Origin of the sequence: Nonomuraea sp. ZG12, from assembly GCF_052068115.1 — a bacterium.
Lineage (GTDB): Bacteria > Actinomycetota > Actinomycetes > Streptosporangiales > Streptosporangiaceae > Nonomuraea.
Map to the genome: position 1 here is coordinate 57,672 of NZ_JBQHCW010000025.1, position 56,752 is coordinate 114,423.

The window sequence follows — 56,752 nt, forward strand, 5'->3', positions numbered from 1 at the left end:
TGGCACCACGTCTGTTCAAGCGCTGAGCAACCCATCCGGTCGGCCTACGTCGCCGGACGTGGGTCGTGTTAGCGCTCACATGAAGATCGGTACGAAGGACGGGGCGCGTCACCCGCGCCCCGTCCCCGCCGCTCGCTCGGTTTCACCGGCGCACGAACCTTCGTGCGCCGCGATCGCAAGGGAAATGTGCCCATGAGAAAGAACTGGCTCTCCGCGGCGGCCAAGGTCGCCGCCGTGACCGTGTTCGCGACCGTGCTCGCGGCCTGCTCCTCGGGTGGAGGAGGGGGTACGAGCACCGCGAGCGGCGGCGGCGCGAGCAACTGCACGAACACGATCCCCAAGAAGGATCTGCCCGTCGTGACGATGTGGGGCTGGTACCCCAACACGCAGCTCGTCGTCGACAACTTCAACAAGCAGAACGCCGAGGTGCAGGTCTGCTGGACCAACGTCGGCCAGGGCAGCGACGAGTACGACAAGTTCCAGACGGCCATCTCGGCGGGGACCGGCGCCCCCGACGTGATCATGATCGAGATGGACCGGATCCCGACCTTCCAGATCCAGAACTCGCTCGTCGACATCAAGAAGTACGGCTTCGACGCCGTCAAGGCCGACTACAGCGCGGGCGCGTGGAAGGACGTCTCCGTCGGTGACGCGGTCTACGGCGTGCCGGTCGACGGTGGCCCGATGGCGATGATCTACCGCAAGGACATCTTCGAGAAGTACGACATCACGCCGCCGAAGACGTGGGCCGAGTACGAGCAGGCGGCCCAGAAGATGAAGGACGCGGGCGGCCCGGCGTTCGGCGACTTCGCCGCGAACGTGTCGGCCCTCACGATGGCGCTGCAGATCCAGAAGGGCGCGGCCCCGTTCACCTACGACCCGGCGCAGCAGAGCTCGATCGGCGTCAAGCTGAACGACCAGGCCTCCAAGGACGTGCTCGACTACTGGGGGAACCTTGCGCGCAAGAAGCTGGTCGGGACGCAGGACCAGTTCACCCCGGAGTACATCTCCGGCGTGATCAACGGTAAGTACGCGACGTACATCTCGGCGGCCTGGGCGCCCGGTTACCTCTCCGGTGCCGGCGTCGGCAAGGGTGAGGACACCGGCAAGTTCGCGGTGGCGCCGCTCCCGCAGTGGGATGCCGACAACCCCGTGCAGGTGAACTGGGGCGGATCCGCCTTCTCCGTGACCAGCCAGGCAAAGAACCCCGAACTCGCGGCGAAGGTGGCCTACGGCCTCTACGCCGACAAGGAGTCGCTCACCCACGGCTGGACCAACCAGATCATCTTCCCGCTGAACCTCAAGGCGCTCAACGACCCCGCATTCGTGAACCTGAAGGTCCCGTTCTTCGACGGTCAGCAGGCCAACAAGGAGGTCTACGTTCCCGCGGCGAACGCCTACAAGGGCGTCACCTACGCCCCGTTCGGCCAGTACTACTTCGACGCCATGACCAAGCAGGTCAGCGCGCTCATCGACGGCTCCGTCACCGGTGCGCAAGCTGCGGACCTGATTCAGGAGGACGTGGCGAAGTACGCCAAGGAGCAAGGCTTCACCGTTCAGTGACGGAAAAGGGTGGGCCGTCTTCCACGGGCCGGCCCACCCGCGATCCTCCCGGAGTTCAGGTTGACCCTCATGGCCGACAAGGGTGCGCCCAGCACCCAGGACAGGAAGTACAGAATTCGCAGCAAGGTGCGCCTCCGCGAGCATGTGATGGGGTGGCTCTTCGTCGGGCCATTCGGGATCGTCTTCCTGGCCTTGCTCATCGCGCCGCTCGCGTACGCGCTGTATCTCAGTCTCTTCCAGAAGAAGCTGATCGGCGGCACCAGCTTCGTCTTCCTCGACAATTACGTGAAGGCGTTCACCGACCCGAGCTTTCTTTCCGGGTCCTGGTTCGTCATCCGCTTCTCGCTGGTCTCCATCCCGCTGCAGATCATCATCGCGCTCGCGATGGCCCTGATCCTGGACGGCGTGACCTCGATGTTCGCCCGCTTCTCCCGCCTCATGATCTTCCTCCCCTACGCGATCCCCACGGTCATCGGGGCCGTCATGTGGGGATTTCTGTACAGCAAGAGCTTCGGGCCGCTCTCCGACCTCTTCGGTCTGTTCGGCGTCGCGCCGCCTGATTTCCTCAGCAGCAACCTGATCTTCTACGGCCTGGTCAACGTCGTCACCTGGCAGTGGGCCGGTTACTACATGATCATCCTGTACGCGGCGCTCCAGGGCATCGACCCGGCGCTTTACGAGGCCGCCCGCATGGACGGCGCCGGAAAATGGCAGGTCGCGCTACGGATCAAAATCCCGCTGATCGCCCCCGCGCTGGTCCTGATCCTGGTCTTCTCGCTCATCGGCACCCTGCAGTTCTTCAACGAACCGCAGATTCTGCGCTCCCTCGCGGCCGGCACGATCGGACCGGACTTCACCCCCAACATGTACGCCTATCAGCAGGCATTCGCACTGGCGAACTTCAACTACGGATCAGCGATCTCCTTTGCTCTCGGCGGGATTGTCTTCGTCGGCGTCTACGCCTTCCTGTTCTTCACCCGCGAGCGGAGGAGCTTCCTGTGATGAGCGACCGTTCCCGCGCCGGCGCCCGCCGCCGGCCACCACGCCACCTCCCGCTGCAGGTGCTCCTCGGCTTCCTGGTCGTGTACTTCCTCGTGCCGTTCTGGTGGGTCATCGTCAACAGCTCCAAGGACGCCCCCGGGCTGTTCGGCGGCGGCAACACCCTGTGGTTCGCCGATCAGGTCGACTATCTCGGCAACCTCACGCAGCTGTTCACCTATGACAACGGCATCTACGGCAGGTGGATCCTCAACTCCACGCTGTACGCACTCGCGGGCGGGGTCGGCGCCACGGTCCTGGCCGTCCTGGCCGGTTACGGATTCGCCAAATACCGATTCGCCGGCAGGCGCTTCAGTTTCTCCCTCGTGCTCGGCGCGTTGATGGTGCCGGCGACGGCCCTGGTGATTCCCACCTTCATGATGTTCTCCGAGTTCGGCCTGACCAATACGATCTGGGCGGTGATCCTCCCGTCACTGCTCAACCCGTTCGGCGTGTACCTGATTCACGTGTACGCGCGCGACGCGGTTCCCGACGAGATCCTGGACGCGGCGCGGGCCGACGGGGCGGGTGAGATACGGACGTTCCTCCAGGTCGCATTCCCGCTGATGCGGCCCGCGGTGGTCACCGTTCTGCTCCTGTCCGCGGTGGCCTCCTGGAACAACTACTTCCTGCCTCTCGCCATGCTCTCCGACAACCGTCTGTTCCCCGTCACCGTCGGGCTCGGCCTCTGGCAGGGAATCGCCTCGGCGAACAACGCGGGCAGCACCTCCCTCTGGAGCCTCATCATCATGGGCGCACTCGTGTCGGTCGTGCCCCTCGTCATCGCCTTCTTCACGCTGCAGCGGCACTGGCGCGGCGGGCTGTCCGTCGGTGGCCTGAGGTAGCGCCGGAGCAGGGTCGGGTAGCGGGCGTGTTGACCTCAACTGGGGTTGAGGTCGCACGATGGTGGCCGGGCGTCGCCCCGCATCCCGACCTTGAGGAGTGTGACCGTGAGCACGGATTCCGGTTTCTATTCGATCATCGACTACACCGTTGACGGCTCCGACACGCAGCGTGAGCTGGTAGAGGCCTTCGCGGAGATCCAGGAGCGGTGGGTGCGTTTCTATCCCGGCTATCGCTCGGCCCGCTTCCACGTGAGCACCGACGGCACCCGCGTGTACAACATCGTGCACTGGGCGAGCGAGGCGGACTACCGCCACTTCGTGGAGACCTCCGACACCGACGGCCGGGTGGCCGCCATCGCCGAGGCGCTGGAGGGTCTGTCCGGCAAGGCCGAACCACGTATGACCGGAGTGCCCACCTACACCGTCGTCCGCGAGATCGGTCCCGGACCCCAGCGTCTGGATGCCTGACCGCCCGAACCCCGGCAGGCGCCCGCCGGCACCACGCCGCCGGGAAAGTGCGAACCACGCTCCATCAACCACGATCACTGTGCGGGACGTTCATGAAGCTTGAGATATACGCCGATGTGCTGTGCCCCTGGTGCTACATCGGCAAAAGACGCCTGACGGCCGCCTTGGCCCAGCCGGCCGGCCGCACCGGCATCGAGATCGTCTGGCGCGGCTACGAACTCGCGCCGGACGAAGGCCGGACCCCCGGCCCGACCGCCGCGGAGGCCATGTCCGGCTGGTGGGGCGAGCAGGCGCCGGCCCGCATCGCCCGGATCCGGTCGCTGGGCGCGGCCGAAGGCCTGGAGCTGAACCTGCATCTGGCCCGCCCGGTGAACACCTTCGACGCGCACCGGCTGGTCAAGCTCGCCGCCGACCGCGGCCGGGCCGACCAGATGATGGAGCTGCTGCTGCACGGCTACCACACCGAGGGGCGCAACGTGGCCGATGCGCATGTCCTGCAGAGCCTGGGCGGCGCGGCCGGGCTGAACGCCGGGGAGGTGCGGGCCGTCCTGGACGGCGACGCCTACGCCGACGAGGTACGCGCCGACCGGCTCCGCGCGGCCGAGCACGGCGTCACCGGCGTGCCCAGCCTCGTGATCGACGGCCGGCCGCCGGTCTCCGGAGTCCAGCCCGTCGCCGATCTGCAAGTGCTCCTGCGGAACGACCGACCGGCCGACCCAGCGTCCTGATCATGAGAGGCTTGAGCCTCATGCCTGTCTGGGTCGAGGTCGGACCACGGCGACCGGGCAGACCGCCTGATGCAGCACCGTACGGCTGACAGAGCCGAGCACCGCCGCGGCGAACCCGCCCAGACCGCGCGAGCCCACGACCACCAGATCGGCCGTTTCGGCGGCCTTGATCAGTGCCTCCGCCGGATGGCCGACGACTTGCTCGTCGACGATCTCGATGTCCGGGTTCTTCTCGCGCCACGCCGAGAGACGTTCGGCCGCCAGGCGAAGCTCTTGCTCACAGGAACTCGCACGCACCGCGCTGTATCCCGCCGCGTGCGACGGCGTCACCGGCATCTGCCAGGCGTACGTGACCTGCAGGGGCACGCCGCGGGCACGAGCCTGCTCCGCGGCGTAGGCCAGGGCGACCTGGGCGCACGGGGAGCCGTCGTCGCCGACGACCACCCGGCCGTGCTGCGCGCCGGACCCGCGCACGATCACCACCGGACTGCTCGCGTGGCCGGCGACGCCCATGCTCACCGAGCCGATCACGAGCCCTGCGAAGCCGCCGAGCCCCCGGCTGCCCAGCACCACGCTGTCCGCGGAGGCGGACTCGCCGACCAAGGATTCGATCACATTGCCGGCCAGCAGCTCGGTGGTGACCTCAACGTCGTTCGTCAGTGCGCGCACCCGCTCGCGGGCCGCCTCCAGCGTCCCGGCACAGTAGTCCGTCGCCTCACGGGTGAAGCGCGACTGCTCGCGCACATGCACGAGCCGCAGGTCCAGCCTCCTCCGGCGGGCGTCGGCGGCTGCCCAATCCAACGCCTCCGTCGACGGTGCGGAGCCATCCACACCGACCACTACAGATCTGACCATCACGCAACCTCCCCCGCTCCTTCCCCCCCATACCCGGATGACCGTGCGCGGCATCCGGCGAAACGTTCCAGGCAGGGGCCTGATCGAGTTGGGCCGCCGCCGATGGTACGGCGCGCTTCCCGGGTAACGCGGCGCCTGACAGATATGTGTAAAAGAATCTATTAATCCCCGGCAGCCGGCACGCGAGAGACCGGCGTTAGGCGATGAACCCGGGAGGGTAGGCACGTCATCAGCCGGCACCGTTCCGGAGAATCGCGGCATTCTTGACCCGCAGCACTCACGCGAAGCACGTTGAGCGAGGCGGCCGCCGTGCTCTGTCTGCGGGATCCGAGACATCGGTGAATACAGGCTAAAGAACGAACCGGGGGACGACATGAAAGCTTTTGTGATGAAGGAGATCGGGCGTGTCGGTTTCATGGAGAAACCTGTTCCGGAGCCGGGCCCGCTCGATGCCGTCGTGCAGACGACGGTGGCACTGATCTGTACGTCCGACTCTCACACCGTCAAGGGCGGCATCGGCCCCCGGGAGAACTTGACCCTCGGGCACGAGGCGGTCGGCGTGGTGCGTGACGTGGGAAGCGAGGTGAAGGCATTCCGGCCCGGTGATCGCGTTCTTGTGGGTGCGATCACTCCTGACTGGTCCGACCTCGCCTCGCAGAACGGGCACCCTTCTCAGTCGTGCGGGCCGCTGGGCGGATTCAGGTTCGCCAACTCCAAGGACGGGGTGTTCGCCGAATTTTTCCATGTGAACGACGCTGACGCCAATTTGGCGAAGATCCCCGATGAGGTTCCCGATGAGAAGGCGGTCTACTGTGCCGACATGCTCTCGACCGGATTCATGGGAGCGGAGAACGGAAACATCCCGATGGGCGGTGCCGTGGCTGTGCTCGCCCAGGGGCCGGTTGGGCTCATGGCCACCGCAGGGGCCAGATTGCGCGGCGCCGGCCTTGTCATCGGGGTCGAATCGGTCCCCAGCAGGCAGAATCTCGCCCGCACTTATGGCGCCGACGAAATCGTGGACTTCACTGCCGTGGACGTCGTCGAACGGGTCCACGAATTGACCCAGGGGCAGGGCGTGGACACCGCCATCGAGGCCCTCGGCGCGGACGCGACCTTCCAGACGGCCATCAAGATAACCAAGCCGGGGGGAACGATCTCCAACACCGGCTATTACGGAGAAGGCGAATTCGTGCACATCCCCCGTGTCGAATGGGGAGTGGGGATGGCCGACAAGACGATCGCCACCGGCCTGTGCCCAGGAGGCCGGCTGCGCATGGAACGGCTGCTGCGCATGCTCGTGACGGCACGGCTCGACCCCACACACATGACGACCCATACCTTCCGCTTCGACGAGATGGAACGGGCCTTCGAGGTTGCGGACAAGAAGCTCGAAGATGTCGTGAAGGTACTGATCACCTTCTAGGCCGCTGGTGCGGAGTCATCGCCCAGGGAGCAGTGCCTCCGCCGGCGTCCATCCGGAAAGAGTTCGGCAATGCTTGATACCGATCCACCCTTTCGCCCGGTCCGCCGCAAGGAGGGCTATCTGCCGCTGGAGGACCTGGGTTTCATCGGAGACGGCGAGACGGCGGCACTGATCGGCCTGGACGGTTCGATTCCGTGGCTGTGCCTTCCTCGCTTCGACAGCGAACCGCTGGTGTGCGGTCTGCTGGACCACGCGCGGGGCGGGCAGTTCACGCTCACCGTGGAGGACCTGCTGGAGGCGCGCCAATTCTACGAGCCCGACACCGCCGTGCTGGTGACCGAGCTGCGTGGTCCGGCCGGCCTGGTCAGGATCACCGACGCGCTGGCCCTGCGCGCCGGGGCCGACCTCAGTGATGACGCGGGGGCGGGCAGGGCCGAGCTCGTGCGTTCCGCCGTCGTCCTGAGCGGGACCGTGCGCTTGCGGGCGGAGCTGGAGCCGCGCGGCGGCGGACAGGCCCGAGCCCTCGGCAGCGGCCTGGAAATACGGGCTTTGCGGCGGCCGGACCTGCGCCTGCATCTGCGGTCCAACCGACATCTGACCAGCTTGCGCACCGTGCATGACCTGGAACAGGGCGACCGGCTCGATCTGGTGCTGTCTTGGGGGCGTATCCACCGCCACCACCGGTTCGCCCCCGAGGCGATGCTGCGGGACACCGCCGACGCGTGGCGCCGTTGGATGACGAAGTGCAGCTACGACGGTCCGGAGGCAGCGCTGGTCCGGCGCGCTGTGATCACCTTGAAACTGTGCGACGACTGGGTGAACGGGTCGCTGGTCGCGGCCCCGACCTCGTCGTTGCCCGCCCCGATCGGCGGGGTACGCAATTGGGACTACCGCTACACCTGGATCCGGGACGCGGCCTATGCCGTGTTCGCGCTGCGCCGCGTCGGTTTCGGCGAGGAGGCCGACGCCTTCCTCGGCTGGGTCCTGGACGCCTTCGAGCAAAGCCGCGGTCCTCGGATCATGTACACCCTGGGCGGCGAGCCCGTACCCGAGGAGATTCAGGACACCGAGTTGGAGGGCTACCGGCGCTCGGCTCCGGTGCGCTGGGGTAACGGCGCGGCCGATCAGCGCCAGCACGACGTGTACGGCGAGGTGCTGGACTGCGCCGACCAGTGGCTGCTCCCCGGTCGTGAGCTCCAGCCCCCGCTGTGGTCCCGCCTGGCGGAGCTGGCCGATGCCGCCGCGAGCACGTGGCGGCAGCCGGACCAGGGCATCTGGGAAGTACGCAGTGAGGGCAGGGTCTTCACCTTCTCGGCGGGGATGTGCCAGGTCACCCTCGATCGGGCTGCGGCGATCGGCGAACGTCTCGGCATGCCAGGACAGACCGCGACATGGCGCGCAGAAGCCGAGAAGCTCCGCCGGATCATCCTCGACCAGTCCTGGGACGAGAAGGCGCAGTGCCTGAGCGAGCATCTCGACGGCGGCGGCAGCCTCGACGCCAGCCTGCTCGCGCTCCCGCTGCGGAAGGTCATCCCGGCCGACCACCCTCGGATGGCCGCCACCACCGCCGCCATCGCCGAACGGCTGTCCGCCGGTGACGGCCTGCTCTACCGGTACCTGCACGATCGCTCACCCGACGGCCTGCCCGGCGATGAAGGAGCCTTCCTGCTGTGCAGCTTCTGGCTGGTCGACAACCTGATCCTGCAAGGCGAGCTCGGACGGGCCGAGGACCTGTACACGTCGCTGTGCGCCCGCGCCAGCCCGCTCGGACTGCTGCCGGAGCAGATCGATCCATCGACGGGCACGTTCATGGGCAACTTCCCCCAGGCGTTCAGCCACATCGGGATCATCGCCAGCGGCGTCAACCTCGCACGAGCGAAAGCAGGTACCACGACATGATCGACCGGCTCGTCGTCATCGGTGCCACCGGCGACCTCAACGCCCGCTACCTGCTACCGGCCCTGGCCGCCCTGCACGCGGCCGGACACCTCGCCGACCGGTTCGAGCCCACCTGCGCCGACCGGCGGGACTGGACCGACGAGGAGTTCCGCCGCTGGGCGTCCGCCCAGCTCGACCAGCACGCCGCGACGGAGCCCACCGAGGCCAGGAAAGCGATCGCCGACTCCGTCCGATACCGGCGGGTGGACGCCACCGACGCCGCCGACGTCGCCTCGCTCGTCGCCGGTGATGGGCCCGTCGCCGTCTACCTCGCCCTCCCGCCGGCGATCTTCCCCGGCGCGGTCGCCGCCCTCGGGGCCGCGAACCTGCCGCCGGGCAGCCGGATCGTGCTGGAGAAGCCGTTCGGCGAAGACCTCGACAGCGCGGTGGAGCTGAACCGGCTACTGACAGGGGTCGTGCCCGAGCAGGCGGTGTTCCGCGTCGACCACTTCCTGGCCATGACGACCGTCCAGAACGTGCTCGGCAGCCGACTGGCCAACCGCGTGCTGGAGCCCATCTGGAACAGCTCCCACATCTCCGAAGTGGAGATCGTCTGGAACGAGACCCTGGCCCTGGAAGGCCGGGCGGACTACTACGACGGGACCGGGGCGCTCAAGGACATGGTGCAGAATCACCTGCTCCAGGTGCTGTGCCTGGTAGCCATGGAACCACCGTTCAGCCTCGGCGAGCGCGACCTGCGCGACCGGAAGATCGACGTGCTGCGCTCGGTACGCCCGCTCACGGACGACGACGTCGTACGCCGCACCCGCCGTGCCCGTTACCTGGCCGGCCGCATCGGCGATCGCGACGTTCCCGCGTACGCCGAGGAGGACGGCGTGGACCCGCACCGCCGCACCGAGACCTTCGCCGAGGTAGAGCTGGAGCTCGACAGCTGGCGCTGGTCCGGCACGACCTTCCGGCTCCGCACCGGCAAGGCGCTCGGCCATGACCGCAAAGAGGTCGCAGTACGCTTCCGGCCCGTACCGCACCTGCCCTTCGGCTTCGACGAGGAAGCCGCGCCCAACGTGCTGCGCTTCGGGCTGGAGCCGGAGAGCATGTCCTTGGCGCTGACCGGCATCGGCGCCGGCGCCCACACCCTTGCCCCGCTCACCCTCGCCGCGCGGACGGCGCCCCCCGAACTGCCTGCCTACGGCCGGCTGCTGCTGGACGTGCTGCACGGGAATGCCGCCCTGTCCATCCGCGGCGACGAGGCCGAAGAGTCCTGGCGGGTCCTCGCACCGGTCATGTCGGCCTGGTCCAGGAACGTGGTGCCGCTCGGTGACTACCCGGCCGGATCCGACGGGCCGGCCTCGGTGAGGGGCAGCTGATGCCATCGACGGAGCGCGGCACGGGCGGCCTGCGTAGCCAGGCCTGGTGGGACAACGCGGGCAATCCGGAGATGACAGCCCTATATCTCGAACGCTTTCTCAACTTCGGGCTGACCCCGGCCGAACTCCAGTCCGGCCGGCCGATCATCGGCATCGCACAGACGGGTAGCGACCTCGTTCCCTGCAACCGTCACCACCTCGCCCTGGCCGACCGGGTCAGGGACGGGATCCGCGACGGCGGTGGCATACCGCTCGAGTTTCCCGTCCATCCGCTGCAGGAGACCGGTAAACGCCCGACCGCCGCGCTGGATCGCAACCTCGCCTACCTCGGGCTGGTCGAGGTGCTCTACGGCTATCCCCTCGACGGTGTCGTCCTGACGACAGGCTGTGACAAGACCACGCCCGCGTGCCTGGCCGCGGCGGCGACGGTGAACATCCCGGCGATCGTCCTGTCCGGCGGGCCGATGCTCAACGGCTATCACCAGGGCGAGCGGATGGCCGCGTCGGGCTCGGGGCTGGTGATCTGGCAGTCGAAGCGGCTGCTGGCCACCGGGGAGATCGACTACGCCGAGTTCTCGGCGCGCGTGACCGCTTCCGCGCCCAGCATCGGTCATTGCAACACGATGGGCACCGCGCTGTCGATGAACAGCCTGGCCGAGGCCCTGGGCATGTCCCTGCCATGCTGCGCGGCGATCCCGGCCCCCTACCGCCGGCGAGCGCAGATGGCCTACGACACAGGCCGCCGAGCGGTGGATCTCGTACGCGAGGACCTCACCCCGCGCAAGATCATGACCTTGCAGGCCTTCGAGAACGCGATCGTGGTCGCCTCGGCCATCGCCGCCTCCACCAACGTGCCCATCCACATCAACGCCATCGCGCGACATGTCGGGGTGCCACTGTCCATCCAGGACTGGCAACGCGTCGGAGCCGACATCCCGGTACTGGCGAACGTCGCCCCCGCCGGTGAGTTCCTCGGCGAGGACTTCTACCGCGCCGGCGGAGTGCCCGCCGTCATGCGGTCGTTGCTGACCGCCGGGCGCCTGCACGGCGACGCCGTGACCGTCTCCGGCCGTACCGTGGCCGAGAACCTGGCCGACGCCCCGCCCGCCGATCCGACGGTCATCCGTCCCTTCGACGAGCCTCTCGCCGCGCGCGGCGGGCTGCTCGTCATGACGGGCAACCTGTTCGGCTCCGCGGTCATGAAGACCTCGGTCCTCACCGACGACCTCCGCGCGGTGTCCGAGCATCGCGCCGTCGTCTTCGACGGGCCCGAGGACTACCACGCCCGCATCGACGATCCCGGCCTGGGCCTGGACGAGGACTGCATCCTCGTCATCCGCTACACCGGGCCGATCGGTTATCCGGGATCGGCCGAGGTCGTGAACATGGAGGTCCCCGCCGCGTTGATCCGGCGAGGCATCACCACGTTGCCCACGCTCGGTGACGGCCGCCAGAGCGGCACCTCGGACGCGCCGTCCATCCTCAACGCCAGCCCCGAGGCCGCGGCCGGCGGCAATCTCGCCATCCTGCGCACCGGTGACCGCATTCGCATCGACCTGGACAACGCGCGCGTCGACGTCCTGCTGCCGGATGAGGAGATCGCCGCGCGGTGGGCCGACTACACACCGCCGGTATTCGACAACCAGACACCGTGGCAGGAGATCTACCGCTCCACGGTCGGGCAACTGGACAGCGGAGGCTGCTTGGAGCTTGCCCTGGCCTACCAGGATCTCGTACACACCAAGGGGCTTCCCCGTGACTCGCACTGACGCCAGAGGCACCATCATGATCGCCGACTCCGACTTCGGCGATGTGGACATCGAACGTGCGATCGTCGAAGGCGCCGGATTCGAGCTCCTCGCCGCACAGTGCAAGAGCGAGGACGAGGTGATCGAAAAGGGCCGGGACGTCGATGGCGTGCTGACTCAGTACGCCCGGGTCGGGTCCCGCGCCATCGACGCGTTCACCCGGTGCCGGGTGATCGCTCGCTACGGCACGGGCGTTGACATCGTCGACGTCGACGCCGCGACCCGCCGGGGTATCCAGGTCACGAACGCGCCGAATGACTGGTGCGCCGAGGAGGTCGCCGACCACGCCGTCGCGCTCTGGCTCGGCGCCGCCCGCAAGATCTGCGCATACGACCAGGCGACCCGGCAGGGCGTATGGCGGTGGCAGAGCGGGGAGCCGATCTGGCGGCTGCGGGGACGGGTGTTCGGGCTGCTGTCCTTCGGCTTCATCGCACAGCTCATCGCCGAACGTGCCAGAGCGTTCGGCGTCGAGGTCTGGGCCCACGACCCGTTCCTCGACGAGTCCGAGATCCGATCGCGTCAGGTGCGGCCGGTGTCCTTCGACCAACTCGTGGAAGGCTCCGACTACCTCGTGATCCAGGCGCCGCTCACCCCCGGGACACACCACACCTTCGACCGTACGACGCTCCGCAGGATGAAGCCGGCCGCCGTCCTCATCAACACCGCTCGCGGCCCGATCGTCGAGGATGCGGCGATCTACCAGGCACTCACCGAGGGATGGATCGCCGGCGCGGCACTGGACGACCTTGAGGAGGAGCCCGCGAAGCAGCCCGACTGGCGCCCCAGCAACCCCCTGTTCACCCTGCCCAACGTGATCATCACTCCCCACGCCGCCTACTACTCCGAGCAGGCCATCACAACAGTGCGGCGCATCGCCGCAGAAGAGGCCGTACGGGTCCTGACCGGGCAACCTGCCCGCAGTCCGGTCAACGACGTGACGGCCGACCATCCTTGAGGGACCCGGGTAGCGTGCAGGTACTCGAGCGGCCGCCGCCCGACTGGACGGGCGAGAGCGGCTACATCAACGCCGACACGCTCAGTCGGACCATCCCGCACTGACCGGCGTCTTCGTCGGACTCCCGCAGGCGGGTGGGGCATCCTCGGCTGGAGGCATTCATGGGATCCATATGGTGCGAACCATGAACCAGTTGTTCATCATACGGAACAATAATGACCCTGTCTACGAGCGTTTGGGGCCGCCCAATTGGCGCCGGCAGGCCGGAGAGTTGTGGATCGTCCTGACCAAGGGCGCGTTCTCGTGTTCCATGGGCGAGAGGGCCGGTGACCTGGCTCCCCAGGAGCCCCTGCGCAATGCCCGGCACCACGTCATGGACTAATGTTCGCCATGCGAAGTTGTATATTGCATCGCGAACTTTGGATCGATTCAGTTGCCTCACCCCCATCCGACGAGGCCCGGCGAGGACGGGTGAGATGGGCGTTGACCTGCAGGGCCATCGCACGCTCTCACCGACGGTCCAGCCGTCGCGATCGCCTCAGAGCGGGCGACGTTCGAGCCGGCCGGGCGCGCCGCGAAGCTGCTCCGCTCTTCGAGTAGGACGGTCGAGACCTCACGCCGCGCTCGCGGCTGAGCGGCTCGGCGTGAACCGGACAGACCTCCTACGAATGTGCCGGCTTCCATGGGCGGCCGGGCGCTCGAACGCCCGTGTCCCGACGCCACCATGGACCGACGCCTCTCCTGGCAGGTGATCGTCCTCATCGCCGGCGCGGTGCTCCCTCTCACCGTCCAGCGCGTTGACGGCCGCTGCTGGTCGGCCCCGCCGTAGCAGGGATGCAAGGCATATGAGGAGCTTTCCGTGTTCGCGATATGCAACCCTCTTTTCGTCATACGGAAGGGTGGTCGGGGTTTTGTTCACCTTCTCGTCGGCAACGCCCACAGGTGCTCACATCCGTGGTTATGTGCTCGGAGAGGTCCGCGACATCGAGGTGAAACTCGCTCTTGACGTTGATGTCCCGTCACTTTATGTTCGTATTCCGAGCAGCGAGATCGTGAAATGAACATAGTACGGAACCTCGTGGAGATGTGATGAGGAGCGACCCCCAGCTAGAAGCCGACGGTGGCGACAGTGAGTTAGCCGTTGCGGACGCGGACAGAGATCCGACCCCGCGATCGTGTGCCGCTCACCCATGCTCGTCCCGGTCGCCGCGCCGAACTCCGGCGGGCACGATGTCGAGGCTGCGATGGCCCTGATCGGGACGACCGCGACCCGCTCACCCGGCGGCCGGTCAGGAAGAGCCGGTGAACCTGGGCCGCGAAGACAGTCGGACGGCATCCTCGAGCACCTCGAGTAGAAGTACATCGCGTTGACCGTCCCTTGAGGTGATGGCCTCGGCGCGACAACGCACTAGAGCGCAAGGAGTCACCGATGAAGGCAGGGCTTCTCCATTACGGCAGATTGCTGCTGTCGTCGTTCATCCTTTTCATCGTCGTCATCACGGTTCTGTTCTTCCTGCTCGAACTCGCGCCCGGCGACCCGGTCCAGGCTCTCGTCGGCGACGTGCCGCTCACAGAGGAGTTCCGTGAGCGCATCATGGCGGCCTACGGCCTGGACAAGCCGCTCTGGGAGCGTTACCTGATCTACCTCGGCAACGTGCTCCAAGGCGACCTCGGATACTCGTTCGCCACCAACGCCGAGCCGGTCCTGGACATCATCCTCAGTCGTGCGGGCAACACGCTCGCCATCGCGGTGCCCTCCTTCATCCTGTCGACGGTGGGCGGGATCGTGCTGGGATCGATCGCGGCGCGCACGCGGAAGCGCTGGCTCGACGGCGGCATCTCGGGCGTCGCAGTCGGCCTGTTCTCCATTCCGAACTTCTGGTTCGGCATGCTGCTGATCATGGTGTTCTCGATCACGCTCGGCTGGCTGCCGACGCATGGCAAGAGCCCGTACGGTCAGCCGGGCATCTACTGGGAGTACATGGTGCTACCGATCATCACGATGGCCACCACCGAGCTGGCGTACAAGGCCCGGATCGCGCGTTCGGCGGTGATCGAGTCGCTGGGGCAGGACTACATCGACACGGCGCGGTCGAAGGGACTGTCGTCGCGGCGGGTGCTGTGGCGGCACGCGCTGCCGAACGGGCTGCTGCCGCTGGTCACGGTCTCGGGCTACAGCCTGGGGTTCATCCTGGCCGGCTCCGTGCTCGTCGAGCGGGTGTTCGGCTGGCCGGGGATGGGGTTGCTGTTCGTCGACGCCATCGAACGGAAGAACAACATGGTCGTGCTCGGCATCACGATCATGCTCACCATCACGATCATCATCGTCAACATCATCACTGACGTGATCTACGGGATCGTCGACCCCCGGCTCCGCGCCCGGTTCGCACCCAAGCAGGAGGTGACGACATGACGCAGCAGCAGACGCCACAGGAGGCGCTCACGACGGGGCCGTCCGCGCCGGCGCCGAACGCGCGCACCGCCCCGCTCGCCGCGCGGGAACGGTCCCATGGCGGGCAGGGCGCGGCCTGGCGCGCGTTCTTCCGCCGGCCCTCCACCCTGGTCTTCCTCCCGCTCGTGATCATCTTGGTGCTCGTCGCGGCGATCGGTCCGTTCTTCGTGACCGATCCGGTGGCGACCAACTTCCCGAAGCTGCTCCCGCCCAGCGCGGAGCACCCGTTCGGAACCGACATGCTCGGCCGCGACTACCTCGCGCGCGTCGTCTACGGCGGACAGATCTCGCTGCTGGTGGGCTTCAGCGTCGCGGTGCTGTGCATGACGTTCGGACTGATCGTCGGCGGCCTGGCGGGATACTTCGGCGGCTGGATCGACACCGCCATGGTCAAGATCGCCGAGTTCTTCCAGGTGCTCCCCGGCCTGGTGCTCGCCTTGGTCGCGGCGGCGGTGCTCGGTTCGAACATCTTCATCGTCGGCGCGCTCCTGGCGATCACGATGTGGCCCGGCGTCGGCCGCATCGTGCGGGCCGAAGCGATGCGGATCTCGAAGCTCGGCTACGTCGAGTCGCAGAAGGCGGCCGGTTTCCACAGCATCCGCATCCTCTGGTCCGATGTGATCCCGAACGCCATGCCCCCCGTGCTCGTGGCCACCACCATGACCGTGGGACGCGCGATCCTGATCGAGTCCGGTCTGGCGTACATCGGGGTCGGCGACCCGAGCAACCCGAGCTGGGGCGGACTGCTCAACGAGGCACAGTCCTACATGCGGGACAGCTGGTGGCTCGCCCTCCTGCCCGGAACCTGCATCTTCCTCGTCGTGCTCGCCGTCAACATGCTCGGCGACGCGCTCAACGACTCGTTCAACCCGACGATCGGGAGGGTCAAGTGAACGCTCCGGCGCATGCTCCTCAAGACGATGAACCGCTCGTCTCGGTGGAAGGGCTCCATGTCGTGCTTCCGACGGGGGAGCGCAGCGAAGTCGAGGCGGTCCGGCGCGTGGACCTGGTGATCAGGGACGGTGAGCGGGTCGGTGTCGTCGGAGAGTCCGGATCGGGGAAGTCCGTCACAGGACGATCCATCGCCGGACTACTGCCGACCTCACCCCGGGTCCGGGTGGACGGATCGATCCGAATCTCGGGGCAGGAGATGGTCGGCGCGCCGCCCGAGGCGTGGGACGAGATCAGGCGCAGCCGCGTGGGCATGATCTTCCAAGACCCGCTGACGTTCCTGAACCCGACGATGCGGGTCGGCAAACAGGTCGCCGAATCCATCCCGCCGGGCCGGGAAGGGGATGGCTCCGCTCGGACTCGGGCGGTGCACCGGTTCCTGGAGCAGGCGGGCCTGGAGAAGCCCGAGGAGGTCGCTGCCAGGTTTCCGCACGAACTGAGCGGCGGGATGCGCCAGCGCGTGCTGATCGCGATCGCGATCGCCAAGCTTCCTTCTCTGATCATCGCCGACGAGCCGACGACGGCCCTCGACGTCACCGTCCAGCAGCGCGTGCTGAAGACCCTCGACACCACGGTCTCCGATCTGGGCACCTCCCTGATGCTGATCTCGCATGACCTCGCCGTCGTCGCGAACATGACGGACCGCATCTACGTCATGTACGGCGGCCGCGTCGTCGAGGAGGGCGCCACCGAGCAGGTGCTGTACGAGCCACGGCACGCCTACACCCAAGCCCTGTTGCGCAGCGTGCGCAGCCTGACAGATGACGGTGTGGAGCTCTACTCCATACCGCCCGAGTTGCGGCGACAGCTCGCCGAGGAGGCCGTCGATGCTTCTTGAAGCCAAGAACGTCTCGAAGACCTTCCGGTCGGGACGGGGAACGGAGGCGGTGCGCGCCGTCTCGGGCGCCACGCTGCGCGCCAGGCCGGGCGATTTCGTGGCGATCGTGGGAGAGAGCGGCAGCGGCAAGAGCACGCTGGCCCGCATCCTTCTCGATCTGATCCCGCCCAGCTCCGGCGGTGTCGAACTGGACGGTGTGCCGATCTCGGCGATGACCAAGAAGGAGCGAATCCACTATCGGCGCCGCGTACAGGCGGTGCTGCAGGACCCCGCGGGGTCGCTGAACCCCCGCAAGCGCGTCGAGCAGACCGTCGGCGAGGTGATCCGGCTGCACCGCATCGCGACGACCCGCTCACAGGTGCGCGAGAAGACCCGCGAGGCGCTGCACCTGGTCGGCATGAACCCCGCCGAGGAATTCCTCGACCGCTACCCCCATGAACTCAGCGGCGGTCAGCGCCAGCGCGTGCTCATCGCCAGGGCGATCGCCCTGAATCCGCAGATCATCGTGGCGGACGAAGCCGTCTCCGCGCTCGACGCGTCGGTGAAGGCCGGAGTACTGCGGGTCATGGCCGACCTGAAGGACCGGCTCGGCGTCGGCTACGTCTTCATCACCCACGACCTCCCGGTCGTGCGGAAGGTGGCCGACTACGTCTATGTCATGCGATCGGGCGAGATCGTCGAAGAGGGTGCCAAGGAGACCATCTTCGCCGAGCCGTCCCACCCCTACACCAAGACCCTGCTGGCAGCCGCACCGGTCCTGCACCAGGCGCGCTCCGAGCGGCAACGGGACATCACGGCACGCGAGGTATGACGACTCGTGCAGAAAGGCAGGAGACCGTGAACACGAAGAGGACAAGACGCGGCGGAGTGCTCGCCGCCCTGATGGCGAGCGTGCTCGCGATCAGCGGATGCGCCGCAGAGGGCGGCGGCGCGGAGAACAAGGTGTACGTGTACGCCGTCAACGGCGACCCCATGACCACGGGATTGAACGCTCAGTTGACCGGCGGTACGTATCCCATCCTGTTCAGCGCGCAGATCATGGACACCCTGATCTTCCTTTCGGACGACTACAAGATGTCGCCCGGCCTGGCGAAGGAATGGCAGGTCAGTCCGGACGGTCTGGACCTGACGCTGCACATTCGCGAGGGCGTCAAGTGGCATGACGGCAAGCCGTTCACCGCCGAGGACGTGAAGTTCAACTTCGAGGAGATCGTCCCGCTGCAGACCTTCGGGGCGCTGCTCGCCAAGCGGATCAAGTCGGTCGAGATCACCGGCGCGTCCACCGTCGTGGTGCACCTCGACAAGCCCTACGGCCCGCTGCTGGAAACGGTCTCCCAGCAGTACATGCTGCCCAAGCACCTCTATGCCGGAACCGACTACGTCACCAACGAGGCGAACAAGAAGCCGATCGGCACCGGCCCGATGAAGTACGGCTCCTACACCCCGGGCCAGGAGGTCGCGCTCGTCAAGAACCCTGACTACTGGGGCGAGAAGTCCCAGGTGGACCGGGCCGTCTACACGGTCATGGCCGACCCCAACAGCCGTGCGGAGGCGCTGATCGCCGGCGAGATCGATGGCGCCGTGCTGGACCCGTCGCAGCAGGGGCGGATCTCCACCGACGAGAACACCCAGTTGCTCACGCACGGGATGTTCCCGCAGATGGTGTCGATGATGTTCAACACGCAGAGCGAGTATCTCAAGGACCCGGCCGTCCGCGCCGCCCTGTTCGCGGCGCTCGATCGTGAGGCCTTCGCGAAGACTGCGATGTCCGGGATCGGGAAGACCGCGACCGGATTCGTCCCGCCCTCGTTCGATTGGGCGGTCAACCCCGATGTCGACTTCGACAAGGACTTCCCACGCGATCTCGACGCGATCAACAAGGCCCTCGATGACGCCGGCTTCGAACGAGGGCCCGACGGCACGAGATTCACCCTGAACATTCTCTACATCTTCACGCTGACCGAGGTCGGCGCGACCGTCCAGATGGCGCAGTCGATGCTCAAGGATCTCGGGATCGCCACCAAGCTCACCAGCGCGGGCGGGGCGGTCTACAGCGAGAAGCTGTACAAGAAGAGCGAATTCGATCTCGCCTTCGTGCGGATGACCACCGGGCCCGACCCGAGCCTCGGCATCGCCAACTGGTATCAGTGCAACAAGAAGAGAAACCCGGGCTCCAACCCCACCCACATCTGCGATCCGGAGATCGACGCCGCCGCTGCCGCCGCGCTCGACACCAACGACAAGTCGAAGCGTGCCGAGGCACTCAAGAAGATGCAGGCCCGGGCGGCGGAGCTGATGTACTACGCGCCGCTCGCGTGGTTCAACGGCGCCTTCCCGACGATCAGCACCGCGCGTTGGCAGGGGCAGGACGCGCCGCGGGTGATGGCGGAACGCGTGCCCTGGTCCAAGATGACGCCGGCTCGGTAAGACGGACAGGAGTTCGTGCAGATGCAGCGGAAGCTGAAGACGAAGAGGACAGGACGCGGCGGAGTGCTCGCGGCGGCCCTGATGGCGGGCGTGCTCACGATGAGCGCGTGCGCCGCGGAGAGCGCCGCGGACGGCACCGTGTACGTGCAGGCGGTCGGCGGCGACCCCATGACCCTGGGGCTGAACGCGCAGTTCGTCAGCGCCCCGATCTCGCAGCTGTTCAGCTCGCAGATCATGGATCCGCTGATCCGGATCTCGGACGACTACAAGATCTCGCCCGGCCTGGCGAAGGAATGGCAGGTCAGCCCGGACGGTCTGGACTTGACGCTGCAGCTTCGCGAGGGCGTCAAGTGGCATGACGGCAAGCCGTTCACCGCCGAGGACGTGAAGTTCAACTTCGAGGAGATCGTTCCGCTGCAGACCTTCGGGGCGCTGCTCGCCGAGCGGATCAAGTCGGTCGAGGTCACCGGCGCGTCCACCGTCGTGGTGCACCTCGACAAGCCCTACGGCCCGTTGCTGGAAACGGTCGCGCAGCAGTTCATGCTGCCCAAGCACGTCTACGCGGGCACCGACTACGTCACCAACGAGGCGAACAAGAAGCCGATCGGCACCGGCCCGATGAAGTTCGGCTCCTACGCCCCGGGTCAGGAGGTCGTGCTCGTCAAGAACCCGGACTTCTGGGAGGGCGAGGTGCGGGTCGACCGCGCCGTCTTCACCGTCATGGCCGACCCCAACAGCCGTGCGGAGGCGCTGTTCGCCGGCGAGATCGACGAGGCCGTGCTGGACCCGTCGCAGCAGGCCCGGGTCTCCACCGACCCGAACGCCCAGCTGCTCACGCACGGGATGTTCCCCCAGGTGGTCATCATGATGCAGAACACGAAGAGCGAGTACCTCAAGGACCCGGCCGTGCGGGCCGCGGTGTTCGCGGCACTCGATCGCGATGCCATCGCGAAGACGGCGCTGTCGGGGCTGGGGACTGCCACCAACGCGTTCTTCCCGAAGACGCTGGACTGGGCGATCAACCCGGACATCGATTTCAGCCGGGACTTCCCGCGCGATCTCGACGCGATCAACAAGGCCCTCGACGAGGCCGGCTTCGAACGAGGGTCCGACGGCACCAGGTTCACCCTCAAGGCGCGCTACATCACCCCGCTGAGCGAGGTCGCCAAGACGGCCCAGATGGCGAAGTCCATGCTGGCGGAGGTCGGCATCGCCACGGAGCTCATCGGCACCTCGGGCGCGGTGTACAACGAGAAGATGTACACCGAGAGTGACTTCGACCTCTCGTTCTTGAGGACGAACCTCGGGGCCGATCCGAGCATCGGCATCACTCGCTGGTATGAGTGCAACGAGAAGAAGACGGCCGCGGCGAACCCGTCCGGCGTCTGCGATCCGGAGATCGACGCCGCCGCTGCCGCCGCGCTCAACACCAACGACAAGGCCAAGCGTGGCGAGGCGTTCAAGAAGATGCAGGCCAAGGCGAAGAAGCTGATGTTTTTCGCGCCGCTCGCGTGGTTCACCGGCTCCTTCTCGACGATCAGCACCGCGCGCTGGCAGGGGCACGACAAGCCGCAGGCGCCGCCGGAGCGTAAGGCCTGGTTGACGATGTCGCCGAAGAAGTGAGCCTGGCGCGATCCAGGTCACGGCGTCATCCGGTCTTCAGTTCCAGACACCCGAGTGAAACGGAGCAACATGGTCTCGCCACTCTTCGATACCCACGCGCATTTGATCTCTGACGATTGGGATACTTACCGGCCCAAGGCCCTACGGCCCGATCTGCCGACTCCGAAGCACACCGACTTCACCGTGACGGCCGAAGCGCTCATCGCGATGATGGACGAACACGGCGTCGCCGAGGCGTGTCTGGTGCAACGCGGTCATCTCTACGGATATGACAACAGTTATATCCTCGAATCGGCTCGGAAGTTTCCTGGCCGGCTGCATCCGGTAGTGATACTCGACCCTCAGGATCCGGCCACTCCTGATCGCTATCGCGAGATGGTCGGGAACGACCACGTCCGCGGATTCCGCATGGCGCATACCCGGCCGTGGATCCTGGACACCGCATGGCTGAGTTCGCCGCAGTCGATGGAGGTGTGGAAGACCTGCGCTGAACTCGGGACGCCGATGACCCTGATCCTGTTCATGAAGCAGCTCCCGTACCTGTTGCCGCTCATCAAGATCATCGCGCGTCAGTTCCCCGAGCTCCCGATCCTGCTCGACCATGGCGGAATGCCGTTCGGGATGACGCAGTACGAGGTCCGGCTCGCCCAGGAAGCAGGCGAGGACGTGCAGCTGCCGGGCCCGCCGCATTTCGGGATCGACCAGACGATCGAGATCTTCGACGACGTGCCGAACGTGCATTTCAAGATCACCGAGATCAACATGGAGCGACTGCTCGCGGAGGACGTGCGGCCGGCGCATATCGTTCGGCGAATGGTCGACAGCTTCGGCCCTGACCGCGTCATGTGGGGCTCCGACGTAGGCCAGAGCATGCTCTGGAACTACACCGAGAAAGCGGCCATGGCTCGTGCGGCCGCCGACTTCCTGACGGCGGAAGAAGCGCGCAAGTTCCTCCACGACAACGCCGCCCGCGTCTATTCGGGGAACGACGGAAAAGAGGGACGATGATTCGGAGATTCGGCCCGCCTCGCGCCGCCAAGGACCTGGATCACGCGGTCGTCTATCGCCGCGACGGGGAGTTCTGCGCCTGGCCTTATACGATGGGTTTCTGGGAGACGGCCTCGGGCGAGTTCGTCGCCAATTTCATATCGCTGGACGCCGATTACAGCGACCCCGCCAAGATCAGTCATGATCAGCTCGGTGAGCGCGGAGGCCGCGGGAGCCGGTTGGTCACGATGCGGTCGGCCGATCGCGGGCGCACGTGGGCGGATCCCGAGTTCGATGTCTATCCGCGCGCGGCGGCGGCGGAAGGCAGTCCCCGGGATCTTTCACCGTGGGGGCCGTTCGACTTCCTGGATCGCAATGTCCTGGTGGGTAACAGCAGCATCGATTTCGGTAAGCCGGAGAGCCGTTCCTTCGTTCGCGTCTCGACGGATGCGGGACACAGCTGGACGCCGTCCGTCGAGCTACCGCTCGACGGACTGCATTCGCTGTCGGCGATCAACTCGGCGATGGTACGACCCGACGGCCGCTGTCTGCTGTTCCTGACCCTGATCAGCGAGGACGGGTGGAACCGCCGGCCGCTGGTGTACGCCGGCACCGACGACGGCACGGAGTTCCATTTCCTGTCCTTCATCACGCCCAAGCAGGATCCCTTCGCGTCGGCGGAAGGGGACTGGAAGAGCACCTATCGCTTCGGCGGTCACCGCTGGTTCTATCCTCGCGGTGTGATGCTGCCGAGCGGCCGCATCCTGTGCACGCTGCGCTGCCAGCGCGATCCCACCGGCGTCATGTGGACGGAACTGTTCTCCAGCGACGACGGCGGCCTGACGTGGCAGTTCCTGTCGAGGGTCAATGATTTCGGCGCGCCGGGCAGCCTGGTCGCCATGGCGGACGGACGGCTGGTCGTCGTCTACGGTTACCGCCTCAAGCCCTACGGCATTCGCGCCGTGGTGAGCGAGGACGAAGGCAAGAGCTGGGGTCCTGAGATCATCGTCCGCGATGACGGTGGCAGTTGGGATCTGGGATATCCGAACGCCTTCGAGGCCGAGCCGGGCAGAATCGGGGCGATTTATTACTTCAACAGCCGCGACGATGCCGTACAGGCCAATGGCGGAGTCCGTCATATCGCGCAGAGCAGCTTTGTTCCGGAGTGAGAGGCAGGAGGAACAGGCGATGAAATGAGCAAGACGAGGCGGGGTTCTCGCCGCCGTGCCGGTCGTGGGCGCGTTCTCGACGCGCCCCGCTCCGGGAACGATGGGAGGGGCAGGGATGAATACGCAGGAGCAGAGGGCGATCGATGAGCTCGCGCGAGATGTCGCGCGGGTCGAGTCGCTTCGCGCCGTCAAGAACGTGCAGCGTGGCTACGCCCATCACAGTCAGTTCGGGCAGTGGCACGCGATGGTCGCGCTCTTCGCCGAGGACGGCACACTGCGGTGGGGCGACGAGACCGTGACCGGACGCGAGGCGATCGAGGCATGGCTTGATGCCCGTGCGGGGGATATGAACGGCCGCGCACCGGGCTCTCTCCACACCGAGGTCATCGACGAGCCGCTGGTGAACCTCTCGGTCGACGCACGCATGGCACGGGCCCGCTGGATGGCCATGCGCTTCCTCGGCGACGGCAAAGGAACGGCGCGCGTCGAAGGGGGGATCTATGAGAGCGACTACGTCCTTGAGGACGGGCGCTGGCTCATCGCGAGCATGCATTACCATCCCCAGTTCGAAGGCGACTATCACGACGGCTGGGCCAACGTCGGCGGTCAGGATCTGCCGATCGTGCCGAAGCACTTCACCAGCGATGAGACGGGGATGCCGATCCCGGCGCCGATCGGCGACGCGCCGCGCAGCGGCGCGACCGTCGAAGAACTGGCGGGCAGGATCCGCAGGCTGAACGACGAGGACGCGATTCGTAACCTCCAGAACGCCTATGGCTACTACGTCGATCGCGGGATGTGGAGCGATGTGGTCGACCTCTTCGTCGAGGATGCGATCGTCGCGGTCGCCGGTGTGGGAGATTTCGCGGGACACGCGGGCGTTCGCCGGGCCATGGAACGGATGGGGCCGGAGGGCCTCGCCCACGGCCGGCTCAATGAGCGTCTGATCTTCGATCTCATCGTCGAGGTGCTGCCCGGGGGCCGGGAGGCGCTCGGCCGGGGGATCGAGCTGGGTCTTCTGGGCGATGCGACGAAGCGTGCGGGCTTCTGGGAGTTCTCCGTGTTCCGCAACCGCTTCGTCAAGGAGGACGGGCTGTGGAAGCTGAAGGAGATATCGCTGACGCCGCTGCTTCGCGCCGACTATTTCGAGGGGTGGGGAAGCGGCGGTATCGCGCCGCTGGGCGGCCGCGACACGGAACGATCGTCCGCGCCGGACTTCGGCATACCAGCGTTTCTTGACGTGGCGCCCGTCGGGCGTGCGCTGTTCGGCGAAACGCCCCCGAGCCGGCTGGACCAGGCCCCGCTCGATCTGGCCGACCTCGCGCGCCGGCTCGCGCGCTCCCAGGCATACGACGGAGTCGAGAACGTCTCGTCGGCCTACGGCTACTACCTCGACGATTTCGCATGGTCCGACATGGCGGCGATCTTCGCGGTCAACGGCCACAAGCAGGCGCCTTTCGCGGGCTACTTCGTAGGTCGCGACCGGATCATCGGCGCTGCCAACGCAAGCTGGGGTCCGTCTCCCGCGCGCCGTAGCGCGATCTCCTTCCATTGGCGCACCCAGCCCGTGATCCATGTGTCGCACGATGGTCGGTCGGCGAACCTGCGCACCCGGCTGTTCCAGCCGCGCACATCGAAGGAACCGGGCAGTTCCTCGAAGGACTTCTACATGGGCGGCCTGCACTCCGGGATGTATCCCAACGATCAGGCCGTGCTGGAGGACGGCATCTGGCGGCTGTGGAGTCTGACCATCGATGAACACTACTTCGCGTCGCCCGACTGGAAGGGCGGCTGGGCGTCCGCGGTGGCTCGGCCGGAAGGTGAGCCACCCCCACCGCCGAGTCGCCTGCTGAGCACGTACCCGCCGGACATCCTGCTGACCGACCTGGGCCGCCGCCAGGAGGGATTCCGCGGAGGGACGGGCACGTTCGTCGAGTGGCCCGCCATTCTGCCGATGTGGTTCCACTACCGCAATCCGGTGAGCGGGCGCACGCCGGAGCATTTCTGGCCCGACTGCGTGCCGTGCGAGAAGCTTCCCGAGACCCGCATGACCGCGCACGGCTATCAGAAGCCGCCGAACGGACCTGAGATCGACGGGGTGGAACTCACCTAGAGACCTGCATGCTGGTCGGCGGGCCTTGATGGTCTGTTCGCACGGGTGGCGGGGCGCGAGCGCGCGCCCCTCCTCATGTGCTCCGATATGCCCGGAGAAACGCCCGCACTCCCTCGACGATGAGTGGGCGAACGCGGGGGTCCTCGGCGGCGTTCGCGGAGCCGAGCCTGTTGAGCGCGACCCCGAAGGTCAGCGCGATGAAGTGGTCGGCCGCGAGCCGCGCGTCAGGGGCGTCGAGCAGTCCGGCTCGGGCCAGGACGGCCAGCCGCTCACCCAGAGCTTCGTCGGGCGCGTTGGTCATGGGCTGGTCCTCCCTGTGCCGCAGGTGGCCGGATTCGGCCCGGACCAGGCGCTGCAGTGTGGCGTACTCCGCTGAGTCGAGCATGTCGGTCGCGATCCGCATCGAGAACGTGACCAGGGCGCCCTCCAGCTCGGCGGCTTTGGTGAGGCCGGTGAGCGTGTCGTCGAGGGTGTGCCGGATCGTGGTGACGAGTGACTGGCCGATGGCTTGGACGACGGCCTGCAGCAGGGTCTGCTTGTCACCGAAGTAGTCGTAGACCGTGCGTGTGGACACGCCCGCCTGGGCGGCGACCGCGCCGATGCTTGACCGGTCGAAGCCGTCGGCGAGGAACAGCTCCCGGGCCGCCGAGAGGATGGCGGCCCGCTTCTGCGGGGAGCCCTCACGCAGCGTCTTCGTGGTCGGCATGGACCGATCTTAGCCGAGCTACACTGCTTGCTGTAGCATTACTACACTGCAGGATGTAGTGTAATCCTCCCAGTCAGCCAGAGCCGGCGGGCTGCCGTCAGGTGGCGACGAGCTGGTGGGTGATGCTGGGATCGCTGATCCCGGTGTCGTCCGCCAGCAGGAACGCCTTCGACAAGATGACCGACAGCATGCCGCCGTCCTCCTCGAACGGCAGCAACACCGATGGGGCGGAGCGGTCGCGGCCGGGGACGATGCACAGGTAGGCGTCGTTCGGCTCCATCAGGATGTTGCCCGACCCCAGATGAATCCGGTAGGTGCGCAGTTGCCCGCGCACGCGCAGGAACCGGTCGGTCAGCTCTGCCCGGTCGGCGATCTTCAGCCGGGGCAGCAGCCGGGCCAGCACGTCATGCCGGGTGCGAGCGGTCTCGCTCAGTTCGCCGAACCCGTACGACTGCCAGTAGCCGTCGTGCCCCGCCGCCGCCTGCTGGTCGAGCCCCAAAGACCCGACCCCCACGGCGAGGTCGGCGTCGCGCAGCAGTTCCGACAACACCAGCGGCGGCACTTCGGTGAGCGGCGCGTCGCCGGGAAGATCCGCGTGGCGGAACCGGATCTCGTCGGTGGCGGCGCAGGAGGCCGTGCCCCAGGCGTCCTGCTGAGGGTCGGAGGCGACCTGCATGCCCCAGCTCGCCTGCCAGCCGGCGAGCGTCTTGACGGCCGCCCCCACGTTGCCGCCGCATTCGTAGTCCCAGTGACCGATCGACAACCCGCTCCAGCCTCGCTGCTCCAGCAGCGCCTTGGCCTGCCCGTAGCGCACGAAGTGGCCCTTGAAACGGTCGGAGTGGGTGCGGGTGCGCTCCTCGGCCGGGGTGAGCAGGTAGACCTCGCGGAACGCCTGCTTGAACGGCTGCCTGATCCCCCGCTCCAGCAGGTGGTCGCGCCAGCCGCGCACCCCCTCGGCGCCCTCCTGGATGGGGTGCCACAACCGGACGGGCGTGTCGGCGCCCGGACGCACGGATCCGCCGCTCGCCTCGGCCAGTGCCCAGCCGCCACCGCTCCTGACCGGCAGCCCGGCGAACCCGTCGGGGAGCCGCCAGATGAGGGCGCGGGTGTAGGGGCCGGTGACCGGATGGTCGAAGAAGTACTGCTCGGCCTCCTGCCAGGACAGCTCGCGTTCGACGATGAGCATCTGCTCCAGGCGCAGCCGCTCGGCGGCCTGTGTGCGTTTGAGGTCTTTCAGCGTGGCCTTGAGATCGGCGAGCACCGGATCCTTGCGGATGGACTGGGGCGCCGACTTGACGACGCGCCCGGACGCGTTGACGAACCGCAGCACCGGCCCGTCGACGTCGAGCCGGACGACGCAGTCGCCGGCCTGCTCCTCCCGGACCCCGTCGGGGCCGAGTCCGAAGGCCGGGACCGTCCGGTCGACGAGCTGTTCGTGGCTCAGCCCCTCTTGCACGGCCACCGCGTCGAGGGCCTCGGACGCCTTCGCCAGCAGGGCCGGTCTGCGCAGCTTGGCTCGCAGGCGCGCGAGCACGCCCACCGTGTCGAGGCCGCCCCGCTTGGCCAGCACGTTCAGTGCGGCGTTGGCCAGTCTCTCGTTGCGGCAGACGGCGGCGCCGCCGGTGCCGTTGCGCCCGATGCCGCAGTTGGTGGCGACGTCGCCGAGCAGCGTGGACACCCAGGGCGCGTCGATCACCTCGCAGGTCCACAGCATGCCGCGCAGCGGGAGGGCGGTGTGGCGGGCGAGGAAGACCCTGCCGCCGGGCTCGCGACTCTCGCGGTGGGTGGCCACGCGGGAGAGGAGCTCGCGCAGCACCGCTACGCCGTCGTCGGTGAGCAGCGTGCGGACCTTGGCGAGCCAGGTTTCGCTGGGCTTGTTGGCCTTGGCCTTGCACCAGTGTTTCAGCAGCGGGAGCACGGCGGGGTGGGTCAGCCGGGCGGCGTACTTCCCTGCCATGGCACGGGCGAGGGGGTCGCCGTCCCAGACCAGGCTGCGCACGACCCCGGCCGGCCCGTGCTCCTGGGGCTCGGTCAGGACGCGCTCCAGGTCCTTGCGCAGCGCGGCCCGACCCGGGCTGCGGTGGGCCGGGTGCCACGGCGGCGCGTCACCAAGGATCTGGCGGCGCTCGGAGTATCCGAGCGTCGCGATGGCGGCCAGCGGAATCCGGTACAGCTCGGCGTGGCCGGTGTGACCGCAACACGACAGCGCGTCGGCGATCTCCCACAGGAAGCGCGTGTCCTCGAACGTCCAGGGGATGTCGCCGTCGGCCACCTCGCGCACCAGCCGGAGCACCTCCTCTGGGTGCTCGTGGCCGCCCTTGTCGCCCAGGCTGAGCAGTAGTTGCGCCCATACGCCGAACGCCCTGCGCCCGGCCTCGTCGGCGCCGGGTCGCCCGCCCGCGTCGTACAGGTCGAACAGCTCATGTGGCAGCCCCTCGACGCGGTGGCCGAGCAGGTAGCCGTAAGACCGGGGAAAGTTGTCAAGGACGCCCATGTCAGCCTCCGGCCCGCGGCACGAGGCGGAGGATCTCGCGCGCCGGGCTCGCGTCGGACCGAGCGGGAAGAGAGATCTCGACTGAGCGCCTGCCGGCGGCGCTCTCGTCTCTGAAGGTGGCCGTGGCCATGGGGGGCTCCATCGTCGGTCGTTCAACGTGATGGGCCATAGGTATCAACGGGCACCGACAATCTGGAGGCGGGCGCGAGCCAGGGCCCGGAAACGCGAAAGCGCATCCGCGACGATCGCGGATGCGCTGTTACGGTGCGGTGCGCCGTCAGCGGGCGTCAGGCCAGGTGGACGCCCAGTCCGGTCAAGCCCGGTGCGACGTCCGGCCGCAGCACGCGATTGTCGTCGTAGTCTCCGCCGTTCTGCGTTCGGTACGGGACCGGCTCGGTCGTCGGCATGGCGAGTAGGCGCTCGCGCAGCTCCTTGGCCGCCGTCTCGCCTTCCTCGGGGGTGAGCCTGTCGGCAGCGGGGATCAGCACCGGGGGCAGCACCTCTGCGCCCGCGTAGAACAGGGTGCCGTGCTGCAACGGGAACAGCAGTTCGTCGACGGCTCCGTGGATGCCCCGCTCGCCGTAGAGCCACGCCGGCCCGCCCATGGTCACGACTGCCATCGCGCGCTTACCCGCGAGAAACCCGTCTCCGTAGCCGATCCATTCGCCGTTCGGGCCGCGCAAGCCGTAGGCGAAGCCCTGGTGCCAGACTCGGTCGAACCAGCCTTTGAGGATGGCGGGCATGCCGAACCACCACATGGGGAACTGGATGACGATGGCGTCCGCTCGGGTGAGCTTTTCCTGCTCGGCTCGGATATCGGCGCTCTGCGTGCCGTTCTTGTACGCCCGGTCGGCGGCGGCGGCGACCTGGAATCGTTCCGCGGGTCGGTGGGCGTAGCCGGCGGTGTCGACGGTGGGGTTCCAGTTCATCGCGTACAGGTCCGACTCCTCAACCTGGTGGCCCTCGGCGCGGAGCGCGCGCTGTCCCTCCGTGGCGAGGTAGCCGTTGAGTGAGCGGGGTTCGGGGTGGGCGAGAACCCAGAGAACGTTCATGACATCGATCATCAACGTGCGGCGCCGCCACGACGACTGGCCTGATGGACAACATGTGCGAAGATCGAGCCATGACCGCTTTTGCCGGTAGTGGGCGCCACCGCGTGGCGGTCCTGATCCGTGACAAGGCGCTGTCATTTGAGCTCAGCATCGTTCACCGCCTCTTCGGCCAGGCGCGCTCGGCCGCGGGTGCAGCGCTCTACGAGGTCGTGACCTGCGCGCTCGAGCCCGGGGAAATACGTACCGACGCCGACTTCACCGTCACCGTCACGCACGGTCTCGAGGCGCTGGCCGAGGCCGACACCGTCGTCGTCCCAGGATCCGGCGTGGACTTCGAGCCCCAAGGTGGGCCGATCGAACCTTCGCTCACCGCGGCGCTGGCGCGGATTCACCCCGGCACACGGATCGCCTCTATCTGCACCGGATCGTTCGTGCTGGCCGCGGCGGGCCTGCTCACCGGACGGCGAGCGACCACGCACTGGCGCTCATCCGCCCGATTCCGGGAGCGATTCCCGGACGTCGCCTTCGACCTCGACGTCCTCTACACCGACGACGACGGCGTGCTCACCTCCGCGGGTGCGGCGTCAGGCATCGACCTGTGCCTGCACATGATCCGCACCGACCACGGCGCGGCGGTCGCCAACGAAGTGGCGCGCGGCAGCGTCGTCCCGCCGCACCGCGAAGGCGGGCAGGCGCAATACGTGCGGCGACCGATGCCGGACCCGAGAATCTCCTCGACCAGCAAGGCGCGCCAATGGGCACTCGAGAACCTGCACCGGCCCGTCACGCTGCAGGAGCTGGCCGCCCGGGAATCGATAAGCACGCGAACATTCACCCGACGCTTCCGTGACGAAATAGGCATCTCGCCGGGACGGTGGCTCACCCAACAGCGCATCGAACGAGCCTGCGCCCTCCTGGAGCGCACCGAAATGCCCATCGACCAGGTCGCCGTCACCGCGGGCTTCGGCACCGCCGGCTCGATGCGCTTGCGTCTGCAAGCCGAACTGGGGGTCTCGCCCAGCGCCTACCGCGCCACATTCCGTGGCCGCGACAGACGTGTGCCGGGACCGATCAGGGCTTCTCCCTGATTCAGGTGATCGCCCCCTGTGCCAGGACGGCATGTACGCCCCATGTCTCGTTCGCCACCTGTGTGACGCGCAGGTCCACGACCGAACTGGCGAGTGCCGTGGCTGTGCCCCTGTCGACGTCGTACAGATCCTGCATCCACGTGACCATCGCGGCGAGAGCTTCCGTCATCGCCGCGTTGAGGTCCGCGTCGAACCCGAACGTGATCCGCCCGCGGGGAGTCACGGCGTGCAGGCCGGGGACGGGAACGTCAGTGACGATGTCGAGCACCGCTTCCGTTGTCATAGGACATTCGATCGCGGTGCCGGACACCTCGCCATCGCCTTGCGCGGCATGGCCGTCGCCGAGGTGCAGCAGCGCGCCGGGTACGGTGACCGGCAGGAACAACGTCGCCCCCGCGGTCAGGTCACGGCAGTCGATGTTCCCACCACCGGCGGATCGCGGCGGGATCGTGGAGTGCAGGCCCGGCTCGTTCGGCGGCATGCCGATCACGCCGAGGAACGGCGAGATCCGTACGGTGTGACCGAGGTCGCTGGTGGCGGTCCCGGCGTCGGCGTCGATCTCCCACAGGAGCCAGGAGGGCGCTCCGGTGAGACCGAGCGCGCGGTTCAACGCGTTGTCCTTGGCGCCGGCGACGGTCCAGCCCCAGTCGTCCGGGGTGGCCGAAACGATGCGGACCGCGAGCACGTTCCCCGGTTCCGCACCGCGCACGTCGATGGGACCGGTGAGGCAGTGGCCGCGCCGCCCGTCGAACATGGTCGGCCGCTGCTCGCCTGGTGAGTGTTGCCGTTCGAGGAACCCGGACGCGTCGAGTGATCGTACGACGACGGTGTCGCCCGGGTCCACGGTCAGCACGGGCGGCGCGTCACGGTCGAACACGTCCGTCGTGAATCCGGGCTCGGGATGCAGTTCGTGGATGGTCACGCCGATTCCTCGTTCTCATAGGGGCCGACGACGATCTCGGATGACCTGGCCCGCGACACACAGGCCACCACGCTCGAAAGGCGTTCCTTCTCGGTCGACACGGAGTCACGGTGATCCACCTCGCCGTCGAGGACCGCGAGGCGGCACGTGCCGCAGACGCCGGCCTCACAGGACGACTCGACGCGAACGCCGTCACGGCGCAGGGCGGCGAGCAGCGAAAGGTGTGCGGGAACGTCCACCCGCCGCCCATCGGGGGCCCAGACCGCGGTGAACGGCAAGGACATCCCGGTGTGACCGGCTGCGAACTCCTCCATGTGAATCCTGCTCATGCGCCAGTGGGCCGTCAGCGTCTGTACGGTCCGCATGAGGGGAGCGGGCCCACAGCAGTAGACGCGCACGTCGTCGTCCGGAACGGCAAGGTACGGCCACAGGTCGAGCAGCCCACGGTCGTCACTGTGGTGCACGGTGTCCTCCGGACCGTCGAACTCCCGCAGGAACGGGGTTTCCTCCACGGACAGCGTCAGATACAGCAGCCGCACACCGGTGCGGCCCTCGACGCGTAATCGGCGCACCATCGCCCGGATCGGCGTGATGCCGATGCCCCCGGCGATGAACAGGTACCGAGGCGAGGGTTCGAGGGGAAACCTGTTGGCCGGCGCGGACACCACGAGTTCGGAGCCCACCACCACGTCATCGTGCATGCTCACCGAACCGCCCCGGCCGTCGCCGTCGCGGCGCACGCACACGACATACTCCCGTGGCCGGGCACCGCCCGGTTCGACAAGGCTGTAGCCGCGCTTGTGCCCGGCTGGGGTGGTCACCACGATGTGCGCACCAGGCTCATATGCCGGCAGCGCGAACCCGCTGGGGTCCCGCAGCACGAAGCGGCGGACGGTCGGCGTGAGGTCGGCCGACTCGCTGACCCGCAGCCGCAGCTCAGATGACGAATTCACTGTCCTTCTCCACGACTCCGGCTGTGCGGACCTCCAGGTAGATTCCCATGAACCGGTGACCGTACGTCCTGTCGAGCATGGCCACCACCGGCAGGTCGCGGCGGCCGGTCTCCGGATCGACCTCGGTCGCGACGCAGCGCTTGGTCCGGCGCACGGCCCGCACCCGCACGCCGCCCAGGCCGAACTCCTGACCGATCGCGTCCGATTCGAACCACGCCGGTAGGCCGTCCACGAGGACATTGGCCCGGAACCGCAGCGGATCGACCACGGCGCCCGTGCGTGACTCCAGGTCTCGGACCGAGGCCAGGTTGACCAACGAGATCCAGTCCATCGGTCCGTCCCCGGCCGCGGCCGCATCGGTGAAGCGCCTGCCCGGTTCCCGCGCGAGCAACGGCATGACCCCCGCGGGCAGGTCGAGGACGCGCGTGAAGAACCGCACCGCCTCGTCGCGACCTTGCGCGGTGTTCAGGTCGGCCTTCAGCACGTCGTGGCCCGCGACGCGCGCGGTGAGGACCTCGGTCTCCGCATCGAGGTGTGTGTCGAGTCCGGCCAAGCGGTGGTCCGAGACCAGGGCGAAGAACTCCTGCTTCGGCAGTCCTTCACGCGTCCCGGGCCGGTACCTGCCCTCCGGCCGGGCGAACGCGAACATCCGGTCGTTCGCAATCCCCTCGCCCGGCCGGAGCGCGACGCGGTCCAGCGGCTGCGCGCTGAGCCCTTTCACCGGGTGGACGAACAGACCTTTCACCCGGCCTCGCCCCTTCACCATGGAGGTGCTTCGGTCGGCGGCATGGATGCGCGACGGCGGAGGTGGCGTACGGCTTCGATGACAGCGGTGACCAGGAACGCGAGCACGATACCGACGGTGATCGCGAGCAGCGTGTTGTCCTGGAAGACGACGCCACCGAGGTATCCGGTGAGCACGGTGTAAACACTCCAGGCAGCGGTGGCGAACCCGACGAAGAGCACGTACTTGCCCAGCGGATAGCCGACGATCCCCGTGGACAAGGTGGCCAGGTAGCGCCCGACCGGGATGAATCGTGTGGTCACCAGGACGAAGCCGCCGCGGGCGTCGAGTTGGCGGGTGAACCAGTCGTGCGCCGCTCGTCGTTTGGTACCGGGTGGCAGTCGCTTGAGTACGCGTACACCGAGCAGTCGTCCGACGGTGTAGGGGACCATGTCGCCGAGGAAGGCGCCGAGCGTCGTGGCGGCGATGACGAGCACGAGGTCGGTATGTCCGCCGGCGGCGTAGACCCCTGCGACGACCACGACGGCTTCGCTCGGGATCAACGGCAGGAAGGAGTCCAGGCAGGACACCGCGATGAGCACCGCATACAGCCAGGGTGAGGTGATGAGCGATTCGGCGAGCTGTAACCAGTCGATCATGGGCCGCCGCCCGTTGTCGCGAGGTGCAGATGGATCGTCACAGGTGCTTCCTTCCGGGATGGGCGTCGGCACATCGGGGGAATGCCCGGCCGGGTCAGCCCTTGAGGCCGGGGAACTGGTCGTCCCGCCATTCGGCGCTCGCCCGCCGGCCGTCCGCGAGCTCCTGTTCCCGGGCCCGGAGCTCGACGCGCCGGATCTTCCCGGAAATGGTCTTGGGCAGGTCGGAGAACTCGATCCGCCGAACGCGCTGGTACGGGGCGAGGTGCTCACGGGCGTACCGCAGGATCGACAGCGCCGTCTCCTCCGTCGGCTCGTGGCCGGGCGCCAGCGCGATGTACGCCTTGGGCACGGCCAGCCGGACCGGGTCCGGCGCCGGAACCACCGCGGCCTCGGCGACCGCCGGATGCTCGATGAGCGCTGACTCGAGTTCGAACGGGCTGATCTTGTAGTCGCTCGCCTTGAACACGTCGTCGGTACGGCCGATATAGGTGATGTAGCCCTCGGCGTCGCGACTCGCCACGTCACCGGTGTGGTAATAGCCGCCGCTCATCGCTCCGGCGTTGCGTTCGGCGTCGTCCCGGTAGCCGGTCATGAGCGGCAGTGGCCGTGCCGACAGATCGAGGCACAGCTCTCCTTCGCCTGTCCCGGTGACCAGGCGACCGGTGGCCGGGTCGACGAGGACGACCGGAACCCCGGGCAACGGCCGTCCCATCGATCCGGCCCGGACCGCGGCGCCCGGGGTGTTGCCCACCTGGGCGGTGGTCTCGGTCTGGCCGAATCCGTCGCGCACGGTCACGCCCCATGCGCGCCGGACCCGCTCGATGACCTCGGGGTTGAGTGGCTCCCCGGCGCTGATCGCCTCACGCAGAGCCTCCGGGCGCTCGCCGAGATCGGCATTGATCAGCATCCGCCAGACGGTCGGTGGAGCACAGAACGAGGTGACCTTTCTGCGATGCAACTGATCCAGCAACGCCGCCGCGTCGAAGCGGCGGTAGTCGTGGACGACGATGGTCGCTTCGGCGATCCACGGCGCGAAGAAGCAGGACCATGCGTGCTTGGCCCAGCCCGGTGAGGAGATGTTCAGATGCACATCGCCGGGCCGCAGACCCAGCCAGTACATCGTGGACAGATGACCGACCGGGTAGGACACCTGCGTGTGCTCGACCAGCTTGGGTCGCGACGTCGTACCGGAGGTGAAGTACAGCAGCAGCGGATCGTCCGGCGTCGTGCCCGGGTGCCCGACGCTCGTGTGCGCCAGGTCCGCGGCCTCGCGCAGATCGGACCAGCCCTCGGCCGCGCCGACGCTGATCCGCGTGTAGTCGCCGGGCACCTGGCCGAACGTGCCGGTGTCCGCGGCGTCGCAGATCACGTGCCGGACGCGGCCACGGGCGATCCGGTCTTCGAGACCTGCCCGCCCCACCGCGGTCGTGGTCGGCAGGATCACCGCACCCAGCTTCATGATGGCCAGCATCGCTTCCCACAGCTCGACCTGGTTGCCGAGCATCAGCAGGACCGGATCTCCTTTGCGGACGCCGCCGGCGGCCAGCCACGACGACAGGCGATCCGAGGCACGGGACATCTCGGCGAAGGTTCGTTCGGTCGCGGACCCGTCCTCCTCCACAACGACGAGAGCCGGGCGGTCGTTGCCGCTCGCGACTGCGTCGAACCAGTCCACCGCCCAGTTGAACCGCGTACCGAGTTCCGGCCATCGGAACTCGGCCACGGCGCGGGCGTGGTCGCCGCGCAGTCGCAGCAACTGGTCCCGGCTCTGCCGGTACGCGCCAGTCGCGTTCACGGTGTGTCCTCCTCGATGTGGGTGCTTGTCAGGTCAGCGAAGCCGGGACGCGGGGGTCGGTGCCAGCCGGACCGTGGACTCGGTCCCGCCCACCAGCGCGGAAACGGTGTCGATCACGGCCGCGCACCGGGGATGCCGATGGACGGCGTCCAGGGTGCGTTCGCGGTCGGCGGCGTCCTCGAAGCGTCGAATCCAGACGAAGGCGTCCTCGTCGCCGATCACGGTGAACGCTCCCACCACGTGCATCCCCATCTCCTGGTGCAGCGGGATGACGGTCTCGTCCATGTAGCGGGCCAGTTCGGTGCCGCGGCCGGCGCGGGCGTGCTCCGTACGGATCTCGTAGAACATCGATGCTTCTCCTGTCAGGACCGGGGTGTGACGCGTGCGGCGGCGAGCGCATAGGCGTCCGGAGACCCCTCCCACGGGGCGGTGCGCACCACGGCCCAGTGGGTCATCAGCCAGCGTCCGCCGAGTCTGCGGAGCTTGAGCTGCCAGTAGCCACGCATCGTGCAGTAGTCGACGACGCCGGGTTCGGCGGGGACGTGGTGGTAGGCGACCACGTGCGTGCGGCACTCGGCCTCGTCGCCCGACAGTCGCACGACGAGGTTGGAGGCGGCGTGATGGGTGCAGTCGAAGCCCTCCAGGGTGCCGCGGGCCAGCTCGACCAGGTCGGGGGCCGTCACAGTCGCCGGTGGCCTGCCGAAGTGGTGGGTCGACAGATCCAGCAGCACCTCATCGGCGAGCAGCCGCCGCAGAGCGGTCCAGTCCCGGTCGTCCTGGGCGTGGGCGAGACCGGCGACGACCTCGGCGACAGCCGCCCGGTCCACCAGATCCTCCAGTGCGCTCATGCCCGCGCCTCCGCTTCCGTGGCCGTGGCAGGCCGTCCCGTGTCCGGCCGTTCGATCAGCGGCAGGATCAGACGGCTGGGGTGGGCCGGTCCGTGGTGGACTCGGTTGACCGCGACGGCCAGGTCGTCCTCGCCGTCGGTGGCGATCGTCCCGCCCGTGTTGGTGTTGCGGTCGTAGCGGGGGAAATTGCTGCTGGAGACCTCGAGCAGGATGCGGTGCCCGGGCAGGAAGACGTTCGAGGTGACGCACAGGTCGACGGTCAGTTCTTCGACCGTCCCCGGCTCCAAGGGCACCGGGTCGGTGAGCGACCTGCGGTAGCGGGCGCGCTGGATGCCCTCGCACAGGATGATCGCCTTGCCGTCGGGGTGCACGTCGACGAGTTTGCCGGTGAAGTCGGTGTCCGGCGCCGAGGAGGAGACGTACAGGACGAGGGTGACGTGGCCGGTGACCTCGACGGGACGCTCGAGGACGGCGGTGGTGAAGCACAGCACGTCCTCGCGCGTCTCGACCACCGCCTGGTCGGCCGGTCCGGGGTAGGCGCCGGACGCGGCGGCGAGCACGGTGCCACCCAGGCTCGGGACCGGGCGGCGCGGGTCGTAGAGGAAGGTGTCCGCAGCCTCCGCCGATGCGGCATCGCGCGTCAGGCGGCCGTCGCCGGTGGCGGTGTTGGCGCGGCCGCCCCCGGCGAGGAAGAAGTCGGTGTAGCGGGTGTCGGGCAGCGGCCAGTCCACCTCGTCACGCCACTGGTCGACGCCCATGACGAAGATCCGGACCCGGTGGGTGTCGTCCGGGGTGTCCGTCCGGCCGCGGACCCAGCGGTCGAAGAACCGCAGGTGGGCGCCCGTGACATCGGCGGTCTTGATGCTGCCGTCGAGTCCGAACGACCGGTCGGGGAAGGTGCCGAGGTCGGTGCCGTCGGCATGGCACCAGGGGCCGATGAGCAGCCGCTGACCGTCGCGGGCCGCGGCGCTGCCGCCGTGGCGGCGCATCATCGTGTAGGACCGCACGGTCTCGCCGATGAACACGTCGTACCAGCCACCCACGTGGAGCGCCGGGACGGTGATGCTGCCGCAGTGGTCGATCGCGGCGACCTCCTGCCAGAACGCGTCCCGTTCCGGATGGCCGAGCACCTGACCGACCCAGGGCAGGCAGCGGGTCAGTGCGCCTCGGTCGGCGACCGGCAGCGGGTCGTGCAGCGTCCCCGGATCAGACAGGCCTGACAGGAGTACGTGGGCGTCAGCCGGGTCACCGTGTCCGTCGGCGAGGTCGCGGCGCAGGTTGCGCAGAGCCGAGAGCGTGCCCCAGGTCAGGACGGCGTCCTGCGACAACGCACCGCCCCGGGAGTACCACGGCGCCCCGTACAGGTCGGCGGAGCTCATCACGGGCGCGATCGCCCGCAGCGCCGGTGCGTCACCCACGGCCGCCTGCCACTGCGTGAATCCCATGTAGGACCCGCCCCACATGCCGACCGCGCCGTCACACCACGGCTGCCCGGCCAGCCACGTGAGGGTGTCGACACCGTCACGGCCCTCGTGAGCATGCGGTACGAACGTGCCGGGCGAGCGGGAGGTCCCGCGGACATCCTGGGCCACCACCGCGTAACCGGCGGCCACGAGAGCGAACACGTCCGGCAGCTTCGGGTTGCCGTACAGTCCGGCGTCGTCCTTGCCGTAGGGGGTGCGGACCAGCAGCACGGGAAACGGTCCCGGCCCGGCAGGCCGCCACACGTTGGTGGCCAGAGCGATACCGTCGCGCATCGGCACCGGCACGTCCACCTCCACGGTGAACGTCATGCCCGCACCCGGTCCTTCTCCGGCCGCTGGGACTGCGGGGTGATCATCCAGTGGCTGAAGGCGGCGTAGTGCCGCGCGAACTCCTGCGGCGTGGGCGCGTGCTCGACCGCCGCGGACAGTCGCGCGACGTGGGCGTACCGGGGGATCCGGTCGGCCTCGTAGGCGGCCAGCGCGGCGGGAACGTCGCCGGCGGTGGAGAGCAGGCGGCCGAGCAGGGCGGCGTCCTCGATGCCCAGCGTCGCGCCGGCGGTGATGTGCGGCGACATCGCGTGGGCCGAGTCCCCGGCCAGCACGACCCGCGCGGAGACCCAGTGGGGCAGCGGCGGCACGAGCATGATCTGGTTGTGCAGGATCTGCTCCTCGGGCGTCGCGGCGATCAGCTCGGTCAGGAGCGCGTTCCCTCCTCCCTCCTGGAGGTGGACGACCCGTTCCAGGGCTTGCTGCTTACGGGTGCCGGACGGCTCGGGGGAGTTGAATTGGTTCAGCAGCCAGTAGACGTGCCCGTCGTGGGTGCGTACGTACCCGCCGCGGCAGCCGTCGGTGCCCAGGATCAGCCGGTCCTCGGGCACCGTGTGGCCGGTGGTCGGGATGACCGCGCGCCAGACGTGGTGGCCCGGGTGTTCCTGGGCGACGGCGCCCGGCACCAGTCGCTCGCGCACCGCCGAGTACGCCCCGTCCGCCCCGACGAGCACGTCGGCGTTCTCCGTGCTGCCGTCGGTCAACCGGACCGTGACATGGTCCGCGTGCTCGTCGTACGCGTCGAACCCGGTGGAAAGGCGGATGTTCTCCCGCCCCACGGCGTCGGCGAGCAGATCGTTCAGCTTCGCCCGGTGCACCAGCAGATACCGGTGGTCCTCGACGCCGAATTCCGGGGTTTCGAGCAGCCGCCCGGCCGGGTCGTGGAAGTACATCTCGCTGGGTTTGCCGATGGCGCGCACCTCCGCGCCGATGCCGAGCTCGTCGAACACCGCCAGCGCGTTGGCCCAGAGTCCCAAGCCGGCCCCGGCGGCGCGGATCTCCGGCGCGTGCTCGTAGATCACCACCTCGATCCCGGCGCGGCGCAGCGCGAGCCCACTCGTCAGGCCCACGATTCCGGCACCGATCACCACAGCCCGCATCACAACTCACTTCCGGTCATGTCGAACTCCACTGCGTTCTCGTCAGGTCTGCGTCAAAGGTAGGAACGGCAGCCGATTCACACCAGTGCAAGATTGGTACACAGTTCTTTCGAATGTGATAATCGGCAGGTGGACTATGTCGACCTGAACCTGATCGTGGCGCTGGACGCGCTGCTCGCCGAGAACAGCGTGACGAAGGCCGCGGCGCGCCTGCACACGTCGGCACCGGCGATGAGCCGCGCCCTGGCCCGGTTGCGCCGCGCCTTCGACGACCCGCTTCTCGTGCGTGCCGGACGCGATCTCGTGCCCACGCCCCGGGCCCTGGAACTGCGCGGTGAGGTGCACGCGGTCGCCACCCGAGCGCGAGCACTGTTCGAGCCGTCGAACGCCGCCGATCCGCGGACCGCGGTGCGCATGTTCGACCTGCAGGTCAGTGACATGCTGTCCACGACGTTCATGCCGTCCCTCATCGACGACCTGCGGGTTCAGGCTCCCGGCATCTCACTGCGGCTGCGGCCGGAGAACCTCGAGGACACCCCGGTCCTGCGCGAGGGGCTGGTGGATCTGGAAATCGGGATCATCCGCCCCGGTGATCCGGAGATCCGCTCGGAAACCCTCCTCACGGAGGTGCTGATCGGCGTGGTGCGGCCGGATCATCCACTCGCGAGGACGAAGACCGTCACGCCACAGCGGTTCGCCGCGGCCGACCACATCGTCGTGTCGCGGCGCGGGCGGACCCATGGCCCGATCGATGAGCGACTCGCCGACCTGGGCCTGCGCCGGCGTGTGGTCGCGGTGGTCCCCGCCTTCGCGGGTGCGCTGTTCCTGGCCCGCGAGACCGACGTCGTCTGCGTCGCCCCGGCCAGGCTGGGACGGCTGATGCTGGACACGCTCGGGCTGCGTACGTTCCCGATCCCGCTGACACTGCCGCCCGCGACGATCGGTATGGCGTGGCATCCCCGCAACCACCACGACCGCACGCACCAATTGCTACGCGACCGCACCCGCCACATCATGGCCACCGCTGCCGAGCAGGCGCGACCGGTTACGTGACCTGAACCGTCGCCGTGATCACCCCGCTGTGGCGTCGTGCCCGGTCAGCTCGTCCATCCGCTCCCGCAGCCGCGAGCACATCACTTCGATGATGTGGACGGCTTCCGCCACCGCCGTCCGGAGGTCGGGCTCCGGCACGTCCCGCACACCGAGGATCTCGATGAGGGAGGCGGACAGCGTGGCGCTGCGCGCCTCTTCGTCCAGGTCGGAGAAGACGGACCAGCGGGTCAGTGTCTCCTGGAAGCCGACACCGACGACCTGCAGGGCGTACGCCTGCTCCTCCGCGGACCAGTCCGTGCGTACCATCTGGTGCGCGCGCCACACCACGAGCAGGTGGGAGAGCAGCGCCATCATGCCCTGGTTCCGCGCCATCTCCTTGGCCTGCGGGCTCTGCGCCAGCCCGCCGAGGACGTCCGTGTCGATGGTCTGCAGCGCGTGCGCCAGGGGCTGTTTCAGACCGGCCCGGACCAGCCACGGACACAGGCGGTCCGGCCGCAGCAGCTGGGGATCCTCCCGCAGCGCGCCGATGACGTGCTCCAGGCCTTCCAGACTGTCGCGGGCGAGGAGCGCGAGGAACAGGCTCTCCCTTGTTGGGCCAGTAGAGGTAGAGCGTTCCCCTGCCCACGTGGGCCTTGTCCGCGATGTCGGAGATGGTGGCGCCCTTGTACCCGCGCTTGAGCACGAGCTCCTCGGTCGCGGCGAGGATACGGGCAGCCTTGGCGCGACGATCACGCTGCCGCGATGTCGATGCCGCTCATCCGCGCGCCCTTGCTCTTGACGGCAAGGCGCCGCCACAGCGCCGGGCCGATCACCGGGAAGAGTGACATCCGGATCACCCCCGAGCGCAAGGCCTTCTCGATACGGTTCGGCGGCGTGAAGAGGGCCCGGCTCTTCGTGGCGGAGCTCTGGAAGTTCTCCACGTACGGGCGTAACTTTCGCTCCCACTGGCTCAGCGCGTCCTCCACGTCATGCGGATGGCGGGTCAGCATGGTCCCCAGCAACTCGGCACCCGCGAGGGGGGTTACATGGAAGCCACTGCAGCTTTCGACGGCACATACAACGGTAAGAAGGTCAGCGGTGAGACCTACGTCGAGATGAACGGCAACTGGCGTCCCTAGTTGCCGGTGACACCTTGTCCGTGGCGACGGAGCTCGGCTCATGTGGCCTTGAGTTTTACCGCCACGTGCGGGTGAGGCGCCGCATAGCACGCGGCCGCATTCAATTGCCGTGATGTCCCCTGTGGATCTCGTTATCCTGCGGCCGATGGAGATGAGATTCGTCGCAGGCCTGGAACTGGCCGAATCGTTCTACACCGAGGTCGTGCGTTCATCGGTCGCGGTACCGCACACAGCGTGCTTGCTCGGCGAGGGCTCTGAGGTGCTCGGCTTCGACACGCCGCGTTCACAAGACCACGAATGGGGCCCTCGGCTCCAGCTCCTCGTCGCCGCAGAACACGTCCATGAGGTACGGCTCGCCATCGAGACCGGGCTCCCCACCACATTCCGCGGGTTCGCCACCAGCTGGTTCCGGCAGGCCACTGCCACTGTTACGCATCACATCGAGGTGACGACGTTCGAGGAGTGGGTTCGTGCCCAGCTCGGCTACGACCCGCGTGAGCGCATGGACGCCGCCCGCTGGCTGGCCACGCCCCAGCAAAGGCTCTTGAACATCACGGCGGGCCGTGTCTTCCACGACGACACCGGGGAGCTGACCCGCCTGCGCCAGGAGCTTTCCTGGTATCCATCGGATGTGTGGAGGTGGATGATCATCAGTGCGTGGCACCTGATCGGCAACTGCCAGCCCATGCGTGAGCGGTGCGTAGAAACGGGCGACCGTCTCGGGGCCCGCTTGCTCACGGCGAGGTTGTGCCGGCTCATCACCGACCTGGCCTTCCTCCAAGAGCGCCGCTATCACCCCTACGACAAGTGGTACGGCGCCGCGTTCGCCCGACTCGATGCCGCGGACAGGCTCACACCGCTGCTCGACACCGCCCTGTCCGCCAACGACACCGCCGCGGAGTCCTCGGCCATGTCCGAGGCCCTCGTCGCGCTCGGCCACGCGCACAACAACCTCGGGATCAGCCCACCGGTCACCCCGCGACTCGGCGACTTCGAGGTGGGCATCAACAACGCGGTCAGGCCCTACACGGTCATCAACGCCGCCGACTTCGTCTCCGCCACCCGCGAGGCGATTGACGACCCGGCGTTGAAGACCATGATCCAGGTCGGCGCCATCGACCAGCTCACGCACGCCGACGATGCGATCGTCACGCACACCGACTGGCCCGCACACCTCACTGACGTCTATCGACGGGAGATGGGGTCGGCGCGGCCGAGGCCGCGCTCCGCGCAGCGCTCGTCGACGAGTACGACACCGTCCGCCCGTACCTGAAGCTCCTCGGCGAGTCGAAGGCCCTGAGTGCCACCCGCCGCGCCGTGAAGACCTACATGAATCGGGGCTGCCGCGCAGCACGCTGTCAAGGTCGACGAGGTCGATCCTTCCGCGGCGCCAGGACTCGGCGCCTACTTGAGGCGTGGGCCTTGAGGGCCCGCTTCCAGAATGAGAGATGAAGGATCGTCATGACCACTGCACCCCTGCTCACCCTCAACAACGGTGTCACCCTGCCGGCGCTCGGACCCAGGTCTCGTGCTCCTGGCCTACACCGCCGAAGCCGGCTCCACCTCCGAGGACGCCCTGCGGATGCTCGCGAGCTGGGCCGCGACGCAGGAGCACCACAACCGCGCTCACCCGAGCCCCGCCCCCGACGAGCACTGACACCTTGAACCGTCCTCGCCGCGGTTCTCCGGGGGTGAGGAACCGGCGGACAGGGCGGCGAGTTCCTCGCGGGCCTCGTCCTCGCGGGCGGGGATGAGGAGGAGGGTGCAGGCGCGCTCGTAGCGGGCGCCGATGCGTTCCCAGGCTTCGACGGCGGCGGACAGCTCGTCCGGGTCGCGGTGGAGCCGGCCGGCTGCGCGGGTGAGGCAGGCGGCGGCCCAGTCGTTCTCCGCGGTGGTGTCGGACAGGGCGGCGGCGAGCCGTACGGTCGCGTCGGGGAGCCCGGCGGCGACGGCCAGTTCGGCGCCGGCGGCGCGGGCATACGTCCGGTACCAGTCCTGCGGCGGGAAGTCCGCGAAGGCCGCCTCCACCAGCGCGGTGTCGTCACGGCCCGATCGCAGGGCGGTCCTGGCGTCGACGAACGCGGCGAACGACGCGAGGTACCGGGACCGGGCGCCGCCGGCGATCCGTTCCGCGCGGGCCCGCCACAGCCTGAAGCTGACCTCTTCGCCGCGCAGCCCGTGCGCCAGGGCGACCGCCGCCACCGCCGGTGACAGCCAGGCGAGGGGGTTGTCCGCCTGCTCGCAGACCTCCCACAGGGCCGGCGCGCGGCGCAGGGCCTCGTCGAGCTCGCCGGTGAGGACGAGCGGTGGGATCAGGGTGCTCAGCGCGACCGGTGACCGGTCCCCGATCAGGTCGTCGGCGCCGGCCAGCCGGGCCGTGCGCAGCGCGGCGGGCAGGTCTCCGGCCGCGACGGCGCAGGACGACGCCATGTGGAACGCGTCGGTGATCTCCGGAGCGGGGTACGGGACGTCGCGTGGCATCGCGGGAAGCAGGCCGACGCGTTCGGTGGCGATCCGATGTGCGTCGCGGAACCGCCCGGCGGTGAGAGCGGCGATTCCGGAGGCGTCGAGGGCGGCGCAGATCAGCACGGGATCGCCGGTGGCGCGGGCGGCGGCCACCGCGGCGCCTATCAGGGACGGCTCCGGGGCGACCTTCTCCTGGCAGGTGTTCCAGACGCGGGCGGCGGCGAGATGGGCGGCCACGAGCGGATCGCGGTGGTCGCCGGCGGCCGAGGCCCGGTCGAGGAGGTCCCGCAGGCGCCCGTGCGGGATCTCGGTCTCGAACCCGGACGGGTGCCGTTCGGCGGTCTCGACGGCGAACGCGAGCGCGACCGCCTCGGCGTTGCCGTCGCCGCCCGCGCGGGCGCTTCGCGCCGAGGCCAGGAGCAGGTCGAAGGCGCGGCCGGTGTCGATGAGGGCGTGCGCGGCGTCTGCGGCGTCGCGCAGGTCGCGGGCGGCCTCGCCCGGGGTGGGCGCCCGCCGGGCGGCCTCCTCGTGGTGGCCGGGCACCTCGCGCAGGAACCTGCGGGCGTAGGTGAGGTGGGCCAGCGACCGGGCCAGCCGGTGCGGTACGGCGGCGCGGCCGGGCGGCGCGTCGGCCAGGGCCGCCCGCAGGTCGTCGGCGACGGCGTCGAAGTCACGGCGCCAATCACCGCCCGGCCCGCTTTCCAGGCCGCTTTCCAGGTCGGCGGCCGTCGCGGCGGCCCACTCCAGGTACTGGTGCCGGACGGCGCCGCCGTCGCCGCCGGCCTCCAGTCGTTCGGCAGCGAAGGCGCGGATCGTCGCCGGCAGCCGCCACCGGCCCCGCACGGGACCCGTGACGAGGCTCTTGTCCACCAGCCGCCCGAGCAGGTCGGCGGTGTGGCCGGGGTCCGCCGCGACGGCCGTGGCCGCCGCGAGGTCGAAGCCTCCGGCGAATATCGACAGGCGCCGGAACAGCGCCTGCTCGTCGCCGGTCAGCAGGTCGTGGCTCCAGGCGAGCACCGCGCGCAGCGACCGGTGCCGTTCCACGGGCCCGCGCCCGCCGGCCAGCAGCCGCAGGACGTCGTCCAGGGCGGACAGGAGGCCCGTCACCCCCAAAGACGCGCTGCGCGCCGCCGCCATCTCGATGGCCAGCGGCATCCCGTCGAGACGGCGGCACAGCTCGGTGACCTCGGCGCGGGCGGCGGCGAAGCCGGGGTCGGCCGCGGCGGCCCGGTCGAGGAAGAGCCGTTCGGCGTCGGAGTCCAGCGGGAGCGGCGGGACGGGGACCGTCTGCTCGCCCGGCACGCCGAGCCGCTCTCGGCTGGTGGCCAGGACGGTCACGGTGGCGCAGCCGGACAGCAGCCGTTCGGTGAAGGCGGCGACGGCGTCCACCAGATGCTCGCAGTTGTCCAGGACGAGCAGCGACCGGCCGCGGCCGAGATGCCGGGCGACCGTGTCCTCCAGCGTCTGCCCGGGCCGTTCGGTCACGCCGAGGGCGGACGCCACCGCCTGCGCGACGAACCCGTCGCGTACCGGCACGAGGTCCACGAACGCGCCGCCCAGCGGGAACGAGGGCGCGGCCGGCTCGGCCACCGCGACCGCGAGGCGGGTCTTGCCGATCCCGCCCGCGCCCAGCAGGGTCACCAGCCGGGCCTTCCCGAGCAGGTCGAGGGCGAGGTCCTGCTCGGGAGCGCGGCCGAAGAACGCCGTGCGCGGGGAGGGCAGGCCGGTCAGGTGGCCGGGCGGCGGTGACTGCCGCAGCGCCTCGTCGGCGAGGGCCCACCTGTCGGCGACGCCGTACTTGCGCAGTAACGACGAGATGTGGCTTTCGACCGTACGGACGGAGATGTGCAGCTGCCCGGCGATCTGGGCGTTGGACAGCCGCGCGCCGAGCGCCGCGAGGACCTCCGCCTCGCGTTGCGAAATGTCGATCGGCCGCCCGTGGGTCACCACGCCAGTCTGACCCATCGGGGGTGATATGCGTGGTGCTTCCGTGGCGGCACGGATGTCCGGGCCCCGGCCGGCGGCGCAGACTCGTTTCACACACGTTCGAGAGCGGAGAAACTCATGCGGCGCATCATCAACTCGACGTTCGTCACGATCGACGGCGTCATCAAGGACCCCCAGCACTGGCCGTCGCTGGGTGCCAGGGACGACGGGGACGCGCAGCTCGAGGTGCTGCTCGGCTGTGACGGCGTGCTGCTCGGCCGCGACACCTACCACAGCTTCGCCTCGGTGTGGCAGGGACGATCCGGCGACCCGTACACCGACAAGATCAACTCCGTGTCCAAGTACGTCGTCTCGACCACTCTGGACAAGGCTGACTGGGAGAACACGAACGTCATCAGCGGCGACGTGGTCGCCGAGATCGCCCGGCTCAAGGACGGGCCGGGCGGCGACATCCTGCAGTACGGGTTCGGCCGGCTCTCCCACACCCTGATGGAGTACGGCCTGCTCGACGAGCTGCGGCTCTGGGTCCACCCGTTCTTCTTCGGGCGGGCCGACGGCGATGGCCTGCTGTTCGGGGAGGGCACCCGGGCGATGTTCGACGTCGTCGAGACGAAGACGTACGCCTCCGGGGTGGTCCTGCTGTCCTACCGGCTCAAGACGCCGATGACCGGGTCCTGAGGTCAGCGCGTACGAGCCGTGGCGTTGACCGCGGAGGGCGTGACCGGCCACCTTGCCGTTCGCCCTTGCCAGTAGGCCGGGTGTGTTGCTCCCCGAGCTACCGGCGGGCGAAAGCGGCGAGAAAGACGCGGGTGCCCTCGTCGGCCAGGTCGGTCAGTTCCTCGGGGGAGCCGACGGCCGCGTCACCCAGGAAGGCTGCTCGGCCGGTGGGGATCGAGATGATCAGCCAGGTGAACATATAGGCGGCACGCTCGGGGTCGGGCGTGTTCAGCAGGCCGCGTTCGGTGAGCTTCGCGAAGGTCTCCGCGAGGAGTTTCAGGGTGCGGCCCCAGCTCCGCTCGAAGTACTCGCGGCCAATGGCCGGGAAGCGCTCCGCCTCGGCGATGACCAGGCGTCGCATCTGGAGTATCTCCGGGTTCATCAACCCGGCGAGCGTCATCCGAGCATGGTCCCGTAGGGCGGTCTCGAGGTCGTCCACCTCCGCGAGCGCGAGGATCGCGGGCTTGAAGTACTCATAACCGCGATCGACGGTGTCCAACACGACGCCGGCGAACAGTTCCTCCTTGTCGGCGAAGTACTGGTACACCGTCCGTTTCGAGGCGCCTGCCGCGGCGGCCACCGCGTCCATGCTGGTGCCGACGTAGCCGTGGGCCGTGAACACCGACCGCGCGGCCGTGAGGATCTCCTGGCGCTTGCGCGCCGAGCGGGCCGTAGCCCGCGTCGAAGTGGTCAACGAACTACCTCCTTGACAGAGAACACTACCCGGTTTAGTTTTCTCACGAGGAAACGATACCGTGTAGTTTACTTGGAGGTGAACGCGTGGATAGCTCGCTCTCCGTCGTCACCGCGTCCATCGTGGTCTTCGTGCTCAGTTCGGCCTACTACGCCCTGCTCACACCGGTCGAAAAGCGCCTGCTGGGTGAGCGCGCACCGGATCGGGGCGATCGGCCGCCGCCGCTGAAGATCCTTCTGGAGCTGGCACGCAGTCTCGTGGTCGCCGCGGTGATCGCGGGCTTGGCCCGGTACGCCGGCCTCACTGGTATGTGGTCGGTGGTGGTGCTCGGCCTGGTGCTCTGGGTCGGGTTCCCGGCAGTGCTGCTCACCGGGTCCATGATGTGGGAGAAGACACCCGCCGCCACCGCAGCGCTGCACGCGGGCGACTGGCTGATCAAGATTCTCGTCACCTCGGCGATCGTGGGTGCCTGGCTGTGAACGACGTACGACCCTACGAGACCGACCCGCGCGTGGACGACTACATCAACGCTCTGCCCGAGTGGCAGCAGGACATCTGCCGGCAGGTCCGAGACCTGATCCACGCCGCTGACCCCGAGGTCGCCGAGACCATCAAGCGAACCGTCCGGCCCTACTTCGTGCTTCAGGGCAACGTGTGCGCGTTGCTCGCCGCCAAGGACCACGTCAACGTGTTCCTGTACGACGGCGGCATCGTCCCCGACCCCGAAGGCATCATCACGGCCGGCCACCACAACAAGACCGCCCGTACGGTGGCTTTCCGCGAAGGTGAAACGATCAATGCTCCTGCCCTCACCGCCATGTTCCGGCAGATCATCGCCGACAACCGAGCCGGCGGGTGGCGCAAGCTCAAGGATCAGCCCAGGTAACGGATCTGCCGAGAGGTGCCTGCGTGCGGTGTCACGGGTGTCACCTGGGATGCGCCGCCGCCCACGCCCTGGCGATCTGGACGAGGCCGCCCGCGGACCCTGCTCGGTGGTGAGCTTCCGCTCGGTCAGCCTGCGGCGGAGTCGCGCGTGCGGCCGTGGGCGTCGTGCGGGAGGTCGGCGTAGTGCCATTGGTGGTCGCGGGCATACCGGCACGCCACCTCCAGGTCACCGTCCTCGATCGCGGCCAGCAGTTCGGCGTGGTCCTGGACGATGTCGAGCAGGTCGACCTCGGCGGCGACCATCGTGACCGACGTCCGCGCCTCGATCTGCAGGCTCTCCCAGGTGAGCTTGAGCAGCTCGTTGTGCGCGGCCTCGACGATGCGCCGATGGAAGGACACGCTGGCGCGCGCAGACGCCTCTCTGTCGCCGCTTTCGGCGGCGGCCCGCATCGCTGCCACGTCCGCCCGCATGGCCTCTACCGGTACGGTCCCGGCCAGCAGGGCGAGCCGGGTGGCCGTCTCCTCCAGCGCCGCCCGTACGACGTAGCTTTCGCGCAGGGTCTCCTGGACGAAGGGCCGCACGAACGTGCCGCGGCGCGGCTGGGTTTCCACCAGCCGCATGGCCTCCAGTTCGCGTAGCGCCTCGCGGACGGGTGCTTGGCTGGTGCCGTAGGTCGCCGCGAGCCGCGTCTCCACCAGCCGTTCGCCCGGGCCGAAGTGGCCGGACACGATGCTGGCGACCAGCGAGTCGCGGATCTGCCGCGCCAGCGTGAGGCGTGGCAGCTTGGCGGGCTCCTCGGTCATGAGGTGATCCTACCGATTATCGATCGTCCTGCCGGATCCCTTGACGGCCCTTAGTCGATAATCAATTATCGATAATACCTTCACCGAGGAGGATCGCACATGGTGATCTGCGCGGTGCACGTCCCGGAGTCAGCCGATGCCGCGGTCGACTGCTTGGCGGGAGGCGGCTGGATCATGGGTGGCGGCACCGTCGTGATGTCGCTGGTGAACAGCGGGACTGCGCCCGTGTCCGAGCTGGTCAGCCTGCGCCGGGCGGGGCTGGACGGCGTAGAGGTGCGCGACGGTGTGGCCACGATCGGGGCGGCGGCCACGTTCACCGCTGTCGGCGAGCAGCCGGAGCTCGCGTTCCTGCGTCCGGCGCTGCGGACGATCGCCTCCCCGACCATCCGTAACCAGGCCACCGTAGGCGGCAATCTGTTCGTCGCGCAGCCGTACGGCGATCTGGCCGTCTGCCTGCTCGCCCTCGACGCGATGTGCGAGATCGCCGGGCCGGACGGCCGGCGCGACGCACCAGTGGCCCGCGTGCTGGCATCCGGGATCGCCGCGGGCGAGGTCGTCGTGGCGGTGCGGGTGGTGCTGCCCCAGCCGGGCACCTGGTACTACCACAAGGCCATGCGCCGTCGCCTGAACTCGGCGGCGATCGTGACCGTCGCCTCCGTCACCCGCGCCGACGGCGGCGTGGTCGCCTCTACCAGGATCGCGCTGGGCGGTGTCGCGTCACGTCCGGTGCGCGCGGTGTCGGCGGAGCGCCTGCTGCAGGGCCGGCCCTTGACCCATGAGGTCCTCACCGAGGCGGGCGAAGCGGCCCGCGGCGACATCGACCCCTTCGACGACGCCCACGCCAGCGCGTGGTACCGGGCGCGGGTCCTGCCCGTGCATCTGCGCCGAGCCTTCCTCCCCTAGCAGCGCTCACCAGCAAGGCCGCATCAGTCAGCCGCATCAGTGAGAGGTGGACCGTGCCGTCACAGATCGTCTCGCTCGTCGTCAACGGCGAGCAACGGGAGTTCATCGCCGCGCCGGGCGCCACACTGCTCGCGAGCCTGCGCGAGTCTCTGGGACTCACCGCGGCCAAGCGGGGCTGCGCGCAGGGCGCCTGCGGCACCTGCACCGTCCTGGTCGACGGCCGGCCCGAGGTCTCCTGCCTGGTCGCGGTGGAGACCGTCGCGGGGCGTTCGATCCGTACGCTGGAGGGGGTCGGGGCCGGGGGTGAGCTGGACGAGGTGCAGAGCGCCTTCGTCGACTGCTTCGCCACCCAGTGCGGCTTCTGCACAGCCGGCATGATCATGGTCGCCGAGGCGTTGCTCGACGGGAACTCCGATCCGAGCGACGAAGACGTCACCGAGGCGATCTCGGGCAACGTCTGCCGGTGCACCGGCTACCGGCCCATCGTGATCGCCATTCTCGAGGCGGCCAGGCGCCGCCGCGAGCAGGCCACGCAGGAGGCGGCGTCGCGATGACCTACAGGCTCGCACCGATCGACACGAGCACCTTCACAGCCGAACGGGCCGCCGCGGGTACGGGTACGGACGAAGGCGACCTCACCGTCATCGGCTCGGCGGTCCAGCGCTCCGACGCGCGCGGGCACGTCACGGGGCGTACCGAGTTCTTCGAGGACGTGGCCCCGCCACGGCTCGCCCACCTGAAGATGCACCGCTCGGCCCGGCACCACGCCAGGATCCTGGACGTGGACCTGACCGAGGCCCTGGCCGTGCCCCGCGTCCTGCGGATCCTCACCCACGCCGACATCCCGAACAATCTCTTCACCCCGCTCAAACTGATCGGCGTCGGGCCGGACGACGAACCCATCCTGGCCGTGGACAAGGTGCGCTACCTCGGCGAGCCGATCTGCGCCGTGGTCGCCGAGACGGAGGCGGCCGCGCTGGAGGGTGCGGCCCGGATCAAGGTCACGTACGAGGACCTGCCGCCGGTCTTCGACGTCGAGGAGGCCCTGAAAGAGGGCGCGCCGCTGGTCAACGAGTACCACGGGCAGAACCACTTCCGCTACGAGGGCCACCACTGCCGGCGGATCCGGTTCGGCGATGTGGAGGAGGCGTTCGCGCGCGCCGACCACGTCTTCGAGTGGCGCTACCAGTCCGCGCCGATCGAGCAGGCTCCCGTCGAGACCACCGGCTGCGTCGTCGTGCCGCAGGCCGACGGGCGGCTGCGCATCCATTCCGACACCCAGGCGTGCTTCTTCACCCTGGACAACACCGCCCTGATCCTGGAGACGCCGTTCAACAAGTTACGCATCGTCGGCGGGACGGTCGGCGGCGGCTTCGGCGGCAAGGTGGACGTGGTGGTCGAGCCGGTCGCGTGCGTGAGCGCGATGCTGGTCGACCGCCCGGTCAAGTTCGTCTACGACCGGGCCGAGGAGATGCAGGTCTCCTCGCCGCGAGCCGCCGAGCGCATCTACATCAAGGATGCGGTCATGAACGACGGCCGGATCATCGGACGCAAGGTCACGTTGTACGTCGACGCCGGCGCGTACTCCCGCCACAGCCCGTACGGGACCACGAAGGCCGCTGCGCACCTGCCCGGCCCCTACTCGATCCCGAATGTGTGGGCCGACTGCCACTGCGTGTTCACCAACCGCACGCCGTCCAGCGCCATGCGCGGCTTCGGCGTGACCATCGCCGACTTCGCGCTGGAGTCGCAGATGGACCGGATCGCCCGAGCGCTGGATCTGGACCCGCTGCGGCTGCGTCTGCTCAACGCTTACCGTGACGGGGACCTCAAGGCCCACCGCAAGGTCGCCGAGGGCACGGCCCTGGTCGAAGTGATCCAGAAGGTGGCGGAGATGGCCGGGCACGAGCTGCCCGAGGCGTACCGCCGCATGTCCTCCACGACCCGGGAAGGGCTGTAGCGATGGCGAAGCTCCGCGGACGGGGGTACGCCTCGGTGAACTACCCGACCGGCATGAACCTCGGCGGCGATCCCTCGCAGGCGCTGATCCACGCCACGACCACGGGCACGTTCGTGATCTCGCTGTCCTCGGTGGACCTGGGCCAGGGCATCAAGACGATCGCCGCCCAGTGCGCCGCGGAGACCCTCGGCCTGCCGATCGATAACGTGCTCGTCGACACCGCCGACACCGACACCGGGCCGCACTGCATGGGCACCTTCGCCAGCCGCGGCACCCACCGCGTCGGCAACGCCGTCATCATGGCCGCGGCCGAGGCGCGCGCCGTGATGCTGGAGGTCGCCGCCGAGGAGCTGGAGGTCGACGCCGGGGACCTGGAGACCGACGGCACCGGCTTCATCAGGCTCAAGGGCGCGGCGGAGAAGGGCATCCACATCACCGACCTGGCGCTGGCCGCGCACTTCAAGCACGGGCGGACGATCTCCGGCCGCGGCATCTACCTCAAGGAGCCGAGCGTGCCGGTGCCCGAGACGGGGGAGATGGACCCCGACTCCTGCCAGGCGCACGCGTGCACGGCCGCCGTCGTCGAGGTGGACGACGAGACCGGGGTGGTCGAGGTGCTGGAGCTGTACAACGCGTACGAGGTCGGCCGGGCACTCAACCCGGCCATGGCGACGCAGCAGGTGGAGGGCGGGGCCTGGATGGGCGTGTCGCACGCCCTGTTCGAGACCACCGAGCCCTACTACCCCTTGCGCGATCACGGGCCGCGCGACTTCGCCGGGTACCTGATGCCAGGCCCCGCCGACATCCCGGTCCAGCACAGCCTGTTCCTGGAGCGCCCGGCCGCGAACGGGCCGTACGGCGCGAAGGGGATCGGCGAGATGACGGCGAACGCCCCGATCCCGGCCATCGCCAACGCGATCTTCGACGCGTGCGGCGTACGCCTGGACACGATGCCGTTCACCCCCGAGCGTGTCCTGCGCGGGCTGGACGCCCTGCTCGCCCGAGATAACCGGAAATCTGAGGAGGAACCATGTTGAAAGTCGTCTCGCTGCTCAAGCGTGCCGAGGGCCTGTCGCACGAGGAGTTCGCGACGTGGGTGGTGGAGGACCACGTCGAATTCGCCAGGAAGCTGCCCGGCCTGCGGAAGTACACGGTGAGCGTGACCAACGGCGACGGCGGGGCGTATGACTCGGTGAACGAGCTGTACTTCGACGACGAGGACGCCCGCGCCGCCGCGTTCGGCTCCGAGCACGGAAAGGCCGCGGCGGCCGACGCGGCCGCGCACACCTCCCAGCGCGTCCACCTACTGACCACCGAGCACGCACAATTGTGACCACCGACGGCGCCGTGCCCGGCCTCCTGCGCGAGCGCGAGCTGGCCGCCGCGCTGGAGGCGCAGGGCTACTTCGCTGACGAGGGGTTGTGCACGGCCATCCACCTGGCGCTGCGGCTGGGCCGGCCGCTGCTGCTGGAGGGCGAGCCCGGGGTCGGCAAGACCGAGGTCGCCTCGGTGCTCTCGCGCGTCACCGGGCTGGACCTGATCCGCCTGCAGTGCTTCGAGGGGCTGGACTCCGGCCAGGCCCTGTACGAGTGGGACTACCCCAAGCAGCTCCTCCAGGTCCGGGTGGCGGAGAGCCGCGGTCAGGACGTCGGCGACCTGTACCGCGAGGAGTTCCTGCTGCGCCGGCCGTTGCTGCGCGCCGTGCGGGCCGAGCAGGGCGCGGTGCTGCTGATCGACGAGATCGACCGGGCCGACAGCGAGTTCGAGGCGTTCCTGCTGGAGTTCCTGGGCGACTTCCAGATCACGATCCCGGAACTGGGCACCGTACGGGCGCGCACGCCGCCGATCGTGGTGCTGACCTCCAACCGCACCCGCGAACTTCACGACGCGCTCAAGCGGCGCTGCCTCTACCACTGGATCGCCTTCCCCGAGCCGGACCGCGAGCGGGCGATCCTGCGCATGGCGGTTCCCGGGTTGGCGGAACAGGCCGCGGCAGGGCTGGTGGGGGCGGTGCAGCGCGTACGCCATCTTCCGCTGCTCAAGCGGCCCGGCATCGCCGAGTCGGTGGAGTGGGGCCGCGGTGCGATGGCACTCGCCGAGGGCGGCAGCCCGTGGCCCGTGGCACTGCGCCGGGCCCTCGGGTTGCTGATCAAGGACGAGGAGGACACCCGGCTGCTCCTCGCGCATGCCGAGGACGTGTTCGGCGATGCCCTCGCGCATGCTGAGGACGTGTTCGGCGATGCCTGACCCGGTCGTGCTCGCCGCCGACCACCTGTGGGGGTTCCTGACCGCGCTGCGCGGTGCGGGCCTGCCCACCGCGCCGACCAAGCGGGCGGACCTGCTGCGGACGATCGCCGAGACCTCGCCGCCCGACCTGACCGCGCTGTACTGGTACGCCCGGATCACCTTGCTCCAGGACGTGAGCGACCTCCCCGCCTTCGACCGCGTTTTCGACGCCTGGTTCCGGCAGGGAGGCCCCGGACCCGCAGACCCGCCGCTCGAAGCGGACGACGGCGGCGCGCAGTCCCCCGGAGGACCAGGCGAGGACGATCCGCCGCCCCGCGAGGCGCGGCCGGGCGACGGTGTCGAGGCCGGCGCCCTGAGCGTTCACCGCACACGTGACTTCGGCCGGACCGGCGAACGCCGGACCGCGTTCATGCGCGCACTCGAAGCCGCCTGGCCCGCCGTGCTGCCCGCCGTACCGTCACGGCGGCGGCGTCCGGCCCGGTCGGGAGACCGGCTGGACGTACGGCACGCGTGGCGACGGGCCCTCCGCCACGACGGAGAGTTCATCCAGCTGCGCCGCCTCGCCCGCCCACCGCGCCCGCGTCGGCTGCTGATCCTCATCGATGTCTCCGGCTCGCTACGGCAGCACACCCCGGATCTGCTCCGCGCCGCGCACACCGCGCTGCGCGCGGCGCCGGCCCGCACCGAGGTGTTCACCTTCGGCACCCGGCTCACCCGGATCACCGCCGCGCTCGCGCACCCGCACGCCGACCAGGCGCTGCGAGCCGTGTCGAGGCTGGTCACGGACGCCGACGGCGGTACGGCGATCGGCGCGGCGCTGGACTGCTTCCTGGGCAACCCGCGTTTCGTGGCGCTCGCCCGCGGCGCCCTCGTGATCGTGCTGTCCGACGGGCTCGAACGCGGCGACCACGCTCCCATGGTGCGCGCCGCGGCACGCCTGTCCCGGCTCGGCCACCGGCTCGTCTGGTGGTCACCGCTGGCCTGTTCGCCGGCCTACCGCCCCGTCACCCGCGCCATGGCCGCCCAGCTCGCGAGCCTGGACCACCTCGGCGGCGTCCGGGATCTGCGCACCGCGCTGGAAGAGGTCCGCCGCCTCCCCACCGTCCTGTCCGGCCCCCGCCACCTCGCGGCGAGGCGCTGGTCCGTCCCACGACCCAGGGGAACAACCCGATGACCTTCTCCCTCTCCCACGGGATCGTCGACTCCCATCACCACATTTGGCGCGCCGCCGACCTGCCCTGGCTGCAGGGGGAGATGGTTCCGCGCATCTTCGGCCCGTACGAGCCGATCCGCCGTGACTATCTCGCGCCCGAGTACGCCGCGGAGGCCACCGCCTGCGGCATCACCTTGGCGGTCTACGTCCAGGCCAACTGGCCGCTCGACCGCTGCGTGGACGAGGTGCGGTGGCTGCGCGACGTCCGCGCCGAGACCGGCTGGCCCGCTGCCGTGGTGGGCTCCGCGGACCTGTTCGACGAGGGCGCGGTGGAGGTCATGCGCCGCCAGGCCGCCATCACCCCGCTCGTCCGCGGTACCCGTCTGCAACTGCACTGGCACGAGCGGCCGGAGTTCCGCTTCGCCTCCGCCCCCGACCGGATGAAGGACCCCGTCTTCCGGCGCAACATCGCAGCGCTCGCCGACCTCGGCTGGCTGTTCGAGCTCCAGGTGTTCCCCGCGCAGATGGCCGACGCCGCGGCCCTGGCCGAGGACTTCCCCGGCGTGACATTCGTGCTCGTCCACGCCGGGATGCCGGTGGGCTCAGGGCCGGCGGCCATCGGCGAGTGGACCCGCGGCATGAGGCTCCTCGCCGAGCAGCCCAACGTCGTGGTGAAACTCACCGGTCAGGGGACCTTCGTGCATCGCGTGGACCGGCCGCTGATCGAGAAGGTGACCGCCACCTGCCTGGACCTGTTCGGCTCGCGCCGCTGCATGTGGGGCAGCAACTTCCCGATCGAGAAACTCTGGACCGACCTGGCCACCTTGGTCTCCACCTGGCAGAACGTGCTCTCCGGCCGATCCGCGGAAGAGGTCCGGGACGTGTTCACCGCAACGGCCACCCGGGTCTACCGCCTGTGAAATCGAATCCGGATATACGGATTAAAAGGACGATATAGGCTGTTACGTTTCGTCCCATAGAAATATATTTCCCTCGCAATTATGGCGAGATGATTATCCCTGATATTAGGGATGTCGAGCTTTCCCTAAGGCGTTTTACCGTGGAGCGACCGGGACGCCGAAAGCCTCGAAATGCAAAGCCGGCATGCGAAACAGAACCGTCCCCCAACGAATCCGGCTCCCGA

At 68.7% G+C, this 56,752-nt stretch carries 55 protein-coding genes and 1 pseudogene (1 of these 56 running past the window's edge); 37 read left to right on the forward strand and 19 right to left on the reverse strand.

Annotated elements, in window-relative coordinates:
* The 6 genes from ACTMTF_RS40095 to ACTMTF_RS40120 form a co-directional block, all read left to right on the forward strand.
* Positions 1–26, forward strand: partial view of an alpha/beta hydrolase gene (locus ACTMTF_RS40095; protein ID WP_441115344.1) — the final stretch only. Its footprint begins 2,140 nt before the window's first position; the window shows 26 of its 2,166 coding nt (coding positions 2,141–2,166); its start codon lies beyond the left edge, outside the window; its stop codon occupies positions 24–26.
* Positions 27–192: 166 nt separating this feature from the next.
* The gene (locus ACTMTF_RS40100) at positions 193–1,563 is read left to right on the forward strand and encodes an ABC transporter substrate-binding protein (RefSeq protein WP_441115345.1); all 1,371 of its coding nucleotides are present in this window, start codon (positions 193–195) and stop codon (positions 1,561–1,563) included.
* A 69-nt stretch (positions 1,564–1,632) separates the two neighbouring features.
* Positions 1,633–2,565, forward strand: a complete 933-nt coding sequence (locus tag ACTMTF_RS40105; protein WP_441115346.1) for a carbohydrate ABC transporter permease — start codon at positions 1,633–1,635, stop codon at positions 2,563–2,565.
* Positions 2,565–3,446: a carbohydrate ABC transporter permease gene (locus ACTMTF_RS40110; protein ID WP_441115347.1), complete on the forward strand. Its 882-nt coding sequence runs from the start codon at positions 2,565–2,567 to the stop codon at positions 3,444–3,446. The genes ACTMTF_RS40105 and ACTMTF_RS40110 overlap by 1 nt, the downstream gene beginning before the upstream one ends.
* A gap of 105 nt (positions 3,447–3,551) precedes the next feature.
* Positions 3,552–3,914 carry an antibiotic biosynthesis monooxygenase gene (locus tag ACTMTF_RS40115; RefSeq protein WP_441115348.1) on the forward strand — a complete coding sequence of 121 codons (363 nt, stop codon included), beginning with the start codon at positions 3,552–3,554 and terminating at the stop codon, positions 3,912–3,914.
* A 92-nt stretch (positions 3,915–4,006) separates the two neighbouring features.
* Entirely contained in the window at positions 4,007–4,642 is a 636-nt protein-coding gene (locus ACTMTF_RS40120) for a DsbA family oxidoreductase (protein WP_441115349.1), read from the forward strand.
* Between the two features lie 18 nt (positions 4,643–4,660).
* On the opposite strand, the gene ACTMTF_RS40125 is transcribed toward ACTMTF_RS40120, so the two are convergent.
* A complete protein-coding gene (locus ACTMTF_RS40125) occupies positions 4,661–5,473 on the reverse strand; it encodes a universal stress protein (protein ID WP_441115350.1) in 813 nt (270 codons plus the stop codon).
* Between the two features lie 412 nt (positions 5,474–5,885).
* Here ACTMTF_RS40125 and ACTMTF_RS40130 point away from each other — a divergent pair, with 412 nt between their 5' ends.
* The 16 genes from ACTMTF_RS40130 to ACTMTF_RS40205 all read left to right on the forward strand — a co-directional run bounded on the left by ACTMTF_RS40130 (position 5,886) and on the right by ACTMTF_RS40205 (position 25,509).
* Positions 5,886–6,920 (forward strand): NAD(P)-dependent alcohol dehydrogenase, encoded by a 1,035-nt coding sequence (locus ACTMTF_RS40130; protein WP_441115351.1) that lies wholly within the window; start codon positions 5,886–5,888, stop codon positions 6,918–6,920.
* A 69-nt stretch (positions 6,921–6,989) separates the two neighbouring features.
* Positions 6,990–8,819, forward strand: coding sequence for a glycoside hydrolase family 15 protein (locus tag ACTMTF_RS40135; protein ID WP_441115352.1), 1,830 nt, complete (start codon positions 6,990–6,992; stop codon positions 8,817–8,819).
* Positions 8,816–10,186 (forward strand): glucose-6-phosphate dehydrogenase, encoded by a 1,371-nt coding sequence (locus ACTMTF_RS40140; RefSeq protein ID WP_441115353.1) that lies wholly within the window; start codon positions 8,816–8,818, stop codon positions 10,184–10,186. Before ACTMTF_RS40135 ends, ACTMTF_RS40140 begins: the two co-directional genes overlap by 4 nt.
* Complete coding sequence (locus ACTMTF_RS40145) at positions 10,186–11,955, forward strand: IlvD/Edd family dehydratase (RefSeq protein WP_441115354.1); 1,770 nt, start codon at positions 10,186–10,188, stop codon at positions 11,953–11,955. Before ACTMTF_RS40140 ends, ACTMTF_RS40145 begins: the two co-directional genes overlap by 1 nt.
* Positions 11,942–12,949 (forward strand): C-terminal binding protein, encoded by a 1,008-nt coding sequence (locus tag ACTMTF_RS40150; RefSeq protein ID WP_441115355.1) that lies wholly within the window; start codon positions 11,942–11,944, stop codon positions 12,947–12,949. The genes ACTMTF_RS40145 and ACTMTF_RS40150 overlap by 14 nt, the downstream gene beginning before the upstream one ends.
* Before the next feature lie 184 nt (positions 12,950–13,133).
* Positions 13,134–13,331, forward strand: a complete 198-nt coding sequence (locus ACTMTF_RS40155; protein WP_441115356.1) for a hypothetical protein — start codon at positions 13,134–13,136, stop codon at positions 13,329–13,331.
* Positions 13,332–13,619: 288 nt separating this feature from the next.
* On the forward strand, positions 13,620–13,778 hold the full coding sequence (locus ACTMTF_RS40160; RefSeq protein ID WP_441115357.1) for a hypothetical protein: 159 nt from the start codon (positions 13,620–13,622) through the stop codon (positions 13,776–13,778).
* A gap of 600 nt (positions 13,779–14,378) precedes the next feature.
* Positions 14,379–15,362, forward strand: a complete 984-nt coding sequence (locus ACTMTF_RS40165) for an ABC transporter permease (RefSeq protein WP_441115358.1) — start codon at positions 14,379–14,381, stop codon at positions 15,360–15,362.
* On the forward strand, positions 15,359–16,294 hold the full coding sequence (locus ACTMTF_RS40170) for an ABC transporter permease (RefSeq protein ID WP_441115359.1): 936 nt from the start codon (positions 15,359–15,361) through the stop codon (positions 16,292–16,294). The genes ACTMTF_RS40165 and ACTMTF_RS40170 overlap by 4 nt, the downstream gene beginning before the upstream one ends.
* A gap of 62 nt (positions 16,295–16,356) precedes the next feature.
* Complete coding sequence (locus ACTMTF_RS40175) at positions 16,357–17,190, forward strand: ABC transporter ATP-binding protein (RefSeq protein ID WP_441115360.1); 834 nt, start codon at positions 16,357–16,359, stop codon at positions 17,188–17,190.
* Positions 17,180–18,001 carry an ATP-binding cassette domain-containing protein gene (locus ACTMTF_RS40180; protein WP_397004157.1) on the forward strand — a complete coding sequence of 274 codons (822 nt, stop codon included), beginning with the start codon at positions 17,180–17,182 and terminating at the stop codon, positions 17,999–18,001. Before ACTMTF_RS40175 ends, ACTMTF_RS40180 begins: the two co-directional genes overlap by 11 nt.
* Before the next feature lie 26 nt (positions 18,002–18,027).
* The gene (locus ACTMTF_RS40185; protein WP_441115361.1) at positions 18,028–19,617 is read left to right on the forward strand and encodes an ABC transporter substrate-binding protein; all 1,590 of its coding nucleotides are present in this window, start codon (positions 18,028–18,030) and stop codon (positions 19,615–19,617) included.
* Positions 19,618–19,638: 21 nt separating this feature from the next.
* Entirely contained in the window at positions 19,639–21,240 is a 1,602-nt protein-coding gene (locus ACTMTF_RS40190; RefSeq protein WP_441115362.1) for an ABC transporter substrate-binding protein, read from the forward strand.
* Positions 21,241–21,309: 69 nt separating this feature from the next.
* Positions 21,310–22,248 carry an amidohydrolase family protein gene (locus ACTMTF_RS40195; protein ID WP_441115363.1) on the forward strand — a complete coding sequence of 313 codons (939 nt, stop codon included), beginning with the start codon at positions 21,310–21,312 and terminating at the stop codon, positions 22,246–22,248.
* A complete protein-coding gene (locus tag ACTMTF_RS40200; RefSeq protein WP_441115364.1) occupies positions 22,245–23,396 on the forward strand; it encodes a sialidase family protein in 1,152 nt (383 codons plus the stop codon). The genes ACTMTF_RS40195 and ACTMTF_RS40200 overlap by 4 nt, the downstream gene beginning before the upstream one ends.
* A gap of 115 nt (positions 23,397–23,511) precedes the next feature.
* On the forward strand, positions 23,512–25,509 hold the full coding sequence (locus tag ACTMTF_RS40205; protein ID WP_441115365.1) for a nuclear transport factor 2 family protein: 1,998 nt from the start codon (positions 23,512–23,514) through the stop codon (positions 25,507–25,509).
* 73 nt (positions 25,510–25,582) lie between these two features.
* On the opposite strand, the gene ACTMTF_RS40210 is transcribed toward ACTMTF_RS40205, so the two are convergent.
* The 3 genes from ACTMTF_RS40210 to ACTMTF_RS40220 form a co-directional block, all read right to left on the reverse strand.
* Positions 25,583–26,215, reverse strand: a complete 633-nt coding sequence (locus tag ACTMTF_RS40210; protein ID WP_441115366.1) for a TetR/AcrR family transcriptional regulator — start codon at positions 26,213–26,215, stop codon at positions 25,583–25,585.
* A gap of 97 nt (positions 26,216–26,312) precedes the next feature.
* Positions 26,313–28,709, reverse strand: coding sequence for a DUF4132 domain-containing protein (locus ACTMTF_RS40215; RefSeq protein ID WP_441115367.1), 2,397 nt, complete (start codon positions 28,707–28,709; stop codon positions 26,313–26,315).
* 287 nt (positions 28,710–28,996) lie between these two features.
* Positions 28,997–29,761 carry an NAD(P)H-dependent oxidoreductase gene (locus ACTMTF_RS40220; RefSeq protein ID WP_441115368.1) on the reverse strand — a complete coding sequence of 255 codons (765 nt, stop codon included), beginning with the start codon at positions 29,759–29,761 and terminating at the stop codon, positions 28,997–28,999.
* Positions 29,762–29,832: 71 nt separating this feature from the next.
* Here ACTMTF_RS40220 and ACTMTF_RS40225 point away from each other — a divergent pair, with 71 nt between their 5' ends.
* Positions 29,833–30,849: a GlxA family transcriptional regulator gene (locus ACTMTF_RS40225; RefSeq protein ID WP_441115369.1), complete on the forward strand. Its 1,017-nt coding sequence runs from the start codon at positions 29,833–29,835 to the stop codon at positions 30,847–30,849.
* A gap of 1 nt (position 30,850) precedes the next feature.
* On the opposite strand, the gene ACTMTF_RS40230 is transcribed toward ACTMTF_RS40225, so the two are convergent.
* From ACTMTF_RS40230 to ACTMTF_RS40270, 9 genes are all read right to left on the reverse strand, one after another.
* Positions 30,851–31,771 carry an acetamidase/formamidase family protein gene (locus ACTMTF_RS40230; protein WP_441115370.1) on the reverse strand — a complete coding sequence of 307 codons (921 nt, stop codon included), beginning with the start codon at positions 31,769–31,771 and terminating at the stop codon, positions 30,851–30,853.
* Positions 31,768–32,724: a PDR/VanB family oxidoreductase gene (locus ACTMTF_RS40235; RefSeq protein ID WP_441115371.1), complete on the reverse strand. Its 957-nt coding sequence runs from the start codon at positions 32,722–32,724 to the stop codon at positions 31,768–31,770. The genes ACTMTF_RS40230 and ACTMTF_RS40235 overlap by 4 nt, the downstream gene beginning before the upstream one ends.
* Positions 32,708–33,469, reverse strand: a complete 762-nt coding sequence (locus ACTMTF_RS40240; RefSeq protein WP_441115372.1) for an MOSC domain-containing protein — start codon at positions 33,467–33,469, stop codon at positions 32,708–32,710. The genes ACTMTF_RS40235 and ACTMTF_RS40240 overlap by 17 nt, the downstream gene beginning before the upstream one ends.
* 14 nt (positions 33,470–33,483) lie before the next feature.
* On the reverse strand, positions 33,484–34,107 hold the full coding sequence (locus ACTMTF_RS40245; protein WP_441115373.1) for a DedA family protein: 624 nt from the start codon (positions 34,105–34,107) through the stop codon (positions 33,484–33,486).
* Between the two features lie 94 nt (positions 34,108–34,201).
* Entirely contained in the window at positions 34,202–35,902 is a 1,701-nt protein-coding gene (locus tag ACTMTF_RS40250) for an AMP-binding protein (protein WP_441115374.1), read from the reverse strand.
* A 33-nt stretch (positions 35,903–35,935) separates the two neighbouring features.
* Positions 35,936–36,250, reverse strand: coding sequence for an NIPSNAP family protein (locus ACTMTF_RS40255; RefSeq protein ID WP_441115375.1), 315 nt, complete (start codon positions 36,248–36,250; stop codon positions 35,936–35,938).
* A 14-nt stretch (positions 36,251–36,264) separates the two neighbouring features.
* Entirely contained in the window at positions 36,265–36,750 is a 486-nt protein-coding gene (locus ACTMTF_RS40260) for a nuclear transport factor 2 family protein (protein WP_441115376.1), read from the reverse strand.
* Positions 36,747–38,543, reverse strand: coding sequence for a CocE/NonD family hydrolase (locus ACTMTF_RS40265; RefSeq protein ID WP_441115377.1), 1,797 nt, complete (start codon positions 38,541–38,543; stop codon positions 36,747–36,749). The genes ACTMTF_RS40260 and ACTMTF_RS40265 overlap by 4 nt, the downstream gene beginning before the upstream one ends.
* A complete protein-coding gene (locus tag ACTMTF_RS40270) occupies positions 38,540–39,661 on the reverse strand; it encodes an FAD-dependent monooxygenase (RefSeq protein ID WP_441115378.1) in 1,122 nt (373 codons plus the stop codon). Before ACTMTF_RS40270 ends, ACTMTF_RS40265 begins: the two co-directional genes overlap by 4 nt.
* A 129-nt stretch (positions 39,662–39,790) precedes the next feature.
* Between ACTMTF_RS40270 and ACTMTF_RS40275 the strand changes: the two genes are divergently transcribed.
* Entirely contained in the window at positions 39,791–40,714 is a 924-nt protein-coding gene (locus ACTMTF_RS40275; RefSeq protein WP_441115379.1) for a LysR family transcriptional regulator, read from the forward strand.
* Positions 40,715–40,732: 18 nt separating this feature from the next.
* On the opposite strand, the gene ACTMTF_RS40280 is transcribed toward ACTMTF_RS40275, so the two are convergent.
* The 3 genes and pseudogenes from ACTMTF_RS40280 to ACTMTF_RS40290 all read right to left on the reverse strand — a co-directional run bounded on the left by ACTMTF_RS40280 (position 40,733) and on the right by ACTMTF_RS40290 (position 41,703).
* Positions 40,733–41,086: a hypothetical protein gene (locus ACTMTF_RS40280; RefSeq protein WP_441115380.1), complete on the reverse strand. Its 354-nt coding sequence runs from the start codon at positions 41,084–41,086 to the stop codon at positions 40,733–40,735.
* A 223-nt stretch (positions 41,087–41,309) separates the two neighbouring features.
* Positions 41,310–41,420: pseudogene (locus ACTMTF_RS40285) on the reverse strand (helix-turn-helix domain-containing protein); the annotation flags it as partial.
* 22 nt (positions 41,421–41,442) lie between these two features.
* Positions 41,443–41,703, reverse strand: a complete 261-nt coding sequence (locus tag ACTMTF_RS40290; protein ID WP_441115381.1) for a hypothetical protein — start codon at positions 41,701–41,703, stop codon at positions 41,443–41,445.
* Between the two features lie 274 nt (positions 41,704–41,977).
* Between ACTMTF_RS40290 and ACTMTF_RS40295 the strand changes: the two genes are divergently transcribed.
* Together ACTMTF_RS40295 and ACTMTF_RS40300 are read left to right on the forward strand one after the other, a co-directional pair.
* A complete protein-coding gene (locus tag ACTMTF_RS40295; protein WP_441115382.1) occupies positions 41,978–43,105 on the forward strand; it encodes a DUF4037 domain-containing protein in 1,128 nt (375 codons plus the stop codon).
* 255 nt (positions 43,106–43,360) lie between these two features.
* Positions 43,361–43,489: a hypothetical protein gene (locus ACTMTF_RS40300; RefSeq protein WP_441115383.1), complete on the forward strand. Its 129-nt coding sequence runs from the start codon at positions 43,361–43,363 to the stop codon at positions 43,487–43,489.
* Here ACTMTF_RS40300 and ACTMTF_RS40305 read toward each other — a convergent pair.
* Entirely contained in the window at positions 43,459–46,245 is a 2,787-nt protein-coding gene (locus tag ACTMTF_RS40305) for an ATP-binding protein (RefSeq protein ID WP_441115384.1), read from the reverse strand. The two genes, ACTMTF_RS40300 and ACTMTF_RS40305, sit on opposite strands and share 31 nt — an antisense overlap.
* A 117-nt stretch (positions 46,246–46,362) precedes the next feature.
* Between ACTMTF_RS40305 and ACTMTF_RS40310 the strand changes: the two genes are divergently transcribed.
* Positions 46,363–46,923 carry a dihydrofolate reductase family protein gene (locus ACTMTF_RS40310; RefSeq protein ID WP_441115385.1) on the forward strand — a complete coding sequence of 187 codons (561 nt, stop codon included), beginning with the start codon at positions 46,363–46,365 and terminating at the stop codon, positions 46,921–46,923.
* Between the two features lie 97 nt (positions 46,924–47,020).
* Here the strand turns inward: ACTMTF_RS40310 and ACTMTF_RS40315 are convergent, their stop codons facing one another.
* A complete protein-coding gene (locus ACTMTF_RS40315; protein WP_441115386.1) occupies positions 47,021–47,656 on the reverse strand; it encodes a TetR/AcrR family transcriptional regulator in 636 nt (211 codons plus the stop codon).
* Between the two features lie 86 nt (positions 47,657–47,742).
* Here ACTMTF_RS40315 and ACTMTF_RS40320 point away from each other — a divergent pair, with 86 nt between their 5' ends.
* Both ACTMTF_RS40320 and ACTMTF_RS40325 read left to right on the forward strand, forming a co-directional pair.
* The gene (locus tag ACTMTF_RS40320) at positions 47,743–48,135 is read left to right on the forward strand and encodes a DUF1761 domain-containing protein (protein WP_441115387.1); all 393 of its coding nucleotides are present in this window, start codon (positions 47,743–47,745) and stop codon (positions 48,133–48,135) included.
* Positions 48,132–48,542: a DUF1801 domain-containing protein gene (locus ACTMTF_RS40325; protein ID WP_441115388.1), complete on the forward strand. Its 411-nt coding sequence runs from the start codon at positions 48,132–48,134 to the stop codon at positions 48,540–48,542. The genes ACTMTF_RS40320 and ACTMTF_RS40325 overlap by 4 nt, the downstream gene beginning before the upstream one ends.
* Positions 48,543–48,667: 125 nt before the next feature.
* Here ACTMTF_RS40325 and ACTMTF_RS40330 read toward each other — a convergent pair whose 3' ends face one another.
* The gene (locus ACTMTF_RS40330) at positions 48,668–49,345 is read right to left on the reverse strand and encodes a GntR family transcriptional regulator (RefSeq protein WP_441115389.1); all 678 of its coding nucleotides are present in this window, start codon (positions 49,343–49,345) and stop codon (positions 48,668–48,670) included.
* Between the two features lie 99 nt (positions 49,346–49,444).
* Here ACTMTF_RS40330 and ACTMTF_RS40335 point away from each other — a divergent pair, with 99 nt between their 5' ends.
* The 8 genes from ACTMTF_RS40335 to ACTMTF_RS40370 are packed head-to-tail and all read left to right on the forward strand — an operon-like array spanning position 49,445 to position 56,528.
* Positions 49,445–50,248, forward strand: a complete 804-nt coding sequence (locus ACTMTF_RS40335; protein WP_441115390.1) for an FAD binding domain-containing protein — start codon at positions 49,445–49,447, stop codon at positions 50,246–50,248.
* Positions 50,249–50,301: 53 nt separating this feature from the next.
* A complete protein-coding gene (locus ACTMTF_RS40340) occupies positions 50,302–50,802 on the forward strand; it encodes a (2Fe-2S)-binding protein (RefSeq protein ID WP_441115391.1) in 501 nt (166 codons plus the stop codon).
* Positions 50,799–52,208, forward strand: a complete 1,410-nt coding sequence (locus ACTMTF_RS40345) for a xanthine dehydrogenase family protein molybdopterin-binding subunit (protein ID WP_441115392.1) — start codon at positions 50,799–50,801, stop codon at positions 52,206–52,208. Before ACTMTF_RS40340 ends, ACTMTF_RS40345 begins: the two co-directional genes overlap by 4 nt.
* 2 nt (positions 52,209–52,210) lie before the next feature.
* Entirely contained in the window at positions 52,211–53,245 is a 1,035-nt protein-coding gene (locus ACTMTF_RS40350; protein ID WP_441115393.1) for a xanthine dehydrogenase family protein molybdopterin-binding subunit, read from the forward strand.
* Complete coding sequence (locus ACTMTF_RS40355) at positions 53,239–53,541, forward strand: EthD family reductase (protein WP_441115394.1); 303 nt, start codon at positions 53,239–53,241, stop codon at positions 53,539–53,541. The genes ACTMTF_RS40350 and ACTMTF_RS40355 overlap by 7 nt, the downstream gene beginning before the upstream one ends.
* The gene (locus tag ACTMTF_RS40360; RefSeq protein ID WP_441115395.1) at positions 53,538–54,455 is read left to right on the forward strand and encodes an AAA family ATPase; all 918 of its coding nucleotides are present in this window, start codon (positions 53,538–53,540) and stop codon (positions 54,453–54,455) included. The genes ACTMTF_RS40355 and ACTMTF_RS40360 overlap by 4 nt, the downstream gene beginning before the upstream one ends.
* Positions 54,448–55,629 (forward strand): VWA domain-containing protein, encoded by a 1,182-nt coding sequence (locus tag ACTMTF_RS40365; RefSeq protein WP_441115396.1) that lies wholly within the window; start codon positions 54,448–54,450, stop codon positions 55,627–55,629. Before ACTMTF_RS40360 ends, ACTMTF_RS40365 begins: the two co-directional genes overlap by 8 nt.
* The gene (locus ACTMTF_RS40370; protein ID WP_441115397.1) at positions 55,626–56,528 is read left to right on the forward strand and encodes an amidohydrolase family protein; all 903 of its coding nucleotides are present in this window, start codon (positions 55,626–55,628) and stop codon (positions 56,526–56,528) included. The genes ACTMTF_RS40365 and ACTMTF_RS40370 overlap by 4 nt, the downstream gene beginning before the upstream one ends.
* The last annotated feature ends 224 nt before the right edge of the window (positions 56,529–56,752 follow it).

Bases quoted from the DNA above. Each gene is read 5' to 3' on its own strand.
- ACTMTF_RS40155 (WP_441115356.1), top strand. From the start codon at position 13,134: ATGAACCAGTTGTTCATCATACGGAACAATAATGACCCTGTCTACGAG.
- ACTMTF_RS40130 (WP_441115351.1), top strand. From the start codon at position 5,886: ATGAAGGAGATCGGGCGTGTCGGTTTCATGGAGAAACCTGTTCCGGAG.
- ACTMTF_RS40370 (WP_441115397.1), top strand. From the start codon at position 55,626: ATGACCTTCTCCCTCTCCCACGGGATCGTCGACTCCCATCACCACATT.
- ACTMTF_RS40260 (WP_441115376.1), bottom strand. From the start codon at position 36,750: ATGAGCGCACTGGAGGATCTGGTGGACCGGGCGGCTGTCGCCGAGGTC.
- ACTMTF_RS40210 (WP_441115366.1), bottom strand. From the start codon at position 26,215: ATGCCGACCACGAAGACGCTGCGTGAGGGCTCCCCGCAGAAGCGGGCC.
- ACTMTF_RS40355 (WP_441115394.1), top strand. From the start codon at position 53,239: ATGTTGAAAGTCGTCTCGCTGCTCAAGCGTGCCGAGGGCCTGTCGCAC.
- ACTMTF_RS40170 (WP_441115359.1), top strand. From the start codon at position 15,359: ATGACGCAGCAGCAGACGCCACAGGAGGCGCTCACGACGGGGCCGTCC.
- ACTMTF_RS40245 (WP_441115373.1), bottom strand. From the start codon at position 34,107: ATGATCGACTGGTTACAGCTCGCCGAATCGCTCATCACCTCACCCTGG.
- ACTMTF_RS40265 (WP_441115377.1), bottom strand. From the start codon at position 38,543: ATGACGTTCACCGTGGAGGTGGACGTGCCGGTGCCGATGCGCGACGGT.
- ACTMTF_RS40180 (WP_397004157.1), top strand. From the start codon at position 17,180: ATGCTTCTTGAAGCCAAGAACGTCTCGAAGACCTTCCGGTCGGGACGG.
- ACTMTF_RS40200 (WP_441115364.1), top strand. From the start codon at position 22,245: ATGATTCGGAGATTCGGCCCGCCTCGCGCCGCCAAGGACCTGGATCAC.
- ACTMTF_RS40215 (WP_441115367.1), bottom strand. From the start codon at position 28,709: ATGGGCGTCCTTGACAACTTTCCCCGGTCTTACGGCTACCTGCTCGGC.
- ACTMTF_RS40255 (WP_441115375.1), bottom strand. From the start codon at position 36,250: ATGTTCTACGAGATCCGTACGGAGCACGCCCGCGCCGGCCGCGGCACC.
- ACTMTF_RS40110 (WP_441115347.1), top strand. From the start codon at position 2,565: ATGAGCGACCGTTCCCGCGCCGGCGCCCGCCGCCGGCCACCACGCCAC.
- ACTMTF_RS40330 (WP_441115389.1), bottom strand. From the start codon at position 49,345: ATGACCGAGGAGCCCGCCAAGCTGCCACGCCTCACGCTGGCGCGGCAG.
- ACTMTF_RS40190 (WP_441115362.1), top strand. From the start codon at position 19,639: ATGCAGCGGAAGCTGAAGACGAAGAGGACAGGACGCGGCGGAGTGCTC.
- ACTMTF_RS40365 (WP_441115396.1), top strand. From the start codon at position 54,448: ATGCCTGACCCGGTCGTGCTCGCCGCCGACCACCTGTGGGGGTTCCTG.
- ACTMTF_RS40205 (WP_441115365.1), top strand. From the start codon at position 23,512: ATGAATACGCAGGAGCAGAGGGCGATCGATGAGCTCGCGCGAGATGTC.
- ACTMTF_RS40310 (WP_441115385.1), top strand. From the start codon at position 46,363: ATGCGGCGCATCATCAACTCGACGTTCGTCACGATCGACGGCGTCATC.
- ACTMTF_RS40345 (WP_441115392.1), top strand. From the start codon at position 50,799: ATGACCTACAGGCTCGCACCGATCGACACGAGCACCTTCACAGCCGAA.
- ACTMTF_RS40225 (WP_441115369.1), top strand. From the start codon at position 29,833: ATGACCGCTTTTGCCGGTAGTGGGCGCCACCGCGTGGCGGTCCTGATC.
- ACTMTF_RS40295 (WP_441115382.1), top strand. From the start codon at position 41,978: ATGGAGATGAGATTCGTCGCAGGCCTGGAACTGGCCGAATCGTTCTAC.
- ACTMTF_RS40120 (WP_441115349.1), top strand. From the start codon at position 4,007: ATGAAGCTTGAGATATACGCCGATGTGCTGTGCCCCTGGTGCTACATC.
- ACTMTF_RS40270 (WP_441115378.1), bottom strand. From the start codon at position 39,661: ATGCGGGCTGTGGTGATCGGTGCCGGAATCGTGGGCCTGACGAGTGGG.
- ACTMTF_RS40195 (WP_441115363.1), top strand. From the start codon at position 21,310: ATGGTCTCGCCACTCTTCGATACCCACGCGCATTTGATCTCTGACGAT.
- ACTMTF_RS40145 (WP_441115354.1), top strand. From the start codon at position 10,186: ATGCCATCGACGGAGCGCGGCACGGGCGGCCTGCGTAGCCAGGCCTGG.
- ACTMTF_RS40350 (WP_441115393.1), top strand. From the start codon at position 52,211: ATGGCGAAGCTCCGCGGACGGGGGTACGCCTCGGTGAACTACCCGACC.
- ACTMTF_RS40140 (WP_441115353.1), top strand. From the start codon at position 8,816: ATGATCGACCGGCTCGTCGTCATCGGTGCCACCGGCGACCTCAACGCC.
- ACTMTF_RS40335 (WP_441115390.1), top strand. From the start codon at position 49,445: ATGGTGATCTGCGCGGTGCACGTCCCGGAGTCAGCCGATGCCGCGGTC.
- ACTMTF_RS40280 (WP_441115380.1), bottom strand. From the start codon at position 41,086: ATGGCGCGGAACCAGGGCATGATGGCGCTGCTCTCCCACCTGCTCGTG.
- ACTMTF_RS40135 (WP_441115352.1), top strand. From the start codon at position 6,990: ATGCTTGATACCGATCCACCCTTTCGCCCGGTCCGCCGCAAGGAGGGC.
- ACTMTF_RS40220 (WP_441115368.1), bottom strand. From the start codon at position 29,761: ATGAACGTTCTCTGGGTTCTCGCCCACCCCGAACCCCGCTCACTCAAC.
- ACTMTF_RS40100 (WP_441115345.1), top strand. From the start codon at position 193: ATGAGAAAGAACTGGCTCTCCGCGGCGGCCAAGGTCGCCGCCGTGACC.
- ACTMTF_RS40290 (WP_441115381.1), bottom strand. From the start codon at position 41,703: ATGCTGACCCGCCATCCGCATGACGTGGAGGACGCGCTGAGCCAGTGG.
- ACTMTF_RS40165 (WP_441115358.1), top strand. From the start codon at position 14,379: ATGAAGGCAGGGCTTCTCCATTACGGCAGATTGCTGCTGTCGTCGTTC.
- ACTMTF_RS40105 (WP_441115346.1), top strand. From the start codon at position 1,633: ATGGCCGACAAGGGTGCGCCCAGCACCCAGGACAGGAAGTACAGAATT.